The organism is Oligoflexia bacterium, assembly GCA_034439615.1.
In the GTDB taxonomy this organism is placed as follows: domain Bacteria; phylum Bdellovibrionota; class Bdellovibrionia; order JABDDW01; family JABDDW01; genus JAWXAT01.
This window is the reverse complement of the sequence record JAWXAT010000013.1, coordinates 1-53652: the sequence shown is the minus strand read 5'-3', so window position 1 is coordinate 53652 and position 53652 is coordinate 1. Positions and strand designations below refer to the sequence as shown.

At 39.1% G+C, this 53652-nt stretch carries 54 protein-coding genes; 31 read left to right on the top strand and 23 right to left on the bottom strand.

Going from position 1 to position 53652, the window contains the following annotated elements:
- Positions 1-323: 323 nt before the first annotated feature.
- The 4 genes from SGI74_03800 to SGI74_03785 all read left to right on the top strand — a co-directional run bounded on the left by SGI74_03800 (position 324) and on the right by SGI74_03785 (position 2126).
- Positions 324-608, top strand: coding sequence for a hypothetical protein (locus SGI74_03800; protein MDZ4676612.1), 285 nt, complete (start codon positions 324-326; stop codon positions 606-608).
- Between the two features lie 72 nt (positions 609-680).
- Entirely contained in the window at positions 681-1349 is a 669-nt protein-coding gene (locus SGI74_03795; protein MDZ4676611.1) for an AAA family ATPase, read from the top strand.
- Positions 1350-1664 (top strand): hypothetical protein, encoded by a 315-nt coding sequence (locus SGI74_03790; protein ID MDZ4676610.1) that lies wholly within the window; start codon positions 1350-1352, stop codon positions 1662-1664.
- Between the two features lie 12 nt (positions 1665-1676).
- Entirely contained in the window at positions 1677-2126 is a 450-nt protein-coding gene (locus SGI74_03785; GenBank protein ID MDZ4676609.1) for a hypothetical protein, read from the top strand.
- Here the strand turns inward: SGI74_03785 and SGI74_03780 are convergent.
- From SGI74_03780 to gap, 6 genes are read right to left on the bottom strand one after another with little or no spacing between them, the layout of a single operon-like run.
- Positions 2123-2821, bottom strand: coding sequence for a PilZ domain-containing protein (locus SGI74_03780; protein ID MDZ4676608.1), 699 nt, complete (start codon positions 2819-2821; stop codon positions 2123-2125). The genes SGI74_03785 and SGI74_03780 overlap by 4 nt on opposite strands.
- 38 nt (positions 2822-2859) lie before the next feature.
- The gene (locus SGI74_03775; protein MDZ4676607.1) at positions 2860-3696 is read right to left on the bottom strand and encodes an AgmX/PglI C-terminal domain-containing protein; all 837 of its coding nucleotides are present in this window, start codon (positions 3694-3696) and stop codon (positions 2860-2862) included.
- 13 nt (positions 3697-3709) lie between these two features.
- Entirely contained in the window at positions 3710-4078 is a 369-nt protein-coding gene (gene secG, locus SGI74_03770) for a preprotein translocase subunit SecG (protein MDZ4676606.1), read from the bottom strand.
- A 34-nt stretch (positions 4079-4112) separates the two neighbouring features.
- A complete protein-coding gene (gene tpiA / locus SGI74_03765; GenBank protein ID MDZ4676605.1) occupies positions 4113-4862 on the bottom strand; it encodes a triose-phosphate isomerase in 750 nt (249 codons plus the stop codon).
- On the bottom strand, positions 4859-6091 hold the full coding sequence (locus SGI74_03760; protein MDZ4676604.1) for a phosphoglycerate kinase: 1233 nt from the start codon (positions 6089-6091) through the stop codon (positions 4859-4861). The genes tpiA and SGI74_03760 overlap by 4 nt, the downstream gene beginning before the upstream one ends.
- Before the next feature lie 11 nt (positions 6092-6102).
- Complete coding sequence (gene gap / locus SGI74_03755; protein MDZ4676603.1) at positions 6103-7113, bottom strand: type I glyceraldehyde-3-phosphate dehydrogenase; 1011 nt, start codon at positions 7111-7113, stop codon at positions 6103-6105.
- Positions 7114-7223: 110 nt separating this feature from the next.
- On the opposite strand from gap, the gene SGI74_03750 reads away from it, so the two are divergent.
- From SGI74_03750 to hemH, 11 genes are read left to right on the top strand one after another with little or no spacing between them, the layout of a single operon-like run.
- The gene (locus tag SGI74_03750; GenBank protein MDZ4676602.1) at positions 7224-7820 is read left to right on the top strand and encodes a YiiX/YebB-like N1pC/P60 family cysteine hydrolase; all 597 of its coding nucleotides are present in this window, start codon (positions 7224-7226) and stop codon (positions 7818-7820) included.
- Positions 7821-7876: 56 nt separating this feature from the next.
- Entirely contained in the window at positions 7877-8791 is a 915-nt protein-coding gene (locus tag SGI74_03745) for a hypothetical protein (protein MDZ4676601.1), read from the top strand.
- Positions 8782-10317, top strand: coding sequence for a hydroxymethylbilane synthase (gene hemC, locus SGI74_03740; protein MDZ4676600.1), 1536 nt, complete (start codon positions 8782-8784; stop codon positions 10315-10317). The genes SGI74_03745 and hemC overlap by 10 nt, the downstream gene beginning before the upstream one ends.
- The gene (hemB, locus tag SGI74_03735) at positions 10314-11276 is read left to right on the top strand and encodes a porphobilinogen synthase (GenBank protein MDZ4676599.1); all 963 of its coding nucleotides are present in this window, start codon (positions 10314-10316) and stop codon (positions 11274-11276) included. The genes hemC and hemB overlap by 4 nt, the downstream gene beginning before the upstream one ends.
- Complete coding sequence (locus tag SGI74_03730; protein MDZ4676598.1) at positions 11273-12559, top strand: glutamate-1-semialdehyde 2,1-aminomutase; 1287 nt, start codon at positions 11273-11275, stop codon at positions 12557-12559. Before hemB ends, SGI74_03730 begins: the two co-directional genes overlap by 4 nt.
- Positions 12552-13439: a HAMP domain-containing sensor histidine kinase gene (locus SGI74_03725; GenBank protein ID MDZ4676597.1), complete on the top strand. Its 888-nt coding sequence runs from the start codon at positions 12552-12554 to the stop codon at positions 13437-13439. The genes SGI74_03730 and SGI74_03725 overlap by 8 nt, the downstream gene beginning before the upstream one ends.
- The gene (locus tag SGI74_03720) at positions 13436-14116 is read left to right on the top strand and encodes a response regulator transcription factor (GenBank protein ID MDZ4676596.1); all 681 of its coding nucleotides are present in this window, start codon (positions 13436-13438) and stop codon (positions 14114-14116) included. The genes SGI74_03725 and SGI74_03720 overlap by 4 nt, the downstream gene beginning before the upstream one ends.
- A complete protein-coding gene (locus tag SGI74_03715) occupies positions 14109-15134 on the top strand; it encodes a uroporphyrinogen decarboxylase family protein (protein MDZ4676595.1) in 1026 nt (341 codons plus the stop codon). The genes SGI74_03720 and SGI74_03715 overlap by 8 nt, the downstream gene beginning before the upstream one ends.
- Complete coding sequence (hemN, locus tag SGI74_03710; protein MDZ4676594.1) at positions 15131-16483, top strand: oxygen-independent coproporphyrinogen III oxidase; 1353 nt, start codon at positions 15131-15133, stop codon at positions 16481-16483. Before SGI74_03715 ends, hemN begins: the two co-directional genes overlap by 4 nt.
- Positions 16483-17712: an FAD-dependent oxidoreductase gene (locus tag SGI74_03705; protein MDZ4676593.1), complete on the top strand. Its 1230-nt coding sequence runs from the start codon at positions 16483-16485 to the stop codon at positions 17710-17712. Before hemN ends, SGI74_03705 begins: the two co-directional genes overlap by 1 nt.
- Positions 17709-18740, top strand: coding sequence for a ferrochelatase (gene hemH / locus SGI74_03700; protein MDZ4676592.1), 1032 nt, complete (start codon positions 17709-17711; stop codon positions 18738-18740). Before SGI74_03705 ends, hemH begins: the two co-directional genes overlap by 4 nt.
- 21 nt (positions 18741-18761) lie before the next feature.
- Here the strand turns inward: hemH and SGI74_03695 are convergent, their stop codons facing one another.
- The 5 genes from SGI74_03695 to SGI74_03675 all read right to left on the bottom strand — a co-directional run bounded on the left by SGI74_03695 (position 18762) and on the right by SGI74_03675 (position 22442).
- Positions 18762-19484 (bottom strand): hypothetical protein, encoded by a 723-nt coding sequence (locus SGI74_03695; protein MDZ4676591.1) that lies wholly within the window; start codon positions 19482-19484, stop codon positions 18762-18764.
- A gap of 9 nt (positions 19485-19493) precedes the next feature.
- Positions 19494-20030: a hypothetical protein gene (locus SGI74_03690; GenBank protein ID MDZ4676590.1), complete on the bottom strand. Its 537-nt coding sequence runs from the start codon at positions 20028-20030 to the stop codon at positions 19494-19496.
- 81 nt (positions 20031-20111) lie between these two features.
- Positions 20112-20687, bottom strand: a complete 576-nt coding sequence (locus SGI74_03685) for a hypothetical protein (protein MDZ4676589.1) — start codon at positions 20685-20687, stop codon at positions 20112-20114.
- Positions 20688-20689: 2 nt separating this feature from the next.
- A complete protein-coding gene (locus SGI74_03680; GenBank protein ID MDZ4676588.1) occupies positions 20690-21571 on the bottom strand; it encodes a polyphosphate polymerase domain-containing protein in 882 nt (293 codons plus the stop codon).
- Between the two features lie 154 nt (positions 21572-21725).
- Positions 21726-22442 (bottom strand): ATP-binding protein, encoded by a 717-nt coding sequence (locus SGI74_03675; GenBank protein ID MDZ4676587.1) that lies wholly within the window; start codon positions 22440-22442, stop codon positions 21726-21728.
- A 277-nt stretch (positions 22443-22719) separates the two neighbouring features.
- Here SGI74_03675 and SGI74_03670 point away from each other — a divergent pair, with 277 nt between their 5' ends.
- The 4 genes from SGI74_03670 to SGI74_03655 all read left to right on the top strand — a co-directional run bounded on the left by SGI74_03670 (position 22720) and on the right by SGI74_03655 (position 24942).
- Positions 22720-22998: a helix-turn-helix transcriptional regulator gene (locus tag SGI74_03670; protein MDZ4676586.1), complete on the top strand. Its 279-nt coding sequence runs from the start codon at positions 22720-22722 to the stop codon at positions 22996-22998.
- A 120-nt stretch (positions 22999-23118) separates the two neighbouring features.
- Complete coding sequence (locus tag SGI74_03665) at positions 23119-24099, top strand: fatty acid desaturase (GenBank protein ID MDZ4676585.1); 981 nt, start codon at positions 23119-23121, stop codon at positions 24097-24099.
- Positions 24100-24213: 114 nt separating this feature from the next.
- Complete coding sequence (locus tag SGI74_03660; protein MDZ4676584.1) at positions 24214-24483, top strand: hypothetical protein; 270 nt, start codon at positions 24214-24216, stop codon at positions 24481-24483.
- A 111-nt stretch (positions 24484-24594) separates the two neighbouring features.
- Entirely contained in the window at positions 24595-24942 is a 348-nt protein-coding gene (locus SGI74_03655) for a hypothetical protein (GenBank protein ID MDZ4676583.1), read from the top strand.
- Here the strand turns inward: SGI74_03655 and SGI74_03650 are convergent.
- Both SGI74_03650 and SGI74_03645 read right to left on the bottom strand, forming a co-directional pair.
- Positions 24904-25611 carry a hypothetical protein gene (locus SGI74_03650; GenBank protein ID MDZ4676582.1) on the bottom strand — a complete coding sequence of 236 codons (708 nt, stop codon included), beginning with the start codon at positions 25609-25611 and terminating at the stop codon, positions 24904-24906. The genes SGI74_03655 and SGI74_03650 overlap by 39 nt on opposite strands.
- Positions 25612-25623: 12 nt before the next feature.
- Positions 25624-26805 (bottom strand): acyl-CoA dehydrogenase family protein, encoded by a 1182-nt coding sequence (locus tag SGI74_03645; protein MDZ4676581.1) that lies wholly within the window; start codon positions 26803-26805, stop codon positions 25624-25626.
- Between the two features lie 280 nt (positions 26806-27085).
- On the opposite strand from SGI74_03645, the gene SGI74_03640 reads away from it, so the two are divergent.
- Genes SGI74_03640 through SGI74_03630 form a run of 3 tightly spaced genes read left to right on the top strand, consistent with a single transcriptional unit; the run spans position 27086 to position 30060 of the window.
- Positions 27086-28879, top strand: coding sequence for a lytic transglycosylase domain-containing protein (locus tag SGI74_03640; GenBank protein ID MDZ4676580.1), 1794 nt, complete (start codon positions 27086-27088; stop codon positions 28877-28879).
- Between the two features lie 42 nt (positions 28880-28921).
- Positions 28922-29200, top strand: a complete 279-nt coding sequence (locus SGI74_03635; protein MDZ4676579.1) for a hypothetical protein — start codon at positions 28922-28924, stop codon at positions 29198-29200.
- Complete coding sequence (locus tag SGI74_03630; protein ID MDZ4676578.1) at positions 29197-30060, top strand: peptidase; 864 nt, start codon at positions 29197-29199, stop codon at positions 30058-30060. Before SGI74_03635 ends, SGI74_03630 begins: the two co-directional genes overlap by 4 nt.
- A gap of 40 nt (positions 30061-30100) precedes the next feature.
- On the opposite strand, the gene SGI74_03625 is transcribed toward SGI74_03630, so the two are convergent.
- Positions 30101-31159 carry an SGNH/GDSL hydrolase family protein gene (locus SGI74_03625; protein ID MDZ4676577.1) on the bottom strand — a complete coding sequence of 353 codons (1059 nt, stop codon included), beginning with the start codon at positions 31157-31159 and terminating at the stop codon, positions 30101-30103.
- Between the two features lie 232 nt (positions 31160-31391).
- Here SGI74_03625 and SGI74_03620 point away from each other — a divergent pair, with 232 nt between their 5' ends.
- Positions 31392-32363, top strand: a complete 972-nt coding sequence (locus tag SGI74_03620) for a stealth conserved region 3 domain-containing protein (GenBank protein MDZ4676576.1) — start codon at positions 31392-31394, stop codon at positions 32361-32363.
- Positions 32364-32540: 177 nt separating this feature from the next.
- Here SGI74_03620 and SGI74_03615 read toward each other — a convergent pair whose 3' ends face one another.
- Positions 32541-33857, bottom strand: coding sequence for a PAS domain-containing sensor histidine kinase (locus SGI74_03615; GenBank protein ID MDZ4676575.1), 1317 nt, complete (start codon positions 33855-33857; stop codon positions 32541-32543).
- Positions 33841-36930, bottom strand: a complete 3090-nt coding sequence (locus SGI74_03610; GenBank protein ID MDZ4676574.1) for a chemotaxis protein CheB — start codon at positions 36928-36930, stop codon at positions 33841-33843. Before SGI74_03610 ends, SGI74_03615 begins: the two co-directional genes overlap by 17 nt.
- A gap of 828 nt (positions 36931-37758) precedes the next feature.
- Here SGI74_03610 and SGI74_03605 point away from each other — a divergent pair.
- Positions 37759-38673 carry an HNH endonuclease gene (locus tag SGI74_03605; GenBank protein ID MDZ4676573.1) on the top strand — a complete coding sequence of 305 codons (915 nt, stop codon included), beginning with the start codon at positions 37759-37761 and terminating at the stop codon, positions 38671-38673.
- Between the two features lie 560 nt (positions 38674-39233).
- Entirely contained in the window at positions 39234-40643 is a 1410-nt protein-coding gene (locus SGI74_03600; GenBank protein MDZ4676572.1) for a glycosyltransferase, read from the top strand.
- Between the two features lie 11 nt (positions 40644-40654).
- Here SGI74_03600 and SGI74_03595 read toward each other — a convergent pair whose 3' ends face one another.
- Entirely contained in the window at positions 40655-41338 is a 684-nt protein-coding gene (locus SGI74_03595; GenBank protein ID MDZ4676571.1) for a class I SAM-dependent methyltransferase, read from the bottom strand.
- Positions 41339-41521: 183 nt separating this feature from the next.
- Between SGI74_03595 and SGI74_03590 the strand changes: the two genes are divergently transcribed.
- The 3 genes from SGI74_03590 to SGI74_03580 all read left to right on the top strand — a co-directional run bounded on the left by SGI74_03590 (position 41522) and on the right by SGI74_03580 (position 46779).
- Positions 41522-42349, top strand: coding sequence for a glycosyltransferase (locus SGI74_03590; GenBank protein ID MDZ4676570.1), 828 nt, complete (start codon positions 41522-41524; stop codon positions 42347-42349).
- Positions 42350-42523: 174 nt separating this feature from the next.
- Positions 42524-42958, top strand: coding sequence for a response regulator (locus SGI74_03585; GenBank protein MDZ4676569.1), 435 nt, complete (start codon positions 42524-42526; stop codon positions 42956-42958).
- A 47-nt stretch (positions 42959-43005) separates the two neighbouring features.
- Complete coding sequence (locus SGI74_03580; GenBank protein ID MDZ4676568.1) at positions 43006-46779, top strand: chemotaxis protein CheB; 3774 nt, start codon at positions 43006-43008, stop codon at positions 46777-46779.
- 95 nt (positions 46780-46874) lie between these two features.
- Here SGI74_03580 and SGI74_03575 read toward each other — a convergent pair whose 3' ends face one another.
- Positions 46875-47384, bottom strand: a complete 510-nt coding sequence (locus tag SGI74_03575) for a chemotaxis protein CheB (protein MDZ4676567.1) — start codon at positions 47382-47384, stop codon at positions 46875-46877.
- 8 nt (positions 47385-47392) lie between these two features.
- Positions 47393-48832 (bottom strand): circadian clock protein KaiC, encoded by a 1440-nt coding sequence (kaiC, locus tag SGI74_03570; protein MDZ4676566.1) that lies wholly within the window; start codon positions 48830-48832, stop codon positions 47393-47395.
- A gap of 313 nt (positions 48833-49145) precedes the next feature.
- Here kaiC and SGI74_03565 point away from each other — a divergent pair, with 313 nt between their 5' ends.
- A complete protein-coding gene (locus tag SGI74_03565; GenBank protein MDZ4676565.1) occupies positions 49146-49787 on the top strand; it encodes a chemotaxis protein CheB in 642 nt (213 codons plus the stop codon).
- Positions 49788-50048: 261 nt separating this feature from the next.
- Here SGI74_03565 and SGI74_03560 read toward each other — a convergent pair whose 3' ends face one another.
- The 4 genes from SGI74_03560 to SGI74_03545 form a co-directional block, all read right to left on the bottom strand.
- Positions 50049-50240 (bottom strand): hypothetical protein, encoded by a 192-nt coding sequence (locus tag SGI74_03560; GenBank protein MDZ4676564.1) that lies wholly within the window; start codon positions 50238-50240, stop codon positions 50049-50051.
- 99 nt (positions 50241-50339) lie between these two features.
- On the bottom strand, positions 50340-50636 hold the full coding sequence (locus tag SGI74_03555; GenBank protein ID MDZ4676563.1) for a hypothetical protein: 297 nt from the start codon (positions 50634-50636) through the stop codon (positions 50340-50342).
- Positions 50637-50642: 6 nt separating this feature from the next.
- The gene (locus SGI74_03550) at positions 50643-50924 is read right to left on the bottom strand and encodes a hypothetical protein (GenBank protein MDZ4676562.1); all 282 of its coding nucleotides are present in this window, start codon (positions 50922-50924) and stop codon (positions 50643-50645) included.
- 24 nt (positions 50925-50948) lie between these two features.
- The gene (locus SGI74_03545; GenBank protein MDZ4676561.1) at positions 50949-51674 is read right to left on the bottom strand and encodes a DDE-type integrase/transposase/recombinase; all 726 of its coding nucleotides are present in this window, start codon (positions 51672-51674) and stop codon (positions 50949-50951) included.
- A 666-nt stretch (positions 51675-52340) separates the two neighbouring features.
- Here SGI74_03545 and SGI74_03540 point away from each other — a divergent pair.
- Both SGI74_03540 and SGI74_03535 read left to right on the top strand, forming a co-directional pair.
- Complete coding sequence (locus tag SGI74_03540) at positions 52341-53417, top strand: site-specific DNA-methyltransferase (GenBank protein ID MDZ4676560.1); 1077 nt, start codon at positions 52341-52343, stop codon at positions 53415-53417.
- The coding region (locus SGI74_03535) for a hypothetical protein (protein ID MDZ4676559.1) at positions 53410-53652 on the top strand (243 nt) is incomplete at its 3' end. The genes SGI74_03540 and SGI74_03535, both read left to right, overlap by 8 nt.

Below are 53652 nucleotides of genomic sequence, written 5' to 3'. Positions count from 1 at the left end.
CTCTCTTTGAATGGAACAAATGATACTCATAATCTGCAAACTCTTTGTCATGGTCATCATAAGCAAAAACATTTGTACCAGTGAGAAGCCGATTATTCAACGCTGTGGCTATCTGAATCATCTATCGATAAACACTGATCATTTCTTTTTCAAATGGCCACACCCCGTTTAAAGCCGGAGACCCAAAAATTTTAAGCGTATTTTGTCACACTGACTTTTTAATACTCACCCCGTTGGCCCTTAAATCGAATATATTAATCCTCACGCAACATACTATTTGCATTTGTAATTATAGAACTCTCAACAAACAGGAGTCAGCTTCAGTGCAAAAAACATTTCTTACTTTAAATCTCTTCGTCGCTTCAATTTTTATTTCTACTTTGGCCCAAGCTGCTCAATCGACAGCACTGGTAAAGGTATCCCAATGTGTAAAAGAACTCCAAGGTTTAACTGGTGACGAACTGAGTGATAGTTTGGGGAAAATTTCTAAAAATCCAGAAAGTAGAATTTCTTTTATTCTTGGGGAGCAACCTCAATTAGATCATACAAAACTTGGAACTGAAGGACTTGATGTTTTACATAAATTAGATCGTCTTATGGTTGGGTAAAGTGAACTTAAGTATACATTAGCTCAAGCTGTACAAAGAGGTTTTAGTGGAACAAAGAGTAAAAACAAACCTATAGCTTCATTTTTATTACTTGGAGTTACTGGAACCGGTAAAACATTAACGGCCGAAGCAATTGCTGAGGCAATCAATGGTGACCCAGACGCAATGGTTAGAGTAGATTGTGGTGAACTACAAGAAGAACATTCAATATCAAAACTTACTGGTTCACCTGCAGGTTACATAGGCCATGGTCAAACAGAAGCGCTCATTACACCTGAAATATTGGCTAAGATTACTAGTAAAAAACATAACGTAAATATCGTTTTAATCGATGAAATTGAAAAAGCGAGTGCTAGTCTTGAACGCCTACTTTTGGCAATCTTAGATACTGGAAAAATGACTACGGCTTCAAACAAAGTAGTTGATTTTTCAAATACGATTTTTATACTGACAAGTAATCTTGGTCAGGGTGACATGCAAAAAATTCTTACAGAAAATAACAATATTGGTTTTGCAAAAATAAATACTGGCACTGCCACTGATCAAATGAAAAAACGTGATGATCGCCTTGTGAAAGCCGCATTATATGCAGCAGGAAAACGATTATCACCTGAATTTTTAAATAGAATTAATAAGACGTTTGTATTTTCACAACTTACCCCAGAAGAATCTTTGAAAGTGTTAAACATGAACTTGGCCGCTGTGCAGCGGAAAAACTTCTTTGCCAACACTATGACATAAGTGTTTTTCAACGTTTCTCCTGAGGCTAAAAATGTTATTTTGAAAAGTGGATATGAAGCAAAATTTGGCGGGCGAAGTATTCGTCGTACAGTAGAACATTTAATTGCAGATCCGTTAACGAATTTGCTTTCGGCAGATCAAGTCAAGTCAGGCGATGTTGTGAATATTACGGCTTCAGCTGATAAACGGTCACTTGTATTTACTGTAGTCGCAGCTGAATTGACTCTTGAGGAACAGTTCACACTTTACAGAAAAGTATACGGAAATGATATCGCCCCTCCATATCAATTCAAAAAAGCAGATGGTCTTGATTGAGAAAAGTATGATGTGAAAAATTACCCGCAATTTTTAGCGGAAATAGATTCAGCCACAGATATTAATACCAAGTTTGATATGATTTTTGATTTCACAGTGAAATCACCAAAATTTAACGATAGAGAATTTTTAGATTTGATGAAGCGTTTGCCCGAAGACATGAATTACGGTGCAAAAAATAGCGGTAAAATTATTTCTGCATTAGAGATGTTTGGTTTTATTGGTGCTTGGAAAAAAATGGAACTTGAGCCCACCAGGCTTTACTTTTATTGGTATGGAATGGGTCGAATTCAAACATTATCTACAGCGAATAAAAAAGAAATGATCGATACTTTAAGTGTCATGATGAGAAGTACTGCCACTTGGTTTAAAGAACAAAATATTGATGAAGGTTTTACTTCGGCTGTACTTAGATTTTTAATTCAACAACATACCAGGGTAATAAGTCTTCCTTCACCTTAAGTCTTAAAATAGCGTGCTGTCATTTGAGCGATGAGTTCGCGTACTTTTGAACTTGGATGAACAATATTAATTAAAAAAAGAAAAATGTCAGCAATTACCGGATCATCAGATTTAACGATTGTGCCATTATCTAAAACAAGTCCTTGAGTTGAGACATACTTAAATTTACGTCCATCAAAATCTATGATTGTTTCGGTGGTTTTAAAACCCACGAAATATTTTTCTGGGTTTTTCCACATCTCAATGAATCCATCGGTTTTAGGAATTTCATTTTCTGAAAGTTGTATACAAAAGCGTCCAAGGTCACCGGGTTTTGTCACATCAAAGAAACGAACATAAAATCGTGGGTCAACATCGGTAAATTTAAAATGCCAGTGGGTTCCATTTACACGCAGTAGTTTTGCCTTTTGAACAAACTCAGCACCTACTTTCCATGTAAATTTAAATTGACCAATATCTCCTGGTTTCATATTCAGTTGAGGGCTTGTGAGCAAAAATCCACCTACACTTAAATTCGCTACAGGTAATTTGACATTGTTCAGAAATATTGTAGGAAGGCGCCCGATTGCTCCGAAAGATGGGTACGCAATACGTGCGTGTTTTCGTTTCTCAGCGCCAAAATATATATGACCGCTAACGGGAGCCTCAGTGGCGGTGCTTTCAGGGAAAAACAAATTTTTTAAACTTTTAAACATAAATCACCCCCGCTATAGATAATCAAGTGTCTGCATGTTCATTCAAAATTAATGGGATAATTCACAATAATGGGATCTCCATTAAACGAGCGAAAACGCGCACGTTGAAGTGTTGTCACAACACATTGCTGAAGTGCCGGGTCTGGAATTGTACTGCCGATCACGCGCGCTGTGCTGATGGTTCCATCTGATTCAATGGTGAGGGAAGTATCAATGCGCCCGCGGGCATCTGGGTTAAGTCGTAAATGTTGAGCGAAACAGCGATTTAGAAACGTCTTTTGATTTTTAATAACGCTGGCGATGTAGCTATCGGGGAGTGTTTCTTTCTCAATTTTTTTCTTCTTAACACGTTGTTTTTGTTTAATGTCATCTAATCCAATGCCAGTAAGAGGGGGAGTTGGTTTTGCTTCGCGATCAAGCATTGACAAATTTAGTTTTAAAACTTCAGCACCTTTGAGTTTAACTTTTGGTCCAGCGCCTTGGCTTAAAACTTTTACACCTCCACGCAAGAACGTTAGTTCTAAAGCGCCTGGGCCTGAGCCGTAATCTTCAATGATGATTAACGAGTTTGGTTCTAGTTCTACTTTTAGGCCTGATTTAAATGAAATGATGGCCGAGCTATCGAGGTCCGTTGAGACTGTGTCTTTTGCGTGAAGACCTTGTTGGTTATAGGCTTTGTAGTAAGTCAGTGATTCAGGTAAACGAAAACGCACATTTTTATTAACACTTACCACTTCTGCGATCACAGGACGTGAGTCAAAGCGTAATGAATACCGTTGCCACCATTCCCAAATTTGTCCCTGAAAGAGCAAGGCCAAAAGGGCTATGATGATGAGCGCAGCTGCAACTATGTTTTGGACTTTGCGGTTCCGCAAAGTTTCTCCTTATTTACTTGCCGCTTGGTGCTGCGGGGGCTGGTTGAGCTGGCACAGCTAGGGGTGCTGCTGGAACGGCCGGTGCGACTGGCGCTGATCCTGAAGGCGCAACGGGCATTGAGTCAACAACCGATCGACCTGAGTTTCTTGAAAGCATTAATGTGAGTCCAATACAGGTGAGCATGAAAACTACTGCGCAAACACGAGTGAGTTTAACCATGAAGCTAGCAGCACCTGAGGCACCAAAAATTGTTTGGCTAGAGCCACCACCAAATGAACCGCCAACGCCGCCGCCTTTACTGTCTTGCAAGAGAACAACAACGATTAAAAACAGTGCAACTGCGATATGTAAAATGGCGATGAGTGTAGTACCTTGTTCCATGACTATTAACTCCTTTTATTTCCTAATTCCTGGACTATAAGGGGGTTTGACCGATTAGAGCAAATGTTTTTGGTATTAGTGAGGCTTTGCCCACTAAGAATCCATCAATATTGGGTAAAGCGCTTAATTCGCGGCTATTATCAGGTTTAACACTGCCTCCATAGAGTATCTGGATTTCAGCAGATCTTGCCGGGCCATACTTTAACGATAGGACTTGCCTGATCATCTGATGGGCTTCTTCAGCCTGGGCAGGGGATGCGACCTTGCCAGTTCCAATGGCCCAGACGGGCTCGTAGGCCAATGTTAAAGGCTGCGATGGATCCCATAAACTTAAACCTTCATGGAGTTGTTTTTTAAGAACTTGGCTAGTTAAGTTTTCATCACGTTCATTTTGTGTTTCACCCACACAAAGCATGGGGATAACCCCAGCTTCATTAAGTGCTTTTACTTTTTTTGCACAAAGAGAATCTGTTTCTCCAAAAATTTGTCGACGTTCTGAATGACCTACCAGCGTATAGGTGCATCCTAGTTCTTTGAGCATCATAGGGCTGATTTCACCAGTGAATGCGCCTTTTTGCTCAAAGTGACAGTTTTGCCCACCCCATTTTATAAAACTGCCGTTTAGAGTTTCTTGCATTGTCATAAGATTTACAAATGGCGGAAAAAAAACCCATTCACGATGTGCATCGGGCGCAACTATTTCTTTAAATTCTTTTAAAAAGGCTAACGTTTCTTTTGGGCCATGATGCATCTTCCAATTGCCGGCAAATATTTTTTTTCTCATGTGTATTCCTTAAGAACTGCATCAACACCTTTTTGGCGAAGTACTTCAAGGCCGGGAAGTTTTTGACCCTCTAAATACTCAAGACTTGCACCACCACCGGTTGAAATATGAGTCATTTGTGAGGTAAATCCTGCTGCTTCTACGGCAGTTACAGAATCACCCCCACCTACAATGGTCACTGCTTTATATTCATGAGTGATGTTTGCTAATGTTTTTGCAACAGCGAAAGTCCCTACTTCAAAAGGCTGTGTTTCAAAAGCACCCATCGGACCATTCCAAAAAACTGTTTTAGCATTTCGTAATTCTTCTTGAATAAGAGCTACAGTTTTAGGTCCGATATCTAAACCCATCAGGCCATCAGGAATCGCTGGAGTTGGAGTTCTTTGTGAATCGGCATGTGCCTTAAATTCTTTTGCGACCACATGATCAATTGGTAAAATTAGTTTTTTGCCGCGATTTTTAAATCGTTTGAGAAGATCTTTTGCCAATTGGATTTTATCTTTTTCAACTAGAGAAGTTCCAACTGTAATGTCTTGAGCTGCTAAGAAAGTATAAGCCATGGCCCCACCGATAACAAAAACATCGACGCGGTCCATGAGGTTATCTATGACTCCCATTTTATCACTCACTTTTGCGCCACCTAAAATAGCTACAAAGGGGTGTTGTGCTTGATGAAGCAGTTTATCGAGCATCTCTACTTCTTTTTTGATGAGAAAACCAATGCCTCTATGTTTAACAAGACTAGGAAGTGCTGCCACCGTGCAATGCGCTCGATGAATAGCGCCAAAAGCGTCGTTGATAAAAACTTCTGTGAATGAAGCAAGATTAGTTGCCATATCCATGGAGTTTTTTTCTTCACCAGAAACAAAGCGTGTATTTTCTAAAAGAAGAACTTGTTTTTCAGTTAATCCACTTAAAACACCTTTAATGCCTTCACCAACGGGATCTTCAAAGAGGATAACCTCAATGTTAAGTAGTTCACTTAGTCGATTACCAACGGCTAAGAGAGAATACTTTTCACGATCTTCGGGTGTATCTTTGGGTCTACCCAAATGACTTGCGAGAACTATTTTTGCTTTTCGTTTAAGTGCGTATTGAATCGTGGGGAGCGCGCCTCGAATGCGTGTGTCATCGGTGATGACTCCGTCTTTCATGGGCACATTGAGATCAAGGCGAATGAAAACACGTTTTTCGTCAATGTTGAGTTCTTCAATAGTTTTAATATCAATAAGTCCTGAACTCATAATCCCAGTTTAGCCATGTAAAGGGCGAGATCGACCATGCGATGACTAAAACCTGATTCATTATCATACCAAGAAAGCACTTTTACTAAACGCGGGCCCACCATTTGTGTACACAAAAGATCAATAGTGCTTGAAGCGGGGTTACCATTAAAATCTGTGCTCACGAGTTCGTTTTCTTCACAAACAACAATGCCACGGTAATCGCCTTGAGCGGCTTTTATAAGGGATTGATTAATTGATTCAACGGTTGCATCTTTTTTAAGATTAGCTACGAAATCTACAAGACTTACATTAGGTGTGGGAACACGAATACTCACACCGTCGATTTTACCTTTAAGTTCAGGAATAACTTTTCCGACACTTTTAGCTGCCCCAGTAGTTGTGGGTATCATGCTCAGTGCTGCAGCTCGTGCGCGCCGTAGATCTTTGTGGCCTGCATCCATTAAGCGTTGGTCATTGGTATATGAATGAACGGTGGTCATGAGGCCACTTTCAATTCCAAAATTATCATTTAAAATTTTTGCAATGGGAGCCAGACAATTTGTTGTGCAACTCGCATTACTCACGATTGTGTGTTTTGAAGGGTCATACTGTGTGTGATTCACACCCATGACGATTGTGATATCTGAATCATCAGCGGGGGCTGAAATCATAACCCGTTTTGCCCCTCCTTTTTTGATATGAAGATCAGCATCATCACGTTTTTTCAAAGCACCTGTGCATTCTAAAACCAAATCGATGCCATGTTTATTCCAGGGGATCCCACCTGGGTCACGTGTTGAAATAACAGGAATTTTTTTACCATTTACTGTGAGACTATTTTCACCAGCCTCAACTGTTCCAGGAAAGCGTCCGTGAATACTGTCGTAAGTTAAAAGATGTGCGAGGGTTTTACAGTCGGTTGTGTCGTTGATGGCTAAAATATCGAGTTTTTCAAAACCCGCGCGAAAAAGAACGCGACCAATACGACCAAAACCGTTGATGCCTACTTTAGGACGTGATGCCATTTTGATCTCCTTAATGCTGTCAAAAACGGGCTAAATGTAGCTTGTGAAATGCCATGGGTCAAGAACCGAAATAGTTGAATTCACTTTGTTTTGATGATAGCCCCTGTCTCATGAAAGTACTAAAGCAGCAAGTGCAATTATTTATTTTGGTTTTGAGTATTTTACTTCTTACTTCGCAAACCTTTGGGGCGTTAAAACCAGGTGATCTTATTTTTTTAAAGATGCCCTGTTATGTGTGCTCTCTTATTGAGAAAACAACTAATTCTCCATTTTCTCATGTAGGAATTCTTGATCGTGATGCAAGTGGAGCGTGGGTAGTGATCATGGCGATTGAACCAAAAGTAATGGCCGTTTCACTTCAATATTTACTTAGTCGCATTAATTCACAGCCCGTTTACATGCGTATGAAATCAGTAAACGGGCAGATTTTAGCAATTAAAGCTGTGCAAAATGCACGTCGGTTTATTGGTACTCCCTATGATTCGGAGTTTAAATTAGGAATTTCTGAACTCTATTGTTCTGAACTGGTTTTTTATAGTTTTATGAACGCAAATAATGGAAATCCGGTTTTTTTACTTAGACCAATGACTTTTAAGCCTTTCACTTCAGAATGGACTTCAGTATTGCGTCATCCGCCACCAGAGGGGCTTCTAGGTATTAGCCCAGGTGATCTTGCGCGATCAATTTATCTTCAAAGAGTAAATTAACGAGCTCATGACAATTCTGTGACAAAACTATAGAAAATCTACCCTAACCTTAGAGTATGTTTGAAGATCTCGTAATTGTGCATCATGCAAAACAAAACAAGATGAAGGATCTAACTTTCTCAAAAGCGAAGGTGTCTTCAGCCTCATGGATACACTGGGCAACTTGTCTTCGTGAAATTCAAGTGGGAATCAATGACAACTCGCTCATAATATCTGATTCAGCTGAAATTTTTAACGGAGAAAAAGCATATGGGTTTTTTCTGGAAGTCGTCTGTGGTCTGCATTCTCCTATTATTGGAGAAACAGAAGTCATGGGGCAATTTAAAAATCTCATCGAGCAGACACAATTCCCTCAAGGCCCTTCAGGGCATGTTATGCGTAAGCTTTTTCAGTCGATACTGATAGATGCTAAAATTATTCGTACAGAATATTTAAAAGATTTGGGTAGTCGTACTTATGGAAGTCTTGTGCGTAAACATTTGCGCGATACAAAGACACTTGCAATTTTAGGTTCTGGTCAACTTGTACAAGAGATGTTGCCTTGGTTAATTGATGCCAATGCAGAATTAAATATTTTTTGCCGAAATCAAAAAGCTGGCCTAAAACTAAAAGAAAATTATTCTAAACTATTAATACGTGGTTTTAACAAACCTGCTTTTCAAAAAATAAAGGCAGACACCATTGTCATTGCGGCTCCTCTTGAAAACTCAAAAATTGAAAACTGGTTTTTGAAAAACACTGAAATGAAACGGGTCGTTGATCTGAGGCATAACTCTAGTCAATCTCCTTTAAATTTAGGTTCAAAAACTGAAGTGATTGTACTTCATGATCTTTATTCAGAGTTGAGCCAAACAGATAATGAAAATTCAAATCGAGTCACACTTGCAAGATCACATATTCAAAAACTCATTGAAAATCGTTTCAAAAAAACTGAATTAAGGCCATTTGGTTGGGAAGATCTGTGCGGCTGATTTTAGCCTCCAGAAAAAGTGATCTCGCGCGCATCCAAGCGTATGCCGTTGGTCAGGCACTGCAAAAAGCTCATCCTCAAATAGAAATTGACTATCAGTTTCGTGAATCAATGGGTGATAAAAATCTGAGTGATCCCCTCTGGAAAATGCCTGAAAGAGGAGTTTTCACAGAAGATTTTTATCAAGATCTCATAGCGGGTCATACCGATCTTGTTGTTCATTCATGGAAAGATCTTCCCGTAGAAACGCGCGCGGGAACTGAAATCATAGCGACAATGTTACGAGCTGACGCACGAGATATTTTAATTGTTAAAAAAAGTGCATGGTCAGAAATTGTAAACACTGAAGTTTTAAAAATATTTTCTTCGTCTCCTAGGCGGGCTTATAATCTTAATGATTTTTTAAAAGAAGCTCTTCCTACAAAGATTAAAAAAGTTGAGTTTGAATCTGTGAGAGGAAATATCCCGACACGTTTTAGAAAATTAATGACCACGGATTCAATTCACGGTCTTGTGGTTGCTAAAGCCGCACTTGATCGTTTGCTTTCAGCTTCGCAAGATGAATTTCTTGAAACTAAAAATCAATTACTCATGTCATTAAAAGAGTGTCGATGGATGGTTTTGCCATTGAAGAAAAACCCTACTGCAGCAGCCCAAGGTGCTTTGGCCATAGAGATTCGAAAAAATCATAGTGAAATTAAAAAACTTTTAGCGGCAATCAATTGCCATAATACATTTCAAACTGTTTCACTTGAGCGTGAAATTTTAAAAAGTCACGGCGGCGGGTGTCACCAAAAAATTGGGGTCACAGTTTTAAAGCGCCCGTACGGGCAGATTACTTTTCTACAAGGGCTAACAGAGCAAGATAAATCACTTGATAGTGTCACTTTAGTTTCTTCAGATTTAAATCAATTTGATAATCCTAAAGATAAAGTAACACGTGATAAAGTATGGCCTCTTGAGACATCCGATGTTGCATTTTTTGAGCGTGAAAATTTGAACATTAAAGAAGTGTCAGATAAAAATACTCTCGATGGCCTATTAATCTCAAAAGCTGATGCTTTACCTCAAAATTGGAACATTTCTCATGACAAACTTGTCTGGGCTGCAGGATTAGAAACATGGAAGAAATTAGCCCAAAAAGGGGTGTGGGTTTGGGGATGTGCTGAGGGTTTGGGAGAGTCAGAGGACCCCGCTTTAACTGAGCTTATGGGCGCAAAAGTAGGGTTTTTACGTCTAACCCACGCTGATGCCGATAGCATCACAGGTACTTCAGAAAGCTTAGCGACATATAAATTGGTTCCTAAGGTAAAAGACTGGCCAGATTTAACCGGGAAAACGCATTTTTACTGGATGAGTGGGTCGGCTTTTTTAAGAGCCATGGAAATTTTTCCAGAGCTTATTGCTGCAAGTCATAGCTGTGGACCTGGTCATACTTATCAAGTTATAAGTGAGAGACTTAAGGGCCTAAAAAACCCGTGTATTTTTTTGAGCCACCAAGATTGGTTAAAGCAGGTAACAATATGAAAAGACTCCAGCGACTAAGAAGTAATATTCACTTAAGAAATCTCTGCGCTCAAACTGAGTTTAATTCAAGTCAACTCATTCAACCACTTTTTATTGTAGAGGGTTTATCTCAAGATGAAGATATCAAGGGACTCAAAGGTACACGCAGACTCAAGCGCGAATCAGCATTAAAACAAATTGAATTAGATTTAGAAGCCGGAGTTCGACAATTTATTTTATTTAATGTTCCTCAAACTAAAGCCAGTGAAAGTTTTAATCACAACTTTTCAAGTCAAACAATTTTAGAAATTAAAAAACGTTTTGGCGATTCACTTCAATTATGGATCGACACCTGTCTTTGCTCGCTGACAACTCACGGGCATTGTTGTGTGTTTCATGACAACGGCACTCGAAACCATGAATCAACACTTAAAGAAATTGCACTCACAGCTTTAAGTTACGCCCAAGCAGGTGCTGATGGCATTAGCCCAAGTGACATGATGGACGGCCGAGTATCTGCAATAAGAAAAATCCTTGATGAAAAGAATTTTGAAAACACACCGATCATGAGTTACAGCACAAAATTTTCAAGCCAATTTTATGGCCCATTTCGAAATGCAGCTGATAGTAGCCCTAAGTTTGGTGATCGAACTCAGTATCAAATAGATGTGAGAAATCCTCGTGATGCGATGAACGCAAGTTTGAGGCGTGCTGAAGAAGGTGCTGATCTATTGATGGTAAAACCAGCTATGACTTCACTTGATTTAATTCAACCCATTTCAACGCTCACGGGTCTTGGTGTAGGTGCTTATCAAGTGAGTGGTGAGTATGCGAGTCTCGTATTACTTGCAGAAGCAGGGCTTGTTTCATTTGAAAAAGCACTTCTTGAAACGTGGCATGTTCTTAAAAGAGGCGGGGCGCAGTACATCATCACTTACGGTGCACGCTTGGCTAAAGAATTAGGAGTTAAGAATCCATGAATTTATCTGAACAGTACTTTGAGCGATCATTAAAAATTGCACCCGGCGGTGTTCATAGCCCCGTACGCGCTTTTAAAAGTGTAGATGGAAAGCCCATCTTTTTTAAAAAAGCTCAAGGGGCAATGCTTACTTCTGTTGACGACAAAGAATACATAGATTTTTGTCAAAGTTTTGGTCCGTTAATTTTGGGTCACAGAGATCCTGAAGTCAGTGAAATTGTTCGTGAGACAGTTGAGATGGCTTGGAGTTTTGGTACGTGCGAACCTTACTCCCTTGAACTTGCAGAATGGATTACCCAAAGAATTAAATGGGTTGAAAAACTACGTTTCGTTTGTTCAGGCACTGAAGCTGTGATGAGTGCACTGCGTGTAGCAAGGGCTGCAACAAATCGCTCAAAAATTGTAAAATTTGAAGGTTGTTATCATGGGCATGTGGATTCATTGCTAGTAAAAGCGGGTAGTGGACTCGCCGGTGAATCAAGTTCTGACAGCGCAGGGGTGACACCTACTCAAGCGGCTGAAACACTTACTGTACCACTTGATGATGATCAAGCACTTGAAAAAACATTTCAAGAACATGGTTCAAAAATCGCAGCCATTATTTTTGAACCATTGCCAGCAAATTACGGGCTTCTCATTCAGCGAAAAGAATTTATTCAAAAAGCTGTAGATATAGCTCGTAAAAATGGTGTGCTCATTATTTTTGATGAAGTCATTTCAGGTTTTAGAACTGCAATCGGTGGTATGGCTGAAATTTTAAATATTACTCCTGATCTGGTTACTTATGGAAAAGTAATTGGCGGTGGATTTCCTGTTGGAGCCTACGGAGGTCGCAAAGATCTAATGGATCTCGTCGCTCCCCAAGGACCCGTTTATCAAGCGGGCACATTAAGTGCTAATCCCATCGGAATGCGTGCAGGCCTTGCTACACTTAAAAAAATTCAAAGTGGTGGTGTGCATGTAGCACTTGAAAAGAAAACTGCCGCGTTTAGTAAAGAGCTTCAAAATATTGCTGGCCGATATGACCTTCCATTGCAAGTAACACAGTTTGCCTCGATTTTTTGGCTCCATGCTCGTACTGATCAGCCTATTAGAAGTATTAAGTCCATTCCAGGGCATCATAAATCACTATTTAATAAAATATTTCACCGAGCCCTCAATGAAGGCATATATTTAGCGCCAAGTGGTTATGAGGTGAGTTTTATGTCAATGGCACATACAGATTCTGTACTCGATCAAACTCTCTCGCGTTTTGAAAAGGTTTTTAAAGGGGTCAATGGCTAAGACGTTTTTCAAAAAACCAAAAGTATTTTTACTCATTGGTGCTTGGTTGGCACTGACGGTTTCACTTACGTTATGGTGGATGATTTTTGGTTTAAAACAAATCGAAAGATTAGCGGCCATTAACCACACATTGCCAGAAGAAATAATTAAGGCCCAGCGCATGCTTCATTGGGAGGGTTCTTTTCTCGTCGCCCTTTTAGTAATTGGTGGGATTGCTCTTTTTAATTTTAGTAGGCGTGAACAACGGCGCCATAATCAGATGAGCGAATTTTTTGCTACAATGACTCATGAGTTAAAAACGCCGCTGGCAAGTCTTCGATTACAAATCGAATGTCTTCAAGAAGATCTGCAAAATACAGAGCACGCAGTACTCATTGAAAGACTCCTTAAAGATTCAGCGAGACTTGAAGTTCAACTTGAAAACGCACTTTTCTTAGCTGGTGTGAAAAGTGCTGAGCAGTTGCATCTTGAAACTTTAAAATTAAAACCAATTTTATCACATCTTCAAAATCAATGGCCTGAACTTAAAATCGAAGTCAGTGGAGATTGTCATGTTAAAGCAGATGTTCGAGCCCTTGAGGGTGTGCTTAAAAATATCATTCACAATGCTCGTATTCACGGAAAAGCAACCCAAGTTGTAGTTGCAGCTCAAAGCCATGATCATAAAATCAATCTGACAATTCAAGATAACGGCACCGGATTCTTGGGCAATACTGATAAATTAGGTGAACTCTTTACAAGACACACCCCTTCCAGCGGGAGTGGTGTTGGATTATACTTGGCTAAAAAATTAGTTGAGAAGATGGATGGCGATATTGAATTTCATTCATCACCCAAAGGGTTTACTGCACAGATTGTTTTGCAGGGAGGGAGTCATTGAATAAGCTCCTACTTGTCGAAGATGATGTTTCTTTGGGGCAAACACTCCAAGAGCGTTTGACTAAAAAATCTTATGAAGTAGTTTGGGCAAAATCAATTGCTCAAGCTCGTGAGCGCGTGAAGAGCAGTCGATTTGATTTAATAATCTTAGACGTTGGCTTGCCTGATGGTTCAGGGTTTGATTTTGCAAAAGAAATTAAAAAATATCAGTTGGCTCCATTAATTTTTGTAACAGCGATGGCCTCTGCACAATACCGTTTATTGGGATTTGAACTTGGTGCTGAAGAATATATTCCTAAGCCATTTCATCTCAAAGAATTATTCATGCGCATCAAACATGTATTAGATAATCATGCTCCAAAAAATTTGATTTCATGTGGTGATCGACAAATTGATTTTGAGCGTATGGTGGTTATTGATTCAAAAAGAAAAGAAACCGTAATTTCAACTCGCGATTTTCAATTATTGCAGTTGCTCATCAAGTTGGCTCCACGAGTCGTGAGTCGAGATGATATTTTAGATTCAATTTGGGGAGAAGAGAAGTTCCCTACAAATCGCACCGTTGATAATATTATCGTGCGCCTTCGTCAGCTATTGAAAGATGACGGAAAATACATTCGCTCTGTACGGGGAGTTGGATACCAATGGATGGGTGAAACTGGAGATACACGTGGCTAACGAAAAATTTCAAAATGCGATTAAACGAGTTGTGCAAAAAGTGCCACCGATCTGGTTTATGCGACAAGCTGGCCGTTATCATAAGCATTATCAAAAATTACGCGCTCAACATTCGTTTATGGAGCTTTGTAAGAATCCTGAATTAGCGGCATTAGTGGCCATGGGGCCCATTGAAGATTTTGATTTTGATGTGTCTATTTTATTTAGCGATTTACTATTTCCACTTGAGGCACTTGGAATGGGGCTTACATACGGAGATCAGGGTCCTGAATTAGGCTGGCAGCTTAATAAAGATACACTTAAAAAATTAGGAAGCGTTGATGATGCCATTCCCCAACTTGAATTTCAAAAAACGGCCATGCAACTTACGCGTCAAATGTTACCCCAATCAAAAAGTCTTATTGGTTTTGTCGGTGGCCCCTGGACTCTTTTTTCATATGCAGTTCAAGGAAGTCATGATGGAAATCTAACTAAAGCAAAAAATGCTTTAGATATATTTCCACGCTTTTGTGAAAAAATGATTCCGCTTTTAAAGGAAAATATTCAATTACAATTTGATGGCGGGGCAGAAATTATTATGGTTTTTGACACCGCTGCTGGGGAATTAGCTCCTGAATGGTATAAACATTTGATTGTCCCTGAGCTTAAAAAACTTTCTGAAAGTTTTCCCCATAAATTAGGATATTACTCAAAAGCCACGCAAAAAAGTCACTTAACACATGATGTATTTACACAAGGTAAGTGGGCTGGAATCGGTTTTGATCATCGCTGGGATTTAAATGAGAGTTTTCAAATGGCCTCTCACGGTTTTGTTCAAGGAAACTTTGACCAGTCTTTTTTATTTGGTACACGTGATGAGTTTAAAAATAATCTAGGCAATTATCTTGATAAAATAAAAAGTCTGTCCCCTGAACAAAGAGCAGGTTGGGTGAGTGGTCTTGGTCACGGGGTTCTTCCTCAAACTCCTGAAGAAAATGTCAGACTCTTTGTACAAACAATTCGAGAGGTCATGGGATGACCACAATGTCTGATCTCATGAAAAAGTATGACATCCCTGCACCTCGGTATACGAGTTATCCTACAGTTCCTTATTGGGAGAATAATCCTACATCTGAGCAATGGATCCAGGCTTTGACCCAAGCATATGGTGATGAAAAAGCCACATGGTCACTTTATATGCATATTCCGTATTGTGAATCGCTTTGTACTTTTTGTGGGTGTAATACGACTATTACCAAAGATCACACCAAAGAAGAACATTATGTAAATTTGCTTTTAAAAGAGTGGGATCTCTATGTCCAAAAAGTTCCACAGATTTTAAATAGACCACTTGAAGAGTTGCACCTTGGTGGAGGTACACCGACATTTTTGTCTCCAGAATCACTCACAAAACTTTTAAGACCTGTTTTAGAAAAAGTTAAAAAACATTCGCAATCTGTTGAATGCTCAATTGAAATTGATCCACGTCGTACAACTGCCCAGCATTTAAGTTCGTTAAGAGAATTGGGCTTTAAGCGTGTAAGTATGGGTGTGCAAGATTTTGATCCAGAAGTTCAAAGGCTTGTTAATCGTGTTCAACCTTTTGAAATAACATCCTCACTCACTCAAGAAGCAAGACGACTTGGATATACTTCAGTTAACTATGATTTAATCTACGGTTTACCAAAACAAACCCTCGAAACAATCGAATCCACAATGCGTTTAACAACAGAACTTAAGCCCGATCGCATAGCACTTTATAGTTATGCCCATGTTCCTTGGATCAAGCCAGCTCAAAGGCTCTTTACCGATGCTGATTTGCCAACTGGAGAGTCAAAAAGACAACTTTACGAAAGATCACGAGAAATTTTAGCAAGTGCAGGTTATATAGAAATTGGAATGGATCACTTTGCACTGCCTCATGATTCGTTAAATATCTCTAATCAAAAAAAGACACTTCACAGAAATTTTATGGGTTATACACACAGGCGAACAAGTATTCTCTTGGGTCTTGGTGTGAGCGCAATTTCTGAAACCCCAAGTTGTTTTCATCAAAATGAAAAGGTTTTGCCGGTTTATGATCGTTTAGTCAATCAAAGTAATATTCCCACATTTCGTGGTCATCTGCTAACGGATGATGACCGTCAAGCTCGTGAGCAAATTTTATCTCTTATGACAAATGGAAAAGCCATTATACAAAATAATCAAGTTGAAGATTTAAGAAGTTTTTTAGCTCCGATGATCGAAGATGGCTTAGTCAATATTACTGAATCAACTGTGAGCATTACCCGCCTAGGAAAAGCTTTCTTGCGAAATGCTTGCATGGCTTTTGATAGACGCCTGCGAGCAAAGGCTCCGGCGACAAAGTTATTTTCACAGGCTCTTTGATGAAAGTTCATATTATAGGTAGTGGTTTTTCAGGTTTAACTTCTGCCTTTTATCTTTATAAATCAGGTTTTGAAGTTGAAGTCTTTGAACTCGAGAAAAATTCTGGAGGATTAATTCAAACGATTAAGACACCGTGGGGATTATCTGAAACTGCTGCAAATGGTATTTTAAACTCAGTTTTATTAGAAGATCTTTGTAAAGATATTGGGCTTACACTTGGGCAACCTAAAAAAACTAGCAGACGACGTTTTATTTTTTGTCAAAGGCCTCGTCAGTGGCCACTTGGTTTTAGAGACACCCTTGTTGTTTTGTGGAGATTCATATTTAAACGTAATAAGCTTCCAAAACCATATGAGAGTGTCGCTCTATGGGTGACGCGCCTATTTGGTAAAGCAGCTTTAAAATGGCTAGTGAGTCCAGCTCTTCATGGTATTTATGCAGGCGATACAGAGAAAATGAGTGCAACACTTATTTTTACTACTCTAAATTCTCGTGAAAGAGTAAAAACTCAAAAGTACCGTGGAATAGTATCTCCTCAAAACGGTATGGGAGAAGTTATTTTAAAATTGCAAACTTATTTGCAAGCTCAAGGTGTCAAATTTTATTTTGAAACTAAGTATGAACTTTCTAAATCTTTAGATCATCCAATCGTTATTAGTACATCAGTAGATGGGGCTTCTGGAATTTTAAGAGCTCATTACCCTGAATATGCGCAAAAACTTTCTGACATTGAGGTTTTACCAGTTATTTCAGTCACACTTTTTTACAAAAAAGGAGCAGAAGCTCTCAATGGCTTTGGGTGTTTGTTTCCCCGAGAAACAGGCTTTAGAGTTTTAGGAGTTCTGTGTAATGATAAAATATTTGAAAATCGATCATCGGGGCATTCAGAAACGTGGATTTACGGTGGCGCTTTAGATAAGACCGTAATCGAAAAGTCAGATGAAGAAATTATAAAATTAATTAAATCAGAACGTGAAAGATTGTATCATAAGGTTGATGAGCCATTGGGGTTTAGCATTAACAGATGGAACAAGGCCTTGCCACATTACACACTTGAATTAGAAAAAACTCTCAACGAGAACTGGCAAGATAATTTGGCAAATAATAATATTTGGCTTATGGGTAATTATCTAGGCTCTCTAGGGCTTTCCCAAATTTTAGTGAGTACTAGTCAATTGCCTGAGAAAATTAAAATAGCGTCAAAAAAAATTCAAGAGAACCTAGTATGAGTTCACAAAAGACGGGCATTTTACTTATTAATCTTGGCACTCCAAAATCTCCAAATGAACAAGACGTACGAGTATATCTTAAAGAATTTTTGATGGACCCATTGGTGATTGATATTCCTTACATTTTTCGTTGGGTTTTAATTAATTTAATTATTCTAAGAAATAGACCGAAAAACTCAGCCCTGGCGTATCAAAAAATATGGACTACTCAAGGCTCACCACTTTTATTTAACACTTTAGATTTAAGCCAAAAAGTACAAAACATTCTTGGTGCTGGTTTTCACGTCATCGTCGGAATGCGATATGGCCAGCCATCAATTCAAAATGCACTGAAACAATTTAAATCTCTCGGAATTGAGAAGATTAAGGCACTCCCACTTTACCCCCAGTACTCACTCGCGGCCTCTGAATCTTGTATTCAAGAAACAAAGAAACAAGTACTAAAATACAAAATTAAGGATATTTCGTTTGTGCCGCCTTTTTATTCAAATGATTTATTTATTGAATCGTTTGCTAATAACGGACGTGCGCAAATTCTAGCAAGTAAACCAGATCATATTCTTTTTAGTTTTCACGGAATACCTGAAAGACATGTGAAAAAAACTGATCTGACTAAATCTCATTGTTTAAAATTAGAAAATTGTTGTGATCAAATCACTCAAGCAAATAAAAATTGTTACCGCGCTCAATGTTTTGCCACAGCAAAACTATTGGCTGACAAACTAAGTCTTAATCCAACACAGTATACGGTTTGCTTTCAATCACGGCTTGGGCGCACACCCTGGATAAAGCCCTATACCGATGTCGCCTATGGGGAACTAGTCCTAAAAGGCAAAAAAAGAGTTCTTCTTTTTTCACCCTCATTTGTAGCTGATTGTTTAGAGACGCTAGAAGAAATTGTCATCCGCGGGCGTAACGACTTTCGTGCATTGGGTGGAGAAGAACTATGGCTTGTGCCTTCGCTAAATTCAAGTGATCAGTGGGCAAAGGCGGTGACCCAAATGCTGCAGCCGCAATTAATAAATTAATTCAAGGTATGAATTCATCAATCAGTGCAGAATATAATTCTTGATACTGGCAACCCAGCGTTCGTAAAAACCGGTGTAGTAAGTTCTGAAAAAATCTTCTTCTTTAAAGAGATTGTTTACACCGGCACGAATTAAATCTTTTGGAACTAATGGCCATTTTTTCTGAAATACAACCATGGCTTCTTCTTTAATAAGATCAATCTGCAAAGAATTACTTACGATTGTAAGAGTGTATTTCAAGGCCGACCCGTTGGGGCAAGAAGTTGCTCTCTCTTGAGTTATAAGTTCAGAACTAAAATCATCTAAAGCAAAATGAGGATATTGGGGCAAGAGTTTACACTGATGATTAAACGTCTTGTCGTTTGTCCATTTAGATGTGCAGTTCATAACAAGCTTTGGAAATATAGCCGTATTATCAGAGGCCACAGGTCGCAATTCTACAAGTACAATATCGTTTGTGTCAGGTGCACGTGGAGGTGTAGGAAGCTGAGGATTTGTTTTACTTTGTGATTTTGTCATATCAATTGCAGCTATTTTAACAAATGGCCTTAAATTAAAATCAAATGGAATTGTATCTCGAGTGGCGTAGCTACCATCGATGTCTTTGTAAGCAGCATAATTAGTTATCGAGCCATGAACCTTTAAGGCGCTGTGGGGCACACATCGCTCATCGTTAATTACAATTGTTGCTGCGTTGGCAGTGCTTGCAAATATAACCAGTGTCATCAAAATGTTTGAAAGCATTTAGGTCTCCTAAATTTGTTCAGCCAAAGCAGTGATGCTTGACGCTGGTGAAGGTGTTGGTGTTGGTCGTGGATTAAGTAAGTCATCAAGATCATCGGTTTCTGGTGGAGGAGTATCTGTTGAAAAAGCTTGTTCAATCATTGATGACATCATCGTTTTCGCCATTTCTGCAAGATCACCAACGTGGCCAAGTGAAGTGGCCATATTGTTTAAGCTAGCTGTAACATTTTTCATTTCGAGTGATAAAATCGCAGCGTATTCTTGAAATGCTTTGAGTTGTCCTGATACGTCAGATGCATGCGCTGAAATCTGTCCAATATGACTATTTAGTAAATTCATTTGTTTGGTAACCAATTCCAATTCTTTGGCTACAAGCTCTAAGCGTTTGTTTGTTACTTCAAACTCGTGTTCGATGCGCTCGGTTTCTTTGGCGACTTGACTTGTGCTTTTGTCCATATTGGCAAGACGATCGTTTGTGTCTTTCATACAGCCAGTAATGAGTATTATCGGTATTAGAATTGTTTGAGTAAAATTTACAATACGCACTTATACCTCACGAAATAACAACACATGTCATAAACCCGCAATCAATGTGTTTCAACAATGAAATGCGCAATTAAAGCAATATTATGGGCTGGTAGCGATGTCCTGTGAAATCCCAATGAGCCCTGCTGAGGTGGTTTGTTCCATCTTTGGCTCTACAATTTTTGGATTATTTTTACTCCAGTTGCAGACATACGAAACAATAACTGATTGTAGAATCGTATACGTAATCATTAAACACCAAGCCATAACGACTTTGTCGACACCACAGGCCATTCCCACAAGTACTGCCATCAATAATGTAGTGCCCTGACCTTTGCCATCTACTTTAATTCTCAGGCGTACAAGACTAATCGCCGCACCTATTGCAAAAGCTCGAGCTAAGTTATTGTTAACTAACACCATGACTACCGTCATTCCGATTGTCAAAAAGAGGTAATTTCCAGCACCTAAAACGATTTCTGACATCTGATTGTTTGGATCAAGACCAGGTTTTGGAGAATTCTTTCGTAATCGCGTGGCAACCCAAATGCCCACCATCATCAACAAAATACCTAAGACAACGGAGTGACCCATAATCAACAAAGTTTTAATAAGTGGCAGTGAATCGCCAGAATCGGAGTTTAATTCGGCTAACTGATTTAAATGAAGACCGGACATAACTACTTCCTTTGCTTCAATAGCGCTTCTGAAATTGAGAAACAATATTTTGAGAAACTAACTTTTGGAGAACCCGTACTTTGAAGAAAATCAAGTACCCATTTAGGAATACTTCCCGAATGTTTTACTTCAAGTATTAAGTATTGCTCTTGAAGATAGCGTTCACGCATTGCTTGAATTTTACTCCAACTTGGACTTTCAATAATTTGATTCGCAGTTTTCTCATCAACTTCATGTTTGTGATTTGCCCGCAGTCTATTATCGATTGTGAGGCGTAAACCACTACCTTCAAAACAAAGCCTTTGGTAGGTTACAGCGCACTGTGGCCGTAATTCATAACGGATAATGTCTTGGTTAACTTTCTCAACCCGTTTTAATAACTTTTTAGAGCTCAATTCTGGGTTTTTATCGATCAGTTCCTCAGAGGGAATGATGGTTTTGCCAGAAAAGAGGCGGTGGTAATCGAGATTTCCAATTTGAAATCTGAACTTTTTGGTCACACACTCTTCTTTGGACTTACGTTCCAGAAGTATGAAGTCATTTTGCCAGATACCATTTGGGCCGTAACGACGCGTACGAAGTTTAAAGCGATTGTCTGCTGTGAAATGATCTTTAAATACACTCAATTCACTTGAGTCAAAATACATTGATTCAATCAAAGTATAGTGTGTCCCCGGAATGGGATACGAAGGTTCCATATGCTCTTGAATGACTTCAATGAGCTGTGAACTCAAACTTGCTTTAATAAAGAATTTATCTTCGATACGGGAAAAGTCTGTCTGATTTACAACCACGTTTTCTGTTTGTGGTGTGTATGACGAACCTCCGGAATGTATTGATTGAACAACTGCTAAGGAACTACCTGACTCTGCTTCATTGGTCACATGCCCTCCTACCCATTACCACCTTGCAGCGTAAGTATCGAATAATTGGGTTTGTGGCAATGAAATTTAACAAAAATCTAACAAATGTTTTTGAAAATAAAAGGAGGGGGCGTTGATGCCTCATACCCTGAAAAAAACTCCATTTCTTACAAAGTCAGAAAGTGTCTTTGTTTAAAATTGGAATGTATAAATTAAATGTAGTTCCTTTATCGATGGTACTGTGAAGATCTATACGGCCATTAAGTTGTTTAATGATGTCAGACACAATGGTTAATCCCAGCCCATGATTCTTGTTTTTAGATTTAGTCGAAAAGTAAGGCTTAAAGATATTCTTGCATGTGTGTTCGTCAATGCCTATGCCATCATCGCTGACTGAGAGGATAATGAATTGACCTGATTTAAGATTTAGGAGTTCTGCTGTTTTTTCGTTTATAGAAGTATTTTGAGTAGTAATTTTTATTGTACCGCCGTTGGGTAGGGCCTCTCGAGCATTTCCAACTAAATTAAGTAAAATCTGCTCGATTTGACCTGGGATTGCTGCGACAAAATCGTCCTCAGCACTCGGTGCGATAATGAGCTCAGTATTTTCATCGATAATGAGTTTCAAAGTGGTTCTGAATTCAAGTAAGAAGCTATTGAGACGATGAATTTCAAAATCAATCGATTCTTGTTTGCCATGTGCCAATAGCTGCTGAGTTAAAAGGCGGCTGCGCTCTACGCAGCTTCTAATTTGGATTGTGTGTTTTTCTGTACTAATCGTGTGTGGATCTTGAAGCAATAAATCGGTTTGAATTAAAATTGTACATAAGATATTGTTGAGGTCGTGGGCAATACCACTGGCAAAGTAATCCTTAGATTCTATTTGTCGCATGATTTCTAATCCTTGTTTGTAAACCAAATATGTTTATGTAGCTTGACATTAATTTTCAACTAAATAAACAATATTTATATTTAAGAACGTAATAATTAACAAATTTCCAAAAACCGTTTTATGTTTGACGCACGGTAAATATTCCATGGTCAGGGTTTAAATAATTTATTTTGTACTTTAAGAAATATGGTTTTTTGTTATTATCAAGGCCATCCGCATGATTGATGTTGAGTACTAAAGTAGAAACAACGAGAGCGTAATTTAACGAGAGGTATAAATGTTATTACAACACAAAAATATTGGAAATTATTTAAAGAAAAAAAGGACTTTAAAAAAACTTACCCAAAGTGAAGTTGCCCATCAGTTGGGTTATAAAAGTGCCCAATTTATTTCTAATTGGGAAAGAGGTCTTTGTTCTCCACCCCTAGAGGCAATCTCAATGCTTATTGACATATATGGTTTATCGAAGACAGAAGTCGTAGAGTTTCTTATTGAAGAGAATAAGCGTGTCATCAAAGAAGGCCTGGATCGTCATAGAAAAACTAAAAAGGCTTGATTTAAGGCAGTCTCAACCGTTGGCAATCAATCAAATAAAAATAGTTTATATTTGTCTGCAAAACACTAAAGTCATTGGTCTATGATGTCGATGAATCTTGTATAGTTCATACGGGGGCCTATGCAGGAACAAATAAGACAACTTAGTGCTAATCTTGATTTCAAGCCCGAAGCAAATAAAGTCTTATCACATTTGCTGTTTAATGCTGTCGTATTTAGCTTGGCGGTGCTGCTTATCAAGCAAGGGTCGACTATTTGTTATTTTCTGGCTCAGGCCTTTTGGCCGATTTTGTTTTTTCGTAATTTTACATTGATGCATGATGCGGTACACGGTGCTGTTTCAAAGAGTAAATCATTCAATAACTCTATGGGATATATAGCCGGGGCACTGTGTTTTTTACCATATTGGCCTTGGAAGCAGGTGCATCTTCAGCATCATTACTGGGCAGGCAATATTGATCAAGATCCAACCATGAAAATTATCAAAAACTTTAATCCAGAAGCACATACCCTAGTGGCGGTTTTACAGTTTTTTTGGCGATCGTGGATTCCATTACTCGCATTTATGCAACATATTGTGTTTTGGAGTGCTGGGTTTAAATCAATAGTGAAGAGTAGTAAAAAGGATTTTTCATGCAATATGTATTCTTATGGAATGCCACTCATTATTTATTTTGCGATTTATAAAGGATTGGGTTTGGGGTTTTTAGACATTGCGCCAGGATTAGCAATTTATTTAGTTATGGTAGAAGTCATTAATTTCCCCCACCATCTTCAATTGCCCCAGAATCGTGGCAATAAACTACTGCCAATTTGGCGTCAGTATGAGGTTACAAGATCATGCTCTTATCCAAAGTGGTTTTCATATTTGATAATCAATAACTTTAATTATCATGTGGAGCATCATTTATTTCCCATACTTCCTTGGTACAGACTCCATTTGGTAAGGCCATTACTAAAGAATATCGTAGGCAGATCGTATAATGAATCAATACGTGGGGAGTGGATTTTACAAAGTCGCAAGCAATCTATGTCTAAAGTATTGATATATTCACCTGAGCAAATATTGAATGCAGAGGATAAAGTAGCCTCAAGTTTCTAGGTTTAAGTAAATAAACTTTATTCTGAATTGTGTGTAATATAACTTTCTGGTATATATCTATCATTCGAGAGCTCAATAAAACGAGTTATTCGAATTGTGGAGGATCGGGGATTTATGGAACTTTTCAAAGAAGTTAACAGGATAAATAAAAGTACTATTGAGTTAGTCGATGAATTATGTCAGCAACTTGAGTTTTTAAGAGATTTATTAGCAGTCAAGGGTATCAAAGTTAAAGCGTATACTTCAGAGGCTAAAACGACTTTTTTGAATTTACCTGATGATGTACAGCGCAGAATTTCCAAAGGTATTTTTGATTATATAAGTATAGTCTATAATTTACCTGATTCTATGAATTCTGATATTACTAAAACTACACTTGCCTAAGAAATTAAATACCTCAATATTGCTTTTCAAAAATACAATCTTAAGCCCAAAGATGACGTCACACGGTTTATAACCAAAGGTGATGTTATTGAGATTTATAGTGCTCAATGGATGCAGCTCTACAGAAACTTCGAATTTTTCATGTGTGTTAGTTATAGTCTTTTAGATTTAATTTGTAATGAATGGTTTGTGCTTTACGAAAGACCTCAACAGGTTATTGATGCAATGATAAAATGCTCTGAAAATGTTATCAAGCATGGTCAAGGTACACTTCCTTTCACAGCTCCAGATCATATCGTGAAGGAGCATTACCTTAATGCTAAAAAAGCGTTCAAAGTTAAACTTAAATATATATGCCCGCTCGAAGATCGTTCAGGAAAATCAGTGGCTGTGTTAACCACGCTAAGAGCCGAAGTTATATCAGAGGGTACTGACGTTTCTAAAATCCACATGATTTAGGAATTCTAAATGTTTTTTCCATAAGGTGTTCACTAAATTTTGAATACCAGGGATATCGCATGGCTTCACTTTGTCTTGAAAAAAACCAACTAAATCGACTTCAACACCATGATGTATAAGACCTTGTTTTAAAGGAGTAGCGCCATGTCGGTATGCACATTCATGCATGCCTCGATTATTGCGCATAGTTCCTGTCATTGCTCCTGCAGGAGTGTGTTGGAGCCTCTTTATGAGCAGCCCCATCAGTAAGTCTTTGGTAGAAAGTCCAAAGTGTTTTCCTCTAAAAGATTGAGAAGCTGTAATGTTGCTGCCAATCAATACAGGTTTGTTATTCACGATCAATTTATCAATGATATCTTTTGGCCAAACTTTAAAGTACGAATCATCACGATGTGCGGTCAGGTTGAGATCAACCATCTTGAAAAAACTGAGCATGATACATTCTGACCCGTCAAAGAGTGCGCCTATTTCATCTTGACGGGTAAAGTCATCAGAAAAAATATTTTTATGACCATCGAGTTCATAAATTGTTTCAGTCCATACGTCTTTCCAAAGTTTATATGCACTTTGATAATAGGGTAGAAAAATTTCTTCAACATGTGTCCCAGGGAATAATACGTATTTCAAATTTTTAACTTTTTGCATGACGTTAATATTAACGATATTCATTTTATGTTTGCCTTACGCCACATTGGCTATTTTAGGAATTTTAAGTCTTTCATTATTTTTGAATATTTCTTTGCCAATTAAAATTTCAAGAACCTGAGTTGAACCTTCATAAATTTCTAATAATTTTGCATCACGGTAGAGCCTTGAAATCTCATTATCGGCCGAGTACCCTTGTGCTCCCATTAATTCAAGCGCTTCAGATGCAAATCGAACAGCCAAATCACTACTGTACATTTTTGTCATACTGGCCTCTTGAATTGCTAGGCTTCCTGAATCCCACGTGGCTGCAGCATGGCAAGTAAGTAACCATGCAGCTTGGATCTCAGTATAATAACGCACCAAGAATTGTTGGACTGCTGATTTATTTAATAATGTATGGCCTTGAGTACCACGTGAAGCAAGGTGGCCTGTTGCTAATTCAAATGCACGCGTACAAATTCCATTTGCGATTGCACCAATTAATGTTTTAGTGCGTCCGAGGCTATGGTGTAAAATTTTAATGCCTTGCCCTATTTCTCCTAAGAGATGCTCATCAGGAACAAAAACATTTTCAAAGAAAAGCTCCCCTGTATTAGATTCTCTGTGCCCTAGTTTATTCATGGATTCTCCTCGGCGAACTCCTTCGGCATTGGCGGGCACATAGAAGGTAGATATCCCGAGAAGGTTACCTTGAGTATTTTGGACGTTTGCAAAAACGCTGATATGCGTTGCATGTGCAGAATTGGTTATGTAATCTTTTCGACCATTGAGTATATAACCAGTTTTAATTTTTTTTGCTCTAGTTTGTGTATTCCCAACATCAAAACCAACTGCGGCTTCTGTCATTGCAAAACTCCAAAGTGATGATTTTTCTGGAGTCTCTAAAAACCGTTTTCTTTTCAGCTCTTCTGAGCCGTAAAGCACGACTGGGGAATATCCTAATAAATTGGCCATCACTGTTGTTGCAACGCCGGCAGAACCAAATGCTAATTCTTTAATAACCCAAATCATGTCACTAACCGGCATTTCTAATCCACCCAATGTTTTGGGCACGACGGCATGCATGATATTCAATTTATGAAGTTCTGCATAAATATTGTGTGCGAAATGGGCGTTTCGATCTCTTTCTTGAGAACCAGGTATAATCATTTCGCGTGTGAAATTTTTAATATATTGTAAATCAAAAGTAGGAGCTGTTTGAATTGATTTATGCACAGGTTGCCTTTCATGAAAACAAATACTGTTTATTTACATTCGACATTTAAAAATTATTACTTGAGTGCAGTGTTGGTGAGATCGGTAATAAATAATAATTCGGCACACCTTAATATCCACTCACCCCTGACTAAGGGCTAGGCACGGTTATGAAGTTTGAACAATTTTATAATATAAATTGGCTCACAAAAGTTTGCTCTGTTCTGAAATGCTCATCGGGGTTATTCTAATATTATATTAAAAAATTTAATGAGTATGAAACTAGAGAGGGTTTTTATCTGTGGTTAAGACCTATGCATTAATAGTCACCGCGTTTTTAATTTCAGGGGTTCAACTTTTAAGTACTGGTTGTTCATCAGCTAATAAAAAAAGTATTCTGACACGAATGCCCTCGGGCGAACCAGGGCAGCTCGCCAATGTACATTCACTTAAAGCAGTGGTTGCAGGTGACTATTATGGCTTTGATATGGAATCAGATGAATTCAAAGCAGATCTTAAGCTGAAAGCAGAAAAATTTATCAAGTTTAGATCGAGTCATGATGCTTCGTATATAAAAGCATGTGCGGAATCTAATCAAAAAGATCCATATTGTAGCTTCATTAAAAAATACGTAAGCCCAGACGATGAAGATTTGCCTAGTGAAGGGGAAAGCATTAAGGCTCGAGCTAAAGAAAAGCGAAGGCAATATGCGGCGTATAAGAAAAAATTAGTAAATGGTGAATTAGATGATTTTAAAAAAATAAATGCTGGTGCCATTCGAGAGGTATTTGATTCTATCAAATCATATTCTCTATTAGAGAAGGGATTTGAATCAGTTCAAAACAATACTTGTAAGAATATTCGACTTTCATATTACCTAGCTGCAAAAATTGAAGAATTTTTTCCAGACTCTCAAATGAAGCAAAAAGCCATTTCGCTTTATGCAAAAGTTGCTCAGTGCAAGCATGAGGTGTATGAACCCGCAGCCAAGTACCGTTTAAGCCTCTTAAAAATTTGGGAGGGTAAATGTGATGAAGTTATTTCTGACTTAGAATATCTTACCGCTGAACATAAAAAGAAAACTTACCGCTCACGTGCACTTTACTGGACTTATCACTGCCAAAAAGCACTTACTCATACAGAAGCAGCAAATAAGGCAGCGCAAACTTTACTTGATGATCATCCATTTAGTTTGCATACACTTTTGGTTGATAAAGCATATTCTGATCAATTAAGAACAGCCGCAGTTAGAGCTGATTCTGCTCTTAAGTTTCGTTCAACTACAAAACCGATTTTAAATAATGCTATCTTAGCCGCAGAAGGACTGTTGAGTCTGAAGAAAAAAAATACTCGAGGCTATGTAACTGAGATTTTAACTTCTGTTACTGTTGAAATGGAAGAAGCAGAGCCAGAGGTGCAATTGTATGGCTCTCTTTTATTTAATAGGGCTGGCAATAACATCGGAAAATTTAAATTTTTAGCTCCACTTTTTAGAGATCATCCTGAGATGATTTCTCGCCCAGCACTTGAATTATTTTATCCGATTAGAGATCTTAATGACAAGGTGATGGAATCAGTTGGTCTTGATGAATTTTTAGTAATTTCATTAATCAGGCAAGAAAGTGCTTTTAACGAAACCGCTAAAAGTGGGGCAGGGGCTGTGGGCTTAATGCAATTAATGCCTGCAACAGCGCGTATAAAAAAGCGTGAGGCTCTCAGAAGGCTTGTGAATCCTGAATTGAATGTAAAGCTAGGGTCAAAACATTTTGCATATTTAATGCGGCGATATAAGGGTGACACAGAACTTGCGCTAGCTGCGTACAATGCGGGAAGTCGCCCTGTTGATGAATGGAAGCGACGTTATCCTGTGCATAATCGAGTTTTGATGGTTGATTTATTTCCTTTTAGAGAGACACGCGAGTATGTCGGTAATATAGCGCGCAATTATTACTGGTACACTGTTCTTTACTCAGGAAAAAAGCAAGTTCCACAATTGCCGATTCCTGCGACTGACCCGTCTGACGTTTCAACACCTGAAGAGCTACAAGACGTTACAGCTCAACTTGAAAGTGTATTTAAATTGTTCGGGTCATAAGTTATTTCAGCAAGAGTCAATAACTTGTGATACACGTTATTTATGACTGAAAAAGCAAAACATGAAGAACCTCCAAAGCCTCAAAATTCATTTCGAGTGACACTCGTGTTGAATCAATCTTTATCAAGGCTTGATCAAATACTTATGGAAGAACTTCGAAAGCAAGATCGAAATTCTGAGCTTAAAAATATATCGCGCGCAAAATTTAAAGATCTTTTTAAGAATAATAAAATTCAAATTAAGGGGCAAACAGCTCGGCCATCATCTGCGATATCTCGAGGCACAACTTACGTAGATATTTTGGGTTTTTCAGACATATGAAATGGCAACAAGCCGAAAAAGATATCTGGTATAAAGAGCAAAAAATTAAACGCTCTTACCAAGAGGAAGTCGTCAGTAAAATTCAAAAATTAAAAACAAACTTTGAAATTCATCAGTACGGAGCACTCTCACTAAACCCGAATAGTTATCCGCTCCATCTTATAAAGTCGAAAAACTTTGATGTGACTAAAAAAACGATCTTAATCACAGGTGGAGTTCACGGCTATGAAACGAGCGGTGTCCATGGCGCTTTGGGCTTTTTTCAAAAAGCGGCAATCAATTACACTCACACATATAATTTTATTTGCGCACCCTGCATTAGTCCTTGGGCTTACGAAACAATCAATCGTTGGAATGCAAAAGCCATTGACCCAAATCGCTCGTTTCATAATGACAGCCTCGCTGAAGAGTGCAGACTTTTTCTTACAGCAATGTCAGGCATAAAACCATTTGTACACTTTGATCTGCACGAAACCACAGACACAGATAACACCATATTTCGACCTGCACTTGAACAAAGAGATGGAGTCATACAAGAGCTCTCGCCGATACCAGACGGATTTTATGTTGTCGGAGACGCTGAAAATCCATGCGCTGATTTTCAAAAAGCCATCATCGATTCTGTTAGAAAAGTTACTCATATTGCACAGCCTGATGAAACTGGTAAAATTATTGGCGCTAAAGTTGAGCAAGAAGGAGTGATTAACTATCCCGTTAAAAAACTATTTTTATGCGCAGGTTTTTCTGACGCTGAGTACACAACAACAACTGAGGTGTATCCCGACAGCCCCAAAGTGACTGATCAAATTTGCATCGATGCCCAGATTGCTGCTGTTACTGGTGGGCTTGATTATTTCTGATCAATTTTCAGCGTTAGGAGAATTAAAATTTGTTCAGATTTTAATTTTTCAAATCTTTGATTACTTGTAAAAATCGAGTGGCTACAAGCTTATGACCCGCTTGGTTCCAATGAATGTCCCAAGGGAGAAAATACTTTTTAAGAATCTCCATTGGGTTTTTATTTGGAGCGATATAATCTGGAAAAAGATTTATAAACGTGACGTTATTTTTAGATGCCCACTCTTGCCATATCTTCACCTGCATTGAATCTAAATCTTTGTAGTATATTTGAGTGGGCCAAGGAAACACAGCTAAGATCACCTTCTTCACTCCGTTTTCTCGAGCAAGGGTAAGAAGTTTATTCATATTGGCTTTGCATTTTTCTAAGCCTTCAACTCCATACTCTTGAAAAAAGTCCTTATTAATTGTCCAATTGGATCTTTTAAAATCAATGTGTCTCTTATAAACAGAATCGGGAATAAAAGTTTGTTTTAACCATTTTTCAGACTTAAGAAGAAGCGTGCTAAAGGTAAAAAACTTTTTTGGTAAAATAGTTGGATTTTGCTTAAGACGGTCAGCATCGACGATTATGTTTTCATTGAAATCAAAAGATCGCACGTATTCGTCTTGAACATTAGAGATGTCGATAAAAACAGCCAAAATATCAAGTTGCAATTTTTTTTCTTCAAAAAGAAATTTCATCTTTCTATAAAAGATTGAAGGTGAATAGATCGAAACTCCCGCATTTAAAACTTCGATGTGAGGTAATGCTTTTGCAACCTGGCCAACAAAGGTGTCTTCATAATTCACTCCAAGACCCTCAACATACGAATCTCCTAAAATAACAAGGCGAGAAGAAGAGGTTTGAAGACTTACCTCGCGAACGCATTGATCACGAAACCCTAGTGAATTGGTGTAATGGGAATAAACGTAAGGACCCAAAACTCTTTGGGGTGTTGACCAATTGGGTTTTAGCTCGTGATGATAAAGAGAGTTTCTCACGCTGGGTGTAATGGCGCGAGCCCGATCTCTTTTTCGCTTTCGATATTGACTGGTAAGAATGGCGTCAAGAAGGAGAGTGAGACCTAGAAAAATAATAATGCCGTAAAAATATATCAAAAAAGCCTTAAATTCAAAGAGCCCTGAAAAGGGGCTCTTTGAGCTAATCTTTACATCCAGCTACTATCGCTGCCAGATCCAACATCAGGCTTTTTCTTACTTAGCTTTTTAGCTTTTGCTTTCATATTGCCTCCCCCTTGTGAAAAGTTTCTTCTATCAGTATAACTACCTATCGGTATTTATGTAACTATACTTAAGTCTTATTATCTAAGTCATCTCCTAAGGAGTTTGAGTGTCTAAATTTGATACATCTCTGTGCTCAATTGTCTACACCTGGGTAGACGGGCGAAATAAAGAATATCGACGGAGCAGGCGCTATTTTGGCGGCCCAGATGTGATCAATACATCACGTGATCGCAACAACAATGAATTAAAATACTCACTGAGATCCCTTGAAAAGTACCTGCCGTGGCATAAAGGTATAATATACCTTGTCACACCCAGCTATCATCCTGCATGGCTAAATTTGAAGCATCCAAGACTTCGCGTTATTAATCAAAATGATCTTTTTCCCAATAAACGTCATCTTCCCTCTTTTAATACCAATGCCATCGAACAGCATTTATGGAGAATACCTGGTTTGAGTGAGGTTTTTTTTCATATGAATGATGATTATTTTTTCGGCAGAAAAGTTAAAAAAGAAGATCTGGTCTCTAAAAAGGGGGCCACAAAGATCTTTCTTCATGATCTCGTTGTTAAAGAAAATGAGAATGAATTTCGTGAAAATATTCGTGATAAAAAGAAGTTGATGTTGAGTGCTGTTTTTAACACTATGTTTTTACTCAATAAAAGATACGGTAAAAAGAAAAGATATTTTCTATGTCATATTCCCTATATTTATCACAAAACTGCCTTTGAAAAAATGCATCGTGTTTGGAAGAAGGAGCTCACGCGCACTTCAAAAGCCAAATTTCGTGATTGGAAAAATGTGGTGCCAACGTTTCTTCATCATTATTATTTGATTCAAGATAAAAAACATGGCCTCAAATTTCAGTTGGTCAGTAAAAAGAAAACCGATCGTGAGTTTGTATTTGGTGTTTTAACCGATGACGTAAAAAAGACGCGCGAGATTTTTAGAAAAATAGAAAAGAAGAAGCCAAAATTTTACGCTCTCAATGACAACTTCTCTGAACCGGAAATCGCTCACATGTTGGACAAGTTTCTCGCCAAACAACTGCCTAAAAAATCGTCTTTTGAGAAGTAGTCCCCCTTTTGCCTCACACTCATTACATCAGCTACGTATGAAATACCCTAAGTCGCTGAAAAAACAAAAAGACGTACTGCTTCAATTGCGGATATTCAAAAAATCACAAGTGCCAATCGAAATACAATAAAAGTGAGACTTAGAGAACTTGTTGAAAAAGGATATATTTCTCAAATTTTAATTTAAAGATTCTTTACTTCTTTTAAGAGAAGGTAGTTCGATAATAAAAGTTGTACCTTTGTCGCTATCACTCTCTAAATGTACATTCCCCCCGTGGCTCTCCACTATTCCGCGTATCAATGTAAGTCCAACACCCCAACCTTTTTTTTCACTAGTTTGGGCAGATTGAGATCTCTGAAATTGATTAAAGAGCATAGCTTGGTCTTTTCTAGGAATCGCAGGCCCTTCATTGTGAACTGAAAACAATATTATATCGCTTGTGGGTTGGATAGTTAACGTAATGGGGGTCTTTGGGTAGCCATATTTCACAGCATTGTTACAAATATTTTCGATAACTCTACGCATCCCCGATGGATCCATCGAGCTGGGGCAGGATTTCGGCGATTTGAGCTGAAATCTATCACCGTGGATATTTACAAGCACCTCAATAGTTTGTTTAACGAGTTCGACAAAATCATAATCTTGAATTTTAAGTGGTAATTTTTGTCCCGCACTGATGCGATTGGCATCTAATAAATCCTGAATCATAATATCCATGCGGTTAGTACTTCCTAAAATTCGAGAAGCTAAAGTGCGATTTTTATCCTCTGGACCCGAGTTTCTAATAATGAGTTCTGCCCCTATCTTGGCTGCAGAGAGGGGTGTTCGCAAGTCATGAGTTAAAGTTGACACAAATATTTCTCGAAGTTTGCGCTCTTCTTTCAGCGTATTTAGAGACCGCTGCAATTCATCTTCGAGCTCTTTCTTTTTCGTTATATCAATAACAGCTGTTCTGATTACTTTCTCTCCTGTTTCACGGTGAGTAGAGCAAACACTGAGCAATTCAACGACAATTATCTCTTTATCTTTTCGTGTGAGTTGAAGAGTTGCAATTACCCTATCTTCGGTCGCCTGACATTTTTTTATATGCTGTCTAAATGAAGGTAGATCTTGACTCACAATCCATGGCGCGATGGAACGCTCCACGAGCCAACGTCGTTCAACACCAAGCATTCCTGCTGTGGTTAAGTTAAGCTCCTTCATTATTCCTTGATCGTTGAACGTAATATATCCAGTGGGAGCAAAATCGTAGAGATTCACATACCGATCATGTGACTCCTCAAGTGCTTCTCTTGAGTCACGTAACTCACGGTTTTGCATCTCAAGTTCAATTTGATAAACTTCAAGCTCATGAAGTACTTTTTGAAATTCTTCTTCACGTTCTTTGTAACTTTCATTATCACCAGAACATGATTGCAATGCGTTTAGCCGTTGTGACAGTTCATCTTTGGACATGCGTCGAAATTCAGGGGATGGATTATTTTCTTGTTCCATTTTCATCCCCTTTAGCTTCTATTTTTTTTATCTGCTCACGTTCTGTTAGATCATGAAGCCTGATGAGAATGAGATGCTTCTTTTGCCCTGCCCATTCAAGTGTTCGAGCGTTGAGAGTCATAATCTTCGCACCAATTTTTTCAAAGTGATGAACGACTTCAAAATTTCTTACCTCAGATTTTTGAGGCAATACGTCTTCTAGTAAATTTCTAAGCTCAGGAATGTTCCATTGACGATTACCAAGTTCGTAAAATGGTCGTCCTATGGTGTCTTTCTCTATAACTTGAAATGTATCATAAAAAGCCTGATTAGCGCGCTCAACACACAGATTCTGATCAAGTACAACCAATGGGTCTCGAATAGTTTGGATGACACCGTCTGAGTATCTTGTTGCCTCTTCAATATGGATCTGCTTAATTTTTACGTCATTGATATTCACGAAGACAATTACAGCGCCATCAATTTTATTATCTATAGTCTTGTAGGGGCGGATTCTGACTGAATACCAAATACCATTTTGGTCTCTAGTTTCTTTTTCGAAAGTCTCCAAAGTTTGTATAACGGAGGTTATTTGTTTGTCCAAATTTTCAATTTGAAATCCGAAGTTAATGACAGTCAGAACTCTCCCGACATCGGTGGGGATTAAATTTAGAAGCTTCTCAGCCATAGGAGTGAAGCGTCGAATTCGAAGTTCCGAATCCACCATGACTATTGATACGTTAGCGTTACTCAATACATTGATAAGATCATTGCTTAAATGGTCAAGCTCATTATTTCTGTTAGTTAATTCGTCATTGAGAGTGGAGAGTTCTTCGTTGGTTGATTGCAATTCTTCTTTTGCTGTCTCAAGCTCTTCGTTAGTGCTTTGCAGCTCTTCATTAGCGGATAAAACTTCTTCTGTAGTACTTTGCATTTCTTCACTAGAAGCACTTTGATCTTCAATAATAGATTGAAGTGAATTATGAGTTAGTTGTAATTCTTCTTTTAAAGCAGTAATTTCAAGCGCACTTGGGTCTATTTCTTTCTTTTTTGTTTTTTGTTTTTTGCCCTTTGTTTTTAAACCCCCTGTTTTTGAGATTTCAACTTTTTGCTCCATGAATACAATGAGAAAGTGCTGTTCCAAGTTTGAAATTCTGATTGGAGCGACCTCAATATCAACGGCTCTTGTTACTTTACCAAAAGTAACTTTTAGACCGCTTTTTCTAGCTGATATTTGTTCTTTAATCGCTGAATGAATTAAAACTCGAACCGTTGGGGAAAGTCCTGTTCTCAGCATTTTCATGAGATTCCAGGTAGGTTGCCCCGAAGCAGGAGCAATAAAATGGTCCGTATGGCCACGAAATTGAACAATGTCTAATGCTTGATTCACCAGTAACCAAGCAGGAGAATATTTTTCTAACATTAACTGCTCGGCTGCAAATACCGGATCGGTTGTTTTCAAAGGTGGTTTAAGCGTTGTCTCAGTAGTACCTGAGAATGCAATAGGTGTTTGGTTTATAGAGGGCGCTTCACTAATTTCGCGCATATAAGGTATTTGTGCGCTCTTTTTGCTGTAGATCTTATTTTTATTGTCCATTATCGCAAAAAGGTTTGCTACAGGCCCAACACTTTCTGATGACCCGAGCATTAAAAATCCGTTGGGATTTAATGCATAATGAAAGGTATCCATCAATTTCTTTTGAATTTTGGTACCAAGATAAATCATGAGATTTCGACAACTCAAAAGATCAAGTCGATTAATTGGTGGATGACTTGTGACATCTTGAATCGAAAAAATACAATAATGGCGAACCGATTTCATGATGCGATAGCCACCTTGTTCTTTTATAAAAAATCGCTCAAGCCTTGCTTGTGAAATTTTTGGAGCGGCTGTCTCAGGATAAATTCCAAGGCGAGCAATCTTAATCGCTGGCTCGCAAATGTCTGTACCGTAAATTTGAATTGGGTACTTATGAAGTGATTCTCCTAAATATTCAATGAGTGAAATGGCAATAGAGTAGACCTCTTCACCAGTTGAACATCCAGGAACCCAAATTCGAATAGGAGTACTTGGAATTTTTGACTTAATAATTTCAGGAAACACTTTTGTTTTAAGAGATTCAAAAGCCTTGTTGTCTCTAAAGAAATCAGTCACATTGATTAATAGATCTTCAAATAAAGAGCGTACTTCTAGAGGCGTGATTTGCAGATACTCCAGATAATGTTTCAAATTATTTACGCGGTGTAAAACCATCCTTCTTTTAATTCGCCGAATGAGGGTGGGATACTTGTAAGACGAGAAATCAATTTTTGTGGCATTTCTGACTAAAAGAAATATTTTTTGCAGAATCTGTTCTGTTTCGGGACTTGGAATATTGTCTTCTATTGGCAAAGTTTTTTTGACTATAGGGTGACTTGATATTTTAACTAATTCTGAAGAGATTGCTTCAATAGGAAGAATAAAATCTGGAGCAGCAACTTCAATGGCAGCTTGTGGCATTCCATCAAACTTAGCTGTTGTTGGTTGTTGGACAAGTGTAATGCCACCGTCGGCTTTAATATCTCTGAGGCCATTTGCTCCGTCAGACCCAGTACCTGATAAGATAATTCCGACGGCGAGATTTCCTTGGTCTTTTGCAAGTGAAGTTAAAAATGCATTCACTGGCATCCCACCGTGGGGTTCTTGCCTTGAACTTAAATGAAGAACACCATGAAAGATTTCAAGCGTGGTGTTTGGTGGGATGATGTACACATTATTTGGCTTAACCAACGTCTGATCGACAGCTTCTTGTACATTCATTCGAGTTGCTTTTTGTACCAAAGAACTCAAGATACTTAAGTGTTGGGGCGAGAGATGCTGGATTAAAACAAAAGACATGCCCGTATCGGGTGGAAGACTCTTAAACATCTCCATGAAAGACTCAAGACCACCAGCTGAGGCTCCGACACCAACGATTAGAAATGCTGGTTGAGGAGGCACTGAGGCCTCTTCACGCGCGTCGACTTTATTATGTACAGGCTGGTCGTCGGAATACTTATCTTTTTTAGGTGGTACTTCACGACGACGAGTCTGAGATTTGCTTTTCGTCGCCAACCCGCCACCCATCATTTAATTAAGTTTGCCTACTTATCTCTAAGAACCAAGCTGATTGCAACATACATCGCGATTAAGAAAACTTATAAACTGTTTGAACTGGCAGTAATGGGGCGTATTGCCTCAGTTCTACAAATTCTCATGGGTGCGAGTGTAAAGGAGATGGAAGAGAACCTTTTAAGATACGAAAGCACCCAGTGTCTAAACTCAGAACTAAGTATTGATATAATAAATACAAGTTGTTTAGTTTTATAAATCGAAAACCGGCATGATCTAATCTGCCGCCTCTCCTGTGCAGGCCGAGTTTGATTTTGGCAGGCTCGTCAGCAAGTGGCTTCTTGATCCGCAATTTAATAGACCTGATCTTGCGTCCCTCAGTTTAGATAACTTAAGGACTCTTACGACCACTTTATGAGATTAAGCGCAGAGTTTTTTTGCCAAAGTCATTTGGGGAAAAGTTTCTAGCTGAAACAATGTTTCAATTTCTTACTGCAATTAGAACCCTATCTGCTTCTCCGCCTTCTCCTCCGATTAAAGAATTTTAAAAATGCAATTTTTTAAAAAGTGCTTGACTGGTTTTGCTGATTTCTAAAATCGCTTGTGTGCTTCATTTGTCCAAATGACTTCTGTTTTAAAGTTTACGCATAAAAAGTCTTGTTCTTGAGGCTGTTGTTGCGTTCTACGGATGATTTTCATCCATACAATTTGAAAAAGTAAACCACTGAAAAATAGAATTTAAAAACCTATGTTATTGTTCATTAGTTTTTAAATTTCTAAGATTTTAAAAGCTTTAGGATTTTTATGGTTTTAAAAATAAAAGGGGAATTAATGATTAATTTAAAATCCATGCACGACGATGTTTTACTCCTTGAGACACGCAAACTTGTTCAACAAGAACGAGAGATCTTATCTCAGATACTTCATCATCTTCGAGAAATTGAACGCCGAAGGCTTTTTTCAAAATTAAAGTACAGTTCACTTTTTGCCTATGCCCTCAAAGAACTTGGCTATAACGAAGATCAAGCTTATCGACGCATTCAGGCGATGCGCCTCGTAAAAGAACTTCCGGAGATCGAAGAAAAAATTAATGACGGTTCACTTAATTTAACTCATCTTGGTATGGCCCAGTCTTTATTTAAAAGAGAAGGGAAAACTCAAAAACAGTTTTCAAAATCAAAAAAAATCGAAGTTTTAGAGAAATTAGAAAACACCTCAAAGCGTGAAGCTGAGAAGATCGCTGTTTCATTTTCAACAAGCCCTGTAATTTCAATCGATAAAGTCAGAGCTATTTCTGAAAGCGATATTGAAATTAAATTTACTGCCAAAAAAGAGCTTCTAGATAAAATTCAAAAGCTAAAAGGGCTTCGCGCTCATAAAAATCCAAACCTTACAATGTCTGAACTTATGGATGAGCTATGTGACTTAGCCTTAGAAAAATGGGATAAATCAAAATCACCCGCGCCAGAACGGGTTGCACGAAAGCAAAATCAAAACTCAAAAGCCCAAAATATTTCAAATGCCCAAGTTAGACGTGAAGCTTGGCTCCGAGATAAGGGGCAGTGTCAGATTTGTGGATCACATTATGCTCTTGAAATAGATCATCAGCATCCCAAAGCATTGGGTGGTCTGAACTCAAAAGAAAATCTTAGATTACTTTGTCGCTCGTGTAATCAGAGAGCTGCGATTGAAGCTTACGGGATCAACAAAATGGCAATGTATATCGATACAATACAGCCAAGTTGAGTGTGGGGTGATCGACTCACCTCAGCCAAGTTGAGTCCAGCTTGATCGATTCATCACAATCAGGTTGACTGGTTTACTGTGACCTTTGATTTCAATTAGATTGAGTAACAGATGCCCGTGTATTTTGATTCACCACTATGCCGATACAGAACATTCAATACGATCATTAAAAAGCCAGTCAACAGAAAATTATCCAAAAACTTATTCAGAGGGTAGAAATTAATACCGATGGTTTTGGGATTTATTATTATGTAGGGCGTGATAATTTCAAGTTTTCTTAGTGAGTAATCCCTGATATTTGTGTAATCGGAAAAATGTGCGGCTTAATGCGGCTCACAATATCATGGATATTTTCAGAAGAAGGAGCTTGAGAATTTTCGATATTGTTCAGGGTGGCTGCGACGGCCCCGCATTGAGTACCCGAAAAAATATCCGCACCGGCTTAAATCCCTGGTTACACAGAATCCAATTCCGGTAGGACTTGCTTAAGGGCGCAGGTACTTTGAAAATTATTGATGTCTTAATTCAAGGCAATTTGTTCAACTATATGATATGACTCAATGGATGATTTTGGGAAAACCATTTGGGCTCATTACAAGGTCAGCACTGGAGACATGGCCTTAGCAGTTAACCAAAATAAGCTGTCTAAATCCACACTCCATGGAAATGAATTGAGGTTTATCTTGAAGACCCTTGTGGTTATTGACACATTTTGGATTGGGCATATTCCAACTTATCACAAAATAATTGTTGAACGCCTTTTATACCTCGGACATCGAGTTATTTCAGTTAGTCAGAAGCCCGAAGAGCTACAACAATGGGCTCGAATTAAAGGATTTAATATTGAAAACGTTAAATTTCGAAAAATTTCTAATGAATCAAAAGATCAACAAATTTCTAATGCATTAAAAGAACAACGCTTTTTCAGTAAAATCTTAAAGTTCACTCACAAGCTGCCCATGAAATATTTCAAACAAAGTGTTTCATGGTGGATGATCTGCAGAACCAGCATAGAGAATGCTGTTTTGGAAACAGGCTGGGTTCCTGATTTAGTTTTCTTTCCAGGAATAGAACCAAATATCATTTCTAAAATACTGACTGGCGCCCTCGTTGATCAAATTTTTCCTTACAAATGGTTTGGGCTTTATCTCACGCCCAAATATCTACGAAAACCTTTTTTAAAATTCTTACATAAGAGACTTTTTAGGAAAGATCGATTTTTCCATTCAAAAAATTGTATCTCCATAGCTGTTCTGGATGAAGGGATTGTAAATCGTTTGGAATCCATTTTTACATCAAAAAAAATCCTCGTAATGCCTGACGTCAGTTTTACCGAGGTTAGTGGGCAGGTGTCTCTCTTGGATCAACAGCTTATTGAAAAGGCCCGAGGAAGGAAGATCATCGGTCTCGTGGGTGAAATTTCAAAGCGTAAGGGAATTATAACTTTGATCAACGTAGCAAATATGGCTATCGAAAAAAATAAAGATTATTATTTTGCCTTCATCGGCCCTCTGAATGCCCTTAACAATAATAAAGAAGATCTTTTAGATCTGCAAAAAATAATCGCCAAAGCCCCTGAGAATTGTTTTTTCCATTTAGAACGCGTTCCCGATGAGCGCGTGTTTAATGATCTTATTTGTCGCTGCGATATTATTTTTGCTGCTTATGAAAAATTTTATCATAGTAGCAATATCTTGACCAAGGCGGCCTTTTTTCAGCGACCTGTTGTTGTTTCTGACGGCTATTGCATGTCCGAAAGAACTCGAAAATTTGATTTAGGTATTTGTGTTCCTGAGAAAAATCCAAGCAGTTGTTTTCAAGCTATTGAAAGTCTTCTTCAGGGTAAAGATCTATCTGGAAGAAAACTAAATCCACAGTATAAAAGTTATAGTTCTTTGCATTCCTTAGAGAAGTTCGATAGTTTTTTGGAAAAAGTGATTGGATCGACTGCATTAAGAGTCATGTTGTGATAGCCTTAAATTTATGGAATCTGATAGAGCCCAACCCAGGAGTCCTTGACATGAAAGATTCGACCTTTAATAATTTTTTTCGAAAGGAGTTTTTCAACTCCTAAACACACCTCATAAATCCATTCATATTTTCTTGTAAGTGCGGGATGAAAATCATGCCACAGAATAAATGAGCCAGAGCTCATACACTTCAATGCTTTCAATGTATCATTAATAACATATTTGGTGTCATGGCAGCCATCGATAAAGGCAACACCAACTTCTTTTAAGTCTGGTTTCCATGTAGACGTATTGGCATAAATTTGTACAATGTTTTTGAGATTTTTTTCTCGATAGTAAGAGCCTATTTTTTCTTTTTCCAGAGCGTAAGTATTATACCCCCCACCTTCCCCTCGCAGCAGCTCTTCGGGCAGAATATTTAATGTATAAACGGTGGCTTGAGGTGCATTAATACTCATGAGGGCCGTGGCATGACCAGTTGCAGTTCCTATCTCTAGGAAATTTCTTGAATTAACATTACAACATACAGTTCCCAAAACCTCGGCATCACGAATCCGACGTTCATTAACGTCTTCGATGACTTCAAAATGGTGCAGAGAAGGGTCATCAAATACTGGGCTTTTTTGCCATCCAAATATCTTCTTTAGTTCTGAAATATTGTTGACGGGTATGACACTTTTTTCAACACGCCACAAATGATGCCTATTTGCAAGTGCTTGTAAGTGGTTACGGACCTCTAACATTTCTGGCTCCCTCTAAGTTAGATTTTCAAGAATAAGCACATTGGTCATGAATTTGCAAAAATTATGTTGAAGAACTTGTCCCTTCATATGTTCTGAGTGTCAGCGCCTTTCAAAAATTGCGTAACGTGAAAATTTTTGGCATCGACATCAACACCTACAAAAAGTATTCTCTTTCCCATGGATTCAGTATCTTCCATCGTCATTCCAGTAATGAATCAAGTTCACTTCACTCAAATGTGTTTTGCGTCTTTGTTAGAGGGAGCGCATTTTGCTCATGAACTCATTGTCATTGATAACCATTCCACCGATGACACTCCAAGATTTTTGCAAGAATTCAAAAAAACCGCCGAAAGCAAAAACTGGATAGTTAAAATTATTTCAAATCCTGAAAACGTCGGCGTGGGTGCCGCTTTCAATCAAGGCATCAAAGCCTCCAACTCGGATTTTATATTTCTTGCGAATAATGACACCTGGGTCATGCCCCAGTGGGACGAAGCCCTCCTTTCAGCAATAGAACGTTTAGGCGCCGATGCGGTAGGTCCTCATTATGATGAATCACCGTTTGACCCTATTAAGACTCCTCTCAAGGCTCAAAAATTTATTCGCCGCAATTATCGAAAGTTTTCACCTCAGTTTATGCCCATTGTCATTTGCTTTAAACGAACCGTTTTTGAAAAAATTGGATTTTTTGACGAACGGTTTTTTGTCACTTATGAAGACCGTGATTTGAGAGAGCGTATGGACCGCGCAGAACTTAAATACTACACCACAGCCGATTGTTTTATTTGGCATCATTCAAAAGGCACCAGAGACACCATTGAAATTTGCCCCTCTTACGAGCAAAAGAGCTTGGCGAAATTTATTGAAAAATGGGGGTTTGACCCTCGCTCAGTTGATAATACGCCTGCTGTTAGAAGGGGCCTTAAATGGAAACGTTTCAAGAACCGGCTAGGGCTTTTTTGAAAAACTCGACTAACTTTGAAGGCCTTCTAGATCAAGGCGCCCTCCCTGTGCATAACTGTGGCATTCTGCTCATGAAAAATCCATTCGGGCTCATTTCCGTTGCCTAGCCCCCCTTTAAGGAGTACAAAGCCTCTAGATTCAAACGGTTAGATATTTTGTAACAAAAGAGAAGATGTGGAAAAATCAGCAGAGCCTAGTATTCATAAACAGTGCAGCCCAACACAAAGAAAAAAGTCAGTTCTAATTATTGATGATGGCGCAGATTTATTGGAAGTCCAAAAGGATTTTCTTGAAATAGAGGGATTTGAGGTTTTCACCGCTCAAAGTGGTACCGAGGCTTTCAAAGTTCTAAATGAAATCAATAAACCAGATTTGATTCTTCTTGATGTGCAAATGGATGAAATGAGTGGACCTGATTTTTTACGTATGCTTGAGGAAAAGAAACCTGAAATAGTTAACTCTGTCCCAGTTGTTTTTCTCTCAGGGATGGAAGATATGCCCCAAGGGAGAGTAGTGGGATTCATTCGAAAACCTTTTGATATAGACAAATATCTTGAGGATGTTCATCAGTTCATTGATTTGGGGCCTCACTCTCCTCTTAACTACTAGAAAGTTCTGTCGGAGGTGCTGATATTGCACTGAACTAAGGAGTATTCATGGCCAATGGGAAAAAATCAAAACAACTTACCTCTACGGAGAAGATTCATTCGAGACAAGATATTGGTGGGTTTCCAATTGTCGGAGTTGGAGCTTCTGCCGGCGGGTTAGAAGCCTTCACAAAATTTCTTACAACTCTTCCAACTGATACAGGCATGGCATTTGTTCTTCTTCAACATCTTGATCCAAATCATGCAAGCATGTCTTCCGAAATACTTTCCCGAGTTTCCAAAATGCCTATCACCGAAGTCACAGACGGCATGCGCGCGGAACCAAACCATGTCTATGTCATTCCACCAGGTTTTAGCATGGGGATATTTCATGGAGTTTTAAATCTTGTACCTCGTACCGAGGTTCGCGGTCAGCACTTAGTGATTGATTACTTTTTCCATGCCCTTGCGGAGGATCAGAAAAATCTCGCCATTGGGATTGTCTTATCGGGAACAGGGGCAGACGGAACGCAAGGACTGACGGCCATAAAGGCTGAAGGCGGAATCACGTTTGCTCAAACTCCACAATCTGCAAAATTTGATAACATGCCCCAGAGTGCTATTGAATCTGGGAGTGTCGATCTCATTTTAACGCCAGAACAAATCGCACAGGAGTTGGCAAGGATCGCTCATCACCCATACGTAATTCTGGCTTCTTCTGCGGATCCAATAGCTATGCCGGACGATCAACCACTCGATCCTCATGACGGTTTTCGCCATATTTTCCATTTGCTAAGAAAACAATGTCATGTGGACTTCGCCTTTTATAAATCTACCACCGTGAAACGCCGAATAGAGCGCCGGATGGTACTCCATAAGATGGAATCTTTAGAAGCATATAACAAATTTCTCTCTCACAATCTGGACGAGGTAAAGGCTCTATACGCTGACATTTTGATCCATGTGACGAACTTTTTTCGAGACCCAGATGCGTTTAAAGCTTTGAAGACAGAGGTATTTCCAAAGCTAATGCAGAATCGTGGCGCAGGCGTTCCGCTCCGCGTTTGGGTTCCAGGATGTTCGACAGGAGAAGAAGCTTACTCCATTGCAATGTCGTTATTAGAGTTTTTGGGCGAAAAATCTTCGCACACACCGATTCAAATCTTTGCATCCGACATCAGCGAGCAAGCCATTCAAAAAGCCCGGTTGGGAAAATACCCGCATAGTATAAGTAGCGATGTTTCTCGGGAACGGCTTAACCGATTTTTCATACAAGTTGAAGGCGGCGGATACAAGATCGCAAAATCAATTCGAGATATATGCGTGTTTTCTAGGCTCGATCTTACGACCGATTCTCCCTTCGCAAAAATTGATCTAATATCTTGTCGCAACTTGCTTATCTATTTTACGACCACGTTGCAAAAGCATGTCATTCCCATTTTTCATTATTCGCTCCTGGCTCGTGGCTTTCTTTGGTTGGGAAAGTCTGAGACCATTGGTGGGTTTTCGGATCTCTTCTCACAAGTGGATAAAACCAATAAGATTTATGCAAGAAAAGATGCGCCCATTGCGCTAAGCCTCCGATTTCCAAGCGGCACCTATGTCAGAAGAAACGAAACCGTTTTGACGCCGAAGAGTTTTACAAAAGTACCTCGGGACGTCCAAAAGATCGCTGATCAAATGATTCAAGCCGATTGTCCTGGCGTCCTAGTAAGCGAAGACATGGAAATCTTGCAGCTTCGTGGCCGAACGTCTCCATTTATTGAACCAGCGCCCGGAGTTCCCAGCCATCATCTTTTTAAAATGGCCCACCCCGATTTAATACGTGTCATTCGGATGACAATTCAAGCAGCCAAAAAATCAGGGCAATCGGTGAGAAAAGAAGGTTTGAGAATTGGAGATGGTCGTAGCGGTAAGTCATTCGATTTGAATGTAATTCCTGACATAAAAGAACACTTGTATTTGATTCTTTTTGAAAGAGCTGCAGAATCAAAAGAAAAGAAAAAAAAGGCGCTCGCTCAGAAAGGCCGCAAGGGTGGCGTAAAAAAAGATCCTTATAATTTGGAGTTACAACAGGAGTTGACAGCAGCCCAAGAATATCAGCAGTCATTGATCGAAAAATTTGAAACAGCGCAGGAGGATCTCACTTCGGCAAATGAAGAACTTCAGAGCGCCAATGAGGAACTGCAAACAGCCAAAGAAGAGCTTCAAAGCGGGAATGAAGAACTCACAACTGTAAATGACGAATTGCAAACCAGAAGCTCTGATCAGAGTGAAACTAATAATGACCTCATCAATTTATTAGGGAGCGTTGAAATACCCATTGTCATGTTAGGGGCCGACCGAAGGGTCCGCAGATTTACACCGCTTGCAGGAAAGGCACTCAACCTCATTGCGACCGATGTGGGACGACCATTAAGTGATTTAAAACTCAACTTCACTGCACCGGGGGGTGAACTAGATTTAGAGATGATGGTTTCAGACGCTATTGATTCAATGAAATCCCAAGAACTCGAAATTCAAGACCGCAAGGGGCACTGGTTTCGGCTTCAAGTTAGGCCTTATAAAACAGTTGATAATAAGATTGATGGAGCTGTCCTGGCTCTCGTTGACATTGACAGTCTAAAGTTGAGCCTAAAGGAAGTGAAAGAAGCTAGAACAGAAGCTGAAAAAGCTAATCGTTCCAAGGATCTTTTTTTGGCGACTCTTTCGCATGAATTGAGAACTCCGCTAACAGCGATCTTGTCTTGGGCACAATTGATTCGTACCGGGAAATTGGACCCTGAAAAAATTAAGCGAGCTGCCGAGGTGATTGAAGTGAGCGGGAAGTCCCAAGCTCAGCTCATTAATGATCTTCTGGATGTATCGCGTATCGTAGCGGGCAAGCTCTCGCTTGATATCCGTGAAATAGACACTGCTTCAGTTGTCCTTTCAGCGATCGTGGCTGTCCGCCCCATGGCGGAGGCGAAATCAATTCAGCTTGATACTTTTTTTGCACCCCAAGTAGGGACTATCATGGCTGACCCGATACGCCTTCAGCAAGTTTTTTGGAATTTACTCTCCAATGCAGTTAAGTTCTCAGCACCGGATTCGAAGGTTTCTGTGAGGGTGGATCGATTCAAAGAAAAAAACGGTGAAAAAGCAAAGGCAATGATCCAGGTGGTGGACTCTGGCAAAGGAATCGATGCAGAATTTTTGCCGAAAATTTTTGACCGTTTTAGTCAGGAAGATAGTTCCAGCATCAGAGTTCATGGCGGACTAGGTTTGGGACTCGCAATTGTACAAAATCTGGTTGAACTGCACGATGGTACCATTCGGGCAGAAAGTCCTGGTGATCAATTGGGAGCTACTTTCACGGTAATACTTCCGATCAAATCGGAGCATTCCCTCTCAGAACCTCAAGCAAATCATAGAGACCCTCTGAAGAGTTCAAAATCTGGCGAAAGCGTGCCCGTTAGACTCGATGGTCTTCGCCTGCTGATAGTCGATGATGAAGCAAACGCACGCGAAGCATTTAGCGAAGTGCTTTATGCCGTTGGGGCTGAGGTCAAGACTGCCGGATCTGCTAGAGAAGGGCTAAATATGTTTGCACAGTTTAAACCTGACGTTCTCCTATGCGATATCGCGATGCCTGGAGAAGACGGGTATAGTTTTATTCAGAAGATCAGAAGATTAGGACAAGGCTCTCGTGGAAATACTCCAGCGTTGGCGGTGACGGCATATGCTGGAGAGGATGATGTTCGCCGAGCTCTATCTGCTGGCTTTCAGGCCCATCTTGCTAAGCCTGTCGATGGCGAACATCTAGTAAAAACAATCGCCAAGCTCGCTCGAAAAGACACATAAGGGTCTCATCTTGGCCGTCCACACATTAATTTTAATTTGCGGTTTTTGAGATTTTTAGAAGCTCTTTTGCTATGGCATCAGGTGGTAAGACGAAGTCAACGCAACCTGTGGCTTGAGCACTGAGAGGCATGACGTTTACTTCGGCAGTTATGTCTTGAGAAAAGGTTATTCCTTTTTTTTTCTTTGATTTTTTTGCATCCCTCGCTGCCATCGCCATCATACCCAGATAAGATAATGCCGATCAAATTTGCACCCATCGCCTCTGCAAGAGAAGTCAAAAATAGATCTATCTGATTGTTTCTCACCATACGTGGGGAGACGACCTTGAACTTATAGTTTTCCATGAAGAGATCGGCGTCGGGTGGAATTACGTAGACATGATTTTTCCGGATCGACATACACTCCAAAGCTACCTTGACAGGCATTTTCGTGTGTCGTGAAAGAATTTGCGCCAACTGACTACTTGCGCTGGGCATGAGATGAGCGATCACTACAAATGCCATATCTGTATTAGGCGGCATTGCATCTAAAAGCGCTTGATATGCTTCAACCCCTCCAGCTGAGCCACCAATACCGACTATGAAATTTGGCCGAAGTGTTTTCATGAGTTAAGTCATATCCCGACGCTACCTGATGTAACAATCTTTTCATTACCCCTGCTCATATGGGCGCCTGCCACAGGATCCATTGGTACCAAGCTAATTCCATCATCGCTCAAAATTAATTTATGAACATCACTCTCGTGACCGGTACCACGCGACTTCACAATGAAAAGTCCGAGAATACGTTTTTTTCCTGCATCTTCTTCTAATTCTCGCACAACAATCCATGTGTCAATTAGAGATGAGACTCCGATTTCACCGCTCGTATCATTTTGTGCTGATGAGGAAACGAGGCTTGTGAAAAAAGTGGTGATTGATCTAGATTTTAGAAGATCAATCATGCGAGTAATCATGGACCTGATTTCGCGCTCGTCGCCCTCTCCAATAAGACTTGTCAGAGGGTCCACAACGACAGACTTTGGTTTAAAACTATCAACGATTTTGTATAAATCGAGTAAATGCATTTCTAGTCCAAAAAAGGAAGGTCTTACGGAGACAATTTTTAAAAGTCCTTTTTTTACCCAAGGCGCCAAATCAATACCAATTGAACTCATATTTTGAATAAGTTGCCCGGAAGATTCCTCATAAGATAAGAAAAGACACCTCTCGCCACGTTCGCAGGTTTCTAAAGCGAAGGCTGCCGCAAGACTTGTTTTACCTGTGCCCGCAGTGCCTGAAACCAGTATCGTACTGCCTAATGTGAATCCTGGTTTACCCTTGAACATTTTGTCGAGCGACGAAATTCCTGTTGGAACTTTCTTGGATGTACCTGGCTGATCAAGCCCTGCTGACGTGATCGGAATAACAGAAAGTCCTGACTTATCAATGACGAATGGATATTCGTTTGTTCCATGATTTGAACCACGATATTTAATAACACGAAGTCTTCGGATAGCTATTTGTTCTTTAACTCTGTTGTCTAGTAAAATGATACAATCAGAAACGAACTCCTCAAGGCCGTGGCGAGTGTACGAACCGTCTCTTGGTTCGCCGGTCACGATTGCCGTAACATTTTTATCTTTAAGCCACTTAAAAAGTCTTTTGATTTCAATTCGAAGAATACCTGCGTCTGTAATGCCTGCGAAGGGCGATTCAATAGAATCTAAAACAACTCGTTTAGCTCCAATGGAATCAATGGCATGTTCTAAGCGAACGAGTATTCCCTCTAAATTAAAGTCAGCCTCTCTGATGTCTTTGCGATCAAGTATTACGTGTTCAATCAGAATTTTTTTTTGTGAAACAAGCCTAGATAAATCCAGATTTAATGAAGCCACATCTTTATAGAGATCGTCCTTTGTCTTTTCAAAAGACATGAAAATACCTGGTTCATTAAAATCAGCCGCACCCTTGATTAAAAAATCAATCCCCAAAAGAGTTTTCCCAGAACCAGCACCACCAGAAATGAGTGTGGTTCTATTTTTCGGAAACCCGCCTTCTGTAACTTCATCCAATGATGCCTGTTGGACATTTTTCTAATTGATTAGATTTGGGGGGAGTTTTTTTCTTTAGAGGTTTAGGCATGTGTTGATCCTTCTTTCGTGGGAAAAAATTAATAGTGAGAGCAAGAAACGAGCCTCGCTTGATCGGCGTTATGGAGAGCATAGTGCGTCTGATGGCGAATCTAAAACATCGTCCAGCTAGGCGAGTCAAATCGCCTCATTAAACAAAACCCCTGCGGTGGTTATTGGGTCGTCACCCTCAGCGCTCAAATAGAATGTTAAGGATTGTCTTTGCTGGGGCAACACGAGGAGAGTATAAGGAAACGTGAGAGAATTAAACTATCCATGTGTTGTTGCGATCGGTGCGTCGGCGGGTGGCTTAGCCGCCTTTGAACAGCTTGTTGAAAACTTACCGACTGATACAGGTATGGCGTTTGTGCTTCTCTCTCATATTCTGCGCGGGTCAACGAGCCTACTACCGGAGATTCTCTCTCGTTCGACAACAATGCCAGTTGTTCAAGTCACACATAGAGAGCAAATTCTCGGTAATCAGATCTATATTCTTCCGCCAGATAAATTTATGGAGATCCAAGGAGATTCACTTCTTCTTATTCCTCGTCCCAACAAAGGAAGAAATACTGCTATTGACCATTTTCTTTTTTCACTAGCAGAAGACCAAGCTCACGGGTCTATTGGAATTATTCTCTCCGGAGAAGGTTCTGATGGTGCGGAAGGGCTTAAAGTTTTAAAAGAAAAAGGTGGCGTGACTATAGCTCAAACACCTACAACTGCGGCTTCCGATTCAATGCCGATCTCCGCAATCGAAATCGACCATGTGGATTATGTTCTTTCACCCAAAGAAATAGCTCATAAGTTGGGTTCACGAAAATGGTGCGAATCAAATATCGCAAAAAATCCGTTGAAAATTCTTTGGCTTAAAAAATCAGGTAATTGCCAAATTGCATGAATGATCATGTTCAAAAGTCGTCAGGAATGCCTATGAAGAATTCATCAATCCTCGTTATTGATGACAATTCTGAATAACCAACGACCAAATTTTTAACGGCTTCATCAAAGATAATTTTATGTTGAGTAGGAATTGTACTCTTTAAATTTAGCAATTCTTGAAAGAGACCAAGACTTTTTGGTGTGATTCTTGGTTTTTTATTCTGAGATTTTTGATTTCTCTCTTGTTCATTTACTTCGTGAGAAGAATGAGACTCGGGATTTATGTCGCAATGTGTTGGGGGGGTAATATCTTGGCCAACCCAGAATTTTTAAGTGTTGCTAAATCTATGACCCAGTTACGACCCAGTTTTTTGCCCGTGAGCACTCCGCGAGCAAGATGCTCAAGCAAAGTTCTCTCTGGTTTTTGTGTTAAAGCTGAAGCATCTTTTATAGAAACCAATTCTGTATTCATGTGCCAACGAATTACAATCTCTGAATCCACATTGTCAATAAAATACGTTTATGTAGGTTCTAAAGATTAGTAAATAAACCTTGTCTACTTAAATAAAAACTAGGGATGAGGCGTTATTGCAATGATTGTGATTTGTCCTTTTAAGGGGCCATAGTGCCAAAAAATTCGATAAGCGATAGGTGTGTTGTTTTCAGCATATGCTTCAAAAACGTCTTCACCTTTTGGACCTGTGATGGCTGAGTATTTGTGGGTGTTCAAACTTTGATGTCTGGGATTTTGTTCTAAATAACCAAGGGCCTTTCTTACGGCTTTTAATCTTTTTGAAAGTCCTGAGTTTTCTTCAAGAGCCTTGAGATCAAGTTCTGCAGTTTTTGTAAAGAGAAGGGAAAAGCTCATCGCTTATTAGTCTTCATCTTTTTTAGCGTATTTTGAAAAAGAGCCGAGGGATTTCACTTTACCTTCTGCAGATTCCTTGAGACCACGTCGAACACTTGAAAGAGCTGTTTTATTTTCAAAAAGCCATTTCTCTTTTGCTGGAATTTCAACCTGTGGCTCAAGAACAAGTGAGCCGTCTGAGTCTTGGTGGACGGTAAAGCTACTGATACCTTTTGCTAAAGAGCCAAGTGTAACACGGCCCTTAGAGTCGGGTCGCAAATAAAGTTTTTTAGAAGCTGATTTAGACATAATTACCTCTACTATTAATATCGGTCAAAGTGGGTAAAAAGTCAAGTGGGAATAAGCCCATATCCCACCTATGCCGTCAGCGGCAATAAGTAAGATTCCTTGACGAAGGCAATCTAGAAAATTTTCTCTGGTTTCACTCAAATAAAACTGTGCATGAATGATCAATCTGGAATGGTCATCAATGATGGCGATTAAATAACTTTTCTTCGCCTTCCCATCAATTTTCACATAAGGTCCGTGCATAACATCGGATTGCCAAATTTCATTAGGATGCAAAGCTTCGAAGTGCCGCTTGTCTACAGCAGCTTCGTTAATTTTGGTGAGCTCTTCAGATTTCAAATATCTGTACAAAGTCGAAGGATTTAGGATTTCGTTTTCAGCAATTAATTTTTTATGTTTTAAACACATAATTAAAGCCGGGGCCTTTAAATCTGGTTGTTCTTTTTTTAGCTCTTTGATGGCTAGCCGTAGAGAACTTGAAAGTGCACGACTTTCACCTCGATCACTTCGATATTTTGGATACAACCCTTCGATTCGAAAACCAGCTTTCTTATATTCAACAATCCATTTCTCTAAACTTGATCTAGAAATCGTTTTCCCAGTGGAAAACGGAATGTCATAGCGTCTGGATATCTTTTCTTTAATCAGCTTTTCCTTTTCACCATATATGAGTCTGACCCCAGTCACAAATTCTGAGATTAAACCAAATCTAAAAGTTGCAATTGCTAGTTTTTTATCGCCGTCGCTCAAGTTTTCACCCCCTTGTTAGTTGAAAAACTTCTAACAAACGTGCTTTAGAAAATAAACGACAGAACCAGGTGGGGTTGTTCTCGAACAAAAAACAATCAAATCATTTTAAGGAAAAAATCTAAGATTTTTTTGAAAACAAAAAATTAAAAATATTTCTAAATTTGTTTCGCCAGACATTTTTGCGTGATCAACAAATCTCTTTAGCCAATGACCACCGCGCTGTCGGGAAAAGGACATCAGCCATGCACCAGTGGATATTCTTGTTAACAAAGCATTAAAAATAGATCGAATTGAACTTCGAATTATAGGCCAATGCCCATCTGGTCTAGTTGTTGCCACAGATGTGCACTTCGGGCAGCGATATCTTTTTAAATAGACACAGCCCTCTATTGACTGAAAATACCGGGCAACAAATCCATGACCCCACATGAAACAACTGCACTTGTCACAAAAATGTCTTTCCCACTTGTGATTCTTTCCAGCTTTTGATAATTCTTCGACTGTGATTTTGTAGTTTAAAATCATATGTTCTTTCTAGAGCTGGTGCTTGATACACCAGCTCTTTTTTTAACTTTATGCTTAAACATTTTGCTTGAATTAATTCGACAGTTTTCGTCAATACCCAGTTTAATTCGACACAACCATGGCTTTTTTACTTAATAGAATATGCAAGTTCACAGCGGATTTCCAAAAAGCACAGCGATTGATAAAGCGATGGATCGTGCGAAATACACGAATACGGATCTGCTGTTTAAAGTTACGGGCTGGATAAAGGAGCGAAGAAATGAACTAGGTCTTACAAACAAGCGACTTGATGAGGTGGCAGAAGTTCGTGGCGGCGCTTGCCACTGGACCGCCCAGCCTCCGAATGACCAACCCCATATTCCGACAAAAGAGAGGTGGGAAAAACTTGAAACACTTCTGGGTTCTCCACCTGACTGGATCAAAGAACTTATCAAGCCTTCTCACGAACTTGGTGAAAACTGGAAAGCACGAGAAGTTGTAGGTCAATATCAAAAAGATAGCGGTGGTATTGGCGGCAGAACTTTCACTAGCACTCATCGGTTGATGACGGAATCAACAAATGAGGAGTCTATGAAATGGAAAGGCTGGGGGACGGCTCTTAAGCCAGCAAGCGAACACTGGATTTTAATTCAAAAGCCAATTTCTGGGCACAACATCGCGGCCAATGTTAAAAAATATGGCACTGGTGGAATTAATATTGATGATTCAAGAATTCCAGTAATAGGAAAAATTCCGTCTACTCAAAATCTAGACTTTAGAGACGGTGGCTATATCTGGGACACGTCCGAGCGCAGCCGAAATTCAGTTTATCATCAACACCCAAAAGGTCGATTCCCCGCAAACTTACTTTTGACCAAATCTAATACTGAAGACTGCCCAGCAAAACTCATGAACAACCAAACTCAAACAGAGGCTGATGTGTCTCAATACTTCAAAAATTTCAAACCTGAAATGCCTTTTCTTTATTGTAAAAAGCCAGGCAGAGATGAAAAGGGACAAACCAACACTCATCCGACCGTGAAACCCTTAAGTCTTATGCGCTATCTCTGCAAAATGATAACTCCTCCGAGCGGTACAGTGCTTGATCCCTTCATGGGATCTGGATCAACAGGAGTGGCAGCCTTATTTGAAGAATTTAAATTTTTAGGAATTGAACGTGACGAAAATTATATCGCAATTGCTGAAAAGCGATTGAAAGGAGTTAAATTAAATGACTGATCAAGTTGAAGAACAAACGGAAAAGAAAATTAAACCGAGCTTTGAGCATATTGCTTTAGTTGAATCCTCATCGCAAAAATTGGATCGATGGATTGAACAAGTAAATACAAAAAAGAAAATCCGAATTGCAAGACGTGATCTACTCAACTGGTGGTTAACGAGATCGCCTGAGAATTTATCTAATGGTGATGTTAACGCTCTCATTGAGGAATTTTATGATGAAGAGGCATTTCTT

What these genes read in the sequence shown, in the direction of transcription:
- SGI74_03575 (MDZ4676567.1), bottom strand. Translation starts at nt 47,384, where the DNA reads ATGAAAACACTTCGGCCAAATTTCATAGTCGGTATTGGTGGCTCAGCT.
- hemN (MDZ4676594.1), top strand. Translation starts at nt 15,131, where the DNA reads ATGACCACAATGTCTGATCTCATGAAAAAGTATGACATCCCTGCACCT.
- SGI74_03705 (MDZ4676593.1), top strand. Translation starts at nt 16,483, where the DNA reads ATGAAAGTTCATATTATAGGTAGTGGTTTTTCAGGTTTAACTTCTGCC.
- SGI74_03670 (MDZ4676586.1), top strand. Translation starts at nt 22,720, where the DNA reads ATGTTATTACAACACAAAAATATTGGAAATTATTTAAAGAAAAAAAGG.
- tpiA (MDZ4676605.1), bottom strand. Translation starts at nt 4,862, where the DNA reads ATGAGAAAAAAAATATTTGCCGGCAATTGGAAGATGCATCATGGCCCA.
- SGI74_03580 (MDZ4676568.1), top strand. Translation starts at nt 43,006, where the DNA reads ATGGCCAATGGGAAAAAATCAAAACAACTTACCTCTACGGAGAAGATT.
- SGI74_03635 (MDZ4676579.1), top strand. Translation starts at nt 28,922, where the DNA reads ATGACTGAAAAAGCAAAACATGAAGAACCTCCAAAGCCTCAAAATTCA.
- SGI74_03725 (MDZ4676597.1), top strand. Translation starts at nt 12,552, where the DNA reads ATGGCTAAGACGTTTTTCAAAAAACCAAAAGTATTTTTACTCATTGGT.
- SGI74_03745 (MDZ4676601.1), top strand. Translation starts at nt 7,877, where the DNA reads ATGTTTGAAGATCTCGTAATTGTGCATCATGCAAAACAAAACAAGATG.
- secG (MDZ4676606.1), bottom strand. Translation starts at nt 4,078, where the DNA reads ATGGAACAAGGTACTACACTCATCGCCATTTTACATATCGCAGTTGCA.
- SGI74_03615 (MDZ4676575.1), bottom strand. Translation starts at nt 33,857, where the DNA reads ATGGAACAAGAAAATAATCCATCCCCTGAATTTCGACGCATGTCCAAA.
- SGI74_03630 (MDZ4676578.1), top strand. Translation starts at nt 29,197, where the DNA reads ATGAAATGGCAACAAGCCGAAAAAGATATCTGGTATAAAGAGCAAAAA.
- hemB (MDZ4676599.1), top strand. Translation starts at nt 10,314, where the DNA reads ATGAAAAGACTCCAGCGACTAAGAAGTAATATTCACTTAAGAAATCTC.
- hemH (MDZ4676592.1), top strand. Translation starts at nt 17,709, where the DNA reads ATGAGTTCACAAAAGACGGGCATTTTACTTATTAATCTTGGCACTCCA.
- gap (MDZ4676603.1), bottom strand. Translation starts at nt 7,113, where the DNA reads ATGGCATCACGTCCTAAAGTAGGCATCAACGGTTTTGGTCGTATTGGT.
- SGI74_03730 (MDZ4676598.1), top strand. Translation starts at nt 11,273, where the DNA reads ATGAATTTATCTGAACAGTACTTTGAGCGATCATTAAAAATTGCACCC.
- SGI74_03650 (MDZ4676582.1), bottom strand. Translation starts at nt 25,611, where the DNA reads ATGAATATCGTTAATATTAACGTCATGCAAAAAGTTAAAAATTTGAAA.
- SGI74_03550 (MDZ4676562.1), bottom strand. Translation starts at nt 50,924, where the DNA reads ATGTCTAAATCAGCTTCTAAAAAACTTTATTTGCGACCCGACTCTAAG.
- SGI74_03780 (MDZ4676608.1), bottom strand. Translation starts at nt 2,821, where the DNA reads ATGTTTAAAAGTTTAAAAAATTTGTTTTTCCCTGAAAGCACCGCCACT.
- SGI74_03675 (MDZ4676587.1), bottom strand. Translation starts at nt 22,442, where the DNA reads ATGCGACAAATAGAATCTAAGGATTACTTTGCCAGTGGTATTGCCCAC.
- SGI74_03685 (MDZ4676589.1), bottom strand. Translation starts at nt 20,687, where the DNA reads ATGTCCGGTCTTCATTTAAATCAGTTAGCCGAATTAAACTCCGATTCT.
- SGI74_03540 (MDZ4676560.1), top strand. Translation starts at nt 52,341, where the DNA reads ATGCAAGTTCACAGCGGATTTCCAAAAAGCACAGCGATTGATAAAGCG.
- SGI74_03605 (MDZ4676573.1), top strand. Translation starts at nt 37,759, where the DNA reads ATGATTAATTTAAAATCCATGCACGACGATGTTTTACTCCTTGAGACA.
- SGI74_03750 (MDZ4676602.1), top strand. Translation starts at nt 7,224, where the DNA reads ATGAAAGTACTAAAGCAGCAAGTGCAATTATTTATTTTGGTTTTGAGT.
- SGI74_03665 (MDZ4676585.1), top strand. Translation starts at nt 23,119, where the DNA reads ATGCAGGAACAAATAAGACAACTTAGTGCTAATCTTGATTTCAAGCCC.
- SGI74_03600 (MDZ4676572.1), top strand. Translation starts at nt 39,234, where the DNA reads ATGGATGATTTTGGGAAAACCATTTGGGCTCATTACAAGGTCAGCACT.
- SGI74_03655 (MDZ4676583.1), top strand. Translation starts at nt 24,595, where the DNA reads ATGCAGCTCTACAGAAACTTCGAATTTTTCATGTGTGTTAGTTATAGT.
- SGI74_03695 (MDZ4676591.1), bottom strand. Translation starts at nt 19,484, where the DNA reads ATGCTTTCAAACATTTTGATGACACTGGTTATATTTGCAAGCACTGCC.
- SGI74_03660 (MDZ4676584.1), top strand. Translation starts at nt 24,214, where the DNA reads ATGGAACTTTTCAAAGAAGTTAACAGGATAAATAAAAGTACTATTGAG.
- SGI74_03555 (MDZ4676563.1), bottom strand. Translation starts at nt 50,636, where the DNA reads ATGAGCTTTTCCCTTCTCTTTACAAAAACTGCAGAACTTGATCTCAAG.
- SGI74_03560 (MDZ4676564.1), bottom strand. Translation starts at nt 50,240, where the DNA reads ATGAATACAGAATTGGTTTCTATAAAAGATGCTTCAGCTTTAACACAA.